The organism is Streptomyces sp. NBC_01016 (assembly GCF_026341035.1).
GTDB lineage: Bacteria > Actinomycetota > Actinomycetes > Streptomycetales > Streptomycetaceae > Streptomyces.
Genome location: NZ_JAPEOQ010000001.1, coordinates 4,455,864 through 4,511,955, shown reverse-complemented (window position 1 = coordinate 4,511,955; position 56,092 = coordinate 4,455,864). Strand labels below are relative to the sequence as shown.

Sequence of the window (56,092 nt, the reverse complement as noted above, 5' to 3'; positions counted from 1 at the left end):
TGGGAGCCTGCGCGGCGCGCCGAGGTGATGGAGCGGTTCGCCGCGGAGCTGGACGCGCGGGCGCAGGACATCGCGACGCTGGTCAGCGCGCAGAACGGGATGCCCGTGAGCATCGCCCGGCAGCTGGAGGTCGGCTATCCCGGCGCGGTGCTGCGCTACTACGCGGGTCTGGCACGCGAGACCGCGTTCAGCGAGGTGCGCACCGGACTGCTCGGCGGCTCGGTGGAGGTGCGGCGGCTGCCGATGGGCGTCGTGGCCGCGATCGTGCCGTGGAACTATCCGCAGGTCCTGTCCATGTTCAAGATCGCGCCCGCGATGGCGGCGGGCTGCACGGTGGTGCTCAAGCCGTCCCCGGAGACGGTGCTCGATTCGTACCTGGTCGCCGAGGCCGCGCAAGCGGCCGGGGTGCCGGCGGGGGTGCTGAACTTCGTACCGGGCGGGCGCGCGGCGGGCGCCCATCTGGTGGCGCATCCGGGCGTGGACAAGGTCGCGTTCACCGGGTCGACGGCCGCGGGCCGCGCCATCGGCGAGACCTGTGGGCGTCTACTGCGGCCCGTGACACTGGAGTTGGGCGGCAAGTCGGCCGGTATCGTCCTCGACGACGCCGTGCTCGACCCGGCGGTCATCGGCCAGGACCTCGTCGCGGCCACGCTCACCAACAACGGCCAGACCTGCTTCCTCAGCACCCGCATCCTCGCCCCGCGCGGCCGCTACGCGGAGGTCGTCGACCTCGTCACCGACCTGGCCGGCTCCCTGCCCGTCGGCAACGCCCTGGACGCGAAGACCCTCGTCGGCCCGCTGGTCAGCGAGGCGCAGCGCGACCGGGTCGAGGGGTACGTGGCCAAGGGCGTCGCCGAGGGCGCCCGGCTCACCACGGGCGGCCGCCGCCCGGCCGGAATCGACCGCGGCTGGTTCCTGGAGCCGACCGTCCTCGCCGACGTCGACAACTCCTGGACCGTCGCCCGCGAGGAGATCTTCGGCCCGGTCCTGTGCGTCATCCCCTACGAGGACGAGGAGGACGCCGTCCGCATCGCCAACGACTCCGACTTCGGGCTCGGCGGCACCGTATGGACCGCCGACCCGGAGCGCGGCGCGGCCGTCGCCCGCCGCGTGCACACGGGCACGATCGGCGTGAACGGCTATCTGCCGGACCCCGTCGCCCCGTTCGGCGGCGCGAAGGCGAGCGGCCTGGGCAGCGAACTGGGGCCCGAGGGGCTCGCGGCGTATCTGCGGTACCAGAGCGTGTACGGGGTCGGCGCACGCTGACGCCGGGAACCCACGCGGCCGCGGTCGCTCACGGGTGCGGCGCCTCGGTCGCCGTCGCCACCCGCACGGCCGTGCCGCGCGCCCACGTGCTGGAGGCGATCACGGCGAAGACGGCGACACCCGCACCGAGCGCCAGGACGAGCCACCACACTCCGTGTGCGGCGCCGGTGAACTCCGCGCCGCCGCCCGCGAGATGCGGGCCCATCACCGCGCCCGAGACGGCGACACCCAGGGTGGTTCCTGCCTGCCGTCCGGTGGAGGCCAGCGCCCCGGCCAGGCCGGCCATCGAGCGCGGCATGCCGGAGATCGCCGAGTTGCTGATGGGCGGGTTGACCGCGCCGACGAAGACACCGAACAACAGGTAGACCGCGAGGACCGCGGCGAGCGGGGTGTCCGGGCCGAGCCCCAGCGACAGGCCGCCGCCGAGGGCCAGGGCACCTCCGGCGATCACCAACGGGAGCCGGGGGCCGCGCGCACCGACCATGCGCCCGATGCGCCGTGACACCAGGAGCACCGGCACTCCGACCGGGAGCAGGCAGAGACCGGCCGTGACCGGCGGCAGACCGCGTACGTCCTGCAGGTACTGGGTGGTGACGAACAGGAACGCGCCGAACCCGCACAGCGCCAGGAGCGCCGTCACGATCGCCGAGCTGAACGGCACGCTGCGGAACAGGCGCAGCTCCAACAACGGGTCGCTGCGCCGCAGTTCGTATCCGATGAGGCCCGCCGTGCCGAACGCGGCGAGCGCGAGAAGCCCGAGGATGGGCCAAGAGGTCCAGCCGAGCGCCCCGGACTCGATGATCGCGTAGACGACGCTGCCCAGGACCACCACGATCAGCACCTGTCCGACGGGGTCGAACCGGCGGGCGCGGCCGGCGCGGGACTCGGGCACGTACAGCGCGGAGCACACGATCGCCACCGCCACGATCGGGACGTTGACCCAGAAGACGGACCGCCAGCCGAACGTGTCGACCAGGCCGCCGCCGACGATCGGGCCGAGCGCGAGAGCGAGGCCCGACATCGAGGTGAACACGCCGATGGCGCGGGCCCGTTCGGCGGCGCCGGTGTAGGTGTTCGCGACGATCGCCATGGCCACCGGGTTGAGCATCGTGCCACCGACGGCCTGCACGGCACGCGCGGCGATGAGCCAGCCGATGCCCGGCGCGAGGCCGCACAGCAGCGAGCCGAGGCCGAAGGCGGCCAGGCCGCACTGGAAGATCCTTCGGCGGCCGAACCGGTCGGCGGTGGATCCGGCCAGGACGAGGAACGCGGCCAGCACCAGGGTGTAGGCGTCGACCGTCCACTGCAGGCCGGACTCGGAGGCGCCCAGGTCGCGGCGCATCGCGGGAAGCGCGACGTTGACGATGGAGATGTCCATCACGACGACCACGATGCTGAGGCAACAGATCGCCAGGACAAGGGACTTGCGGCGCGGGCCCGGGTCGCCGACCGCCGCCGTGGGAGAGCGCAAGGAGGAACTCATGACCGCGACGCTAGAATTGAGAGCGTGCTCGAAATCAAGCCCGAATCCACGTCCCGAGCCATCCCCGCAGCAGGCGTGAGCATCGCCGAGGCGGCCCGCCGCACCGGGGTCAGCGTGCACACCTTGCGCTATTACGAGCGCGCGGGCCTGGTCGTCAGCCCCGTCGACCGCACCAGTACCAATCGCCGCCGGTACCGGGAGCTCGACCTCAAGTGGATCGTCGTCTGCACCAAACTGCGCGCCACCGGCATGCCCATCCGCGGCATCCGCGTCTACGCCGAACTGGTCGCCGCCGGTCCTGGCAACGAGGCGGAGCGGCTGGCGCTGCTCGAGGCCCATCGCGCCGAGGTGCTGGCCAAGTTGGCGGAGACCCGGGAGAACCTGAAGATGATCGACCACAAGATCGACGTCTACCGGGACAGCATGGCCGCGGGCGAGGCCGACCGGTTGTGGGCCCCGGTCGACCCCCGGCTGCCGTGATCACCGCATGAACAGACCCCCGTTGGCGTCCCAGCACGCGCCCGTCACCGTGTCGGCGTGCTCGGCGGAGAGCAGGACGACCATGTCGGCGATGAACTGCGGGCGGCCGAGGCGGCCCACCGGGATCACCGTCTCCATCTGCGCGAGCTTGTCCGGGTCCACGGTGCGGCGCACCACCGGCAGGTCCTGCGGGCCCGGCGAGACGGCGTTGACGGTGACGCCGCGCGGACCGAGGTCGCGGGCGAAGACCTTGGTGAGCGTGGCGACGCCGCCCTTGGCCGCCGCGTAGTGGGCGCCGGTCGCCGTGCCGCCGTTCTGGCCCGCGAGCGAACCGAGGTTGACGATGCGTCCGTAGCCGCGCTCGGCGAAGTACGAACCGAAGACCTGGCAGCCGAAGAAGGTGCCGTGCATGTTGGTCTCCACGACTGCGGCGAAGCTCTCCGGGGTGATGTCCATGAGCGACTCGACCTTGGAGTGCCCGGCGTTGTTCACGAGGACGTGCACCGCGCCCCACCGTTCGACGAGCCGGTCGCGGGCGCGGGCGAAGGCCTCCTTGTCGCGGACGTCGAGGGCGAGGCCGACGGTGTTCTCGCCGGTCGGGTCGAGCTCGGCCGCGGCCTTGGCGGCGGCCTCCTCGTCGAGGTCGGCCAGGGCGACCCGGTACCCGTGGTCGTAGAAGCGCGCGGCGATGCAGCCGCCGAGGCCGCCGGCCGCCCCGGTGACCAGGACCACGCGGTGCGTGTCGTCCTCCCAGCGCTCCCCCACACCCTCCGGGCTCACTTCGTCACGTCCGGCAGCGGACGGCCGACGCGGGCCTCGATCTTCATGTACCGCCACAGGCCGTACTCGCCGACCTGCACGGTGCGGAAGAGGTTGCAGGCCGCGGCGACCGTCGGCTGGTCCACGACGTCGGCGAGGACATAGCTGGTCCAGGGCCAGGATCCGGAGGGGCCGACCATGTGCTGGTCGTCGTCGATGGTGCCGATGACGTTGACGCCCGGCAGCTCGTGCAGCTGGCGCAGCATGCTGGTGAAGCCGTCCCAGACCGCCTTGCCCTGCCCGGTCGGCAGGTCGAAGAAGTTCTGGTTGACGCCGATGCAGAACAGCACACGCAGGGGTGCCTGGGGGGAAGTGGACATGGTGGGGTCGCCTTTCGTGAGCAGGGTTTCGTGAACAGGGTTCGGAACTGGGCGGGTCGGATTCGCAGATCGCCGGGTCGGGTTCAGAGGTAACCGGTTCGGGTTCAGAGGTAGCCGGGGAACGGGTCGACGCCCATGAGCACCGCCCCCGCCCCGTCGTACAGGCCCTCCTGAAGGAACGCGTGCTGCGGCACCACGGAGGCGTCCCGCAGATAGCGCTGCATCGGGCTGCCGTCCGCAATGGCCCGGATGCCCGCGAGCTGGTAGGCGGTGCGGGCGACGTCGAAGGAGTCCTGCGCGAGGGCCGTGGAGGCGAGCCGCAGCAGGCTGGCCTGGTGCGCGGTGGCCGGATCGCCGCTCAGCACGGTCTCCCACACCTCCTCGGTGATCTCGTAGAAGAAGGCGCGGGCCGAGCGCAGCCGGGCCTCCGCCCGGCCCACCGCGATCCGGTACGCGGCCCGGTCGGCGGCGACAGGACCTCCGGTGTAACTGGCGCGCCCGCCCTCGGTGATGACCTGGTCGAGCGCGGCACGCGCCACGCCGAGGCCGACGACGGCGAGGACCTGCGCCGCGTACGGCACGGCCGGGTAGCGGTAGAGCGGTTCGTCGACGGTCGGTTCGCCGCCGCGGACGAAGGTCCACTCCTCGGGGACGACGACGCCGTCGACGGCGAGGTCGTGGCTGCCGGTGCCGCGCATCCCGATGACGTCCCAGTTCTCGACGATCTCGACGTCCTCGGGGCGCAGCACCGCGGTGCGCGGCCGGCCCGCCCGGTCCTCGCCGACCTTGATGCCGACGCCGAGGACGTCGGCGCCCTTGCAGCCGCTCGCGAACTTCCAGCGGCCCGAGATCCGGTAGCCGCCGTCGACCGGTTCGGCGGGCTGGACGGGGAAGAGGCCGCCGGCGAAGGCGACGTCGGGCCCGTCCGCGTACAGCTTCTTCTGGGTCTCCAGCGGCAGCGCCGCGAGATAGATCAGGGAGGAGCCGAAACTCGCGACCCAGCCGGCCGATCCGTCGACCCGCGATATCCGCTCGATCAGGCGCAGGAATTCGGCCGGTGGCAGCGGTTCGCCGCCGAAACGGCGGGGCGCGCTGGCGCGGTAGAGGCCCGCCTTCTTGAATTCGGCGATCATGTCGCGCGGTACGTGGCGCCCCGCCTCGAATTCCGCCCTGCGCTCGGCCACCAGGTCCAGCACGTTGTCCAATGTCTGCGTCATGCGTCATTCCCCTGCCTGACCGGCGAGTTGATCGCTCGAACTCGTTTCACGGACAAAACTAGGTGCGGCCTTCTGCGCCAACAATTGGGAATCAGTAGGGACGTGTAGGGGATTTCCCTGATCGTTTACGAGCCGGAGCCCCCGGCATCCCCGGAGCCCGCGGCGCCCGCGGCTCCCCTCAGCGGCAGCCGGAACCGGAAGACGGTGCCGCGCGGGGAGTTGGGGAACGCCTCGATCTCGCCGCCGTGGCGGGTGATGATGCGATGGCTCAGCGCGAGGCCGATGCCGTGGCCGTTGCCCTTCGAAGTGAACACGCCGTCGAAGATCCGTCCGTCCGACGATGCCGGCAGTCCGCCGCCGGTGTCGCGCACCTCGACCTCCGCGCAGTCGGCGTCCCTGCGAGTGGCGATGGTGACCTGCCCCGGTTCGTCGGGCCAACGGGCCATCTCCTCAAGGGCGTTGAACGCGAGGTTCATGACGACCTGCCCGATGAGCACCTTCTCGCAGCTGACGGGCAGGTCCGCCGCCGTGCGTTCCCAGCGCACGGCGATCTGGTGCGCCCTGGCCCGTACGTCGACGAAGTACGCGCAGTCGGCGACGATGTCGTTCACGTCGGCGGATTGTTTCGCGTCCTCAAGGCGCACCACGTAGGCGCGCAGGCTCGACAGGATCGTGGTGGCCCGCTCCAGTTGGCGGGTGGCGTGGTCGAGGCCCCAGCGCAGCGAGCCGGGCTCCGGGGTGTCGTCGATGCGGCCGAGGGCGCCGGCGACGAAGTTGTGGGCGGCCGCGATGGGCTGGCTGACCTCGTGGGCGATGGCCATCGCCATGTCGCCCATGGCGTTGTAGCGGGCCAGGTGGTTGAGGTACTGGGCGTCGCGCCGGTGTTCCTCCTCGGTGTGCACCGTGTCGGTGATGTCGTGGAAGAGGAGCAGCAGGCCCCGCAGGTCGTTCTCGATGTCGATGTACTGGCAGCGCGCCGCGAACCAGCGGTCGGGGCCGCCGCCCGCGCCGTCGGGGACCGAGAGCCGGTAGCGGGTGTCGGTGGGGCGGCCGCCGCGTGAGGTGTCCTTCAGTACGTCGCGCAGGACGGCGCTCGAATCGGCCGCGAGGAATTCGGTGAAGTCGGTGCCGAGCATGGCGTCGGGGTCCCGGTCGAGCAGGATGCCCGCGGATTCGCCCGCGAAGACGATCCGGCCGTCGTCGTCGAGCACGACGATGCCCTCGTCGAGGTTGCGCAGGAACGCCTGCAACCTGGCCTCGGTGCGGGTGAGGTCGCGGCGGGTGGCCTTCTCCTCCGCGATGTCGCGGAACTGCACCATGACGACGGGTCCGACCGACAGTTCCACGCGCTTGGCGAGCGCCTCGCTGAGGATGTCGGTGCCTGTCTTAGACCGGTAGCACCACTCGATGCGGCTGCGGCCCTCGTCGGCGGCCCGCTGGAGCCAGGCGACGCCGATGTGCCGCGCGTACTGCGCCGCGTTGGAGCTCATGTCGGGGGCCTTGAGCGGCTTGAGCTCGTCGAGGGTGAAGCCGAGCGCGGTGCGCGCGGCGGGGTTGGCCCACAGGATGTCCTTGGTGCGGGCGTCGTGCACCAGGACGCAGTGGTCGACGGCCTCGAAGAGTCGGGCCAGGTCGGGGCAGACGAGGTCGGCGGTGGCGGGCATCGGGCGTCACACCTCCTCGGGGCGCAGGCCGCAGCGCATCATGTCGCCGATGAGCGCGCCGAGGGTGTCGGCGTCCGTCTTCTCGCGGATGCGCGCCCGGTGGGCGTCGACCGTCTTCAGGCTGATGCCGAGCTGCCGCGCGATCACCTTGCTGGGGATGCCCTCGACGACCTGGCGCAGGATCTCGCGTTCGCGCGGGCTGAGGTGGGTGATCCGCTCGCGCAGGGAGCGCTGCTCGGTTCGGCGCGCGTAGCGTTCGCCCGCCTCCCGCAGGGCGTTCTGCAGGATGTCGAGCAGTCGCTGGGGATCGTAGGGCTTCTCCAGGAAGTCGACGGCCCCGGCCTGCAGGGCGCGCACCGACATGGGGATGTCGCCGTGCGCGGACACGAAGACGATGGGCAGCGCCGCGCCCTGGGCGTTGAGGAGTTCCTGTACGTGGAATCCGCCGATGCCCGGCATGCGTACGTCGAGGACGAGGCAGGCCGGGCGGTCCGGGTCGAAGGCGTCGAGGAAGGCGTCGGCGTCGGTGAACCACTCCGTCCTGATGTGCACGGACTCCAGCAACCAGGCCAGGGAGAGGCACAGTTGCTCGTCGTCGTCGAGCACGTAGACGAGGTCGGCCGCCGGTTCACCTGTCATGATTCCTCGCTTCCTTCGTGCGTACGTGCCTCCACCCCATCACCCGGTCGCAGGCGGCCGAGGACCACTCCCCCGGCGAACACCGCGACCACGGTCAGTTCCAGGATCAGCGCCGTGGTGCCGGACGCGGACACCAGGGTGGTGAAGTTGCGCAGCGCCAGTACGGTCGCGCCGCACAGCAGGGCGATCGCGAGCAGTGGGGCGAGCATGGTGTGCCAGATCCTCCCATCGAGCCGCGTCCTGCGGAAGAACACGATCACGGACACCGAGGTGAGCAGGTACAGCAGCATCAGGGCGAGCACGCTGACGCCGCCGCCCCAGGTCAGCAGCGTGAGCACCGGATCGGCCCCGGCGAGGGCGAACGGCACGACGAGGACGGCGGCGAGCACCGTCTGGGCCAGGCTCGCCGCGTAGGGCGCCCCGTGCCGGTTGGTGCGGGCGAGCCCGCGGGGCAGCACCCCGGCCTGGCCGAGCGAGTGGAAGTAGCGGTTGATCCCGTTGTGGAAGGCGACGACGCCCGCGAGCAGCGAACTGGCCAGCAGGATCTGCGTGACATCACCGGCCCAGCCGCCGAGGGTGTGCGTGAGGGGTGTGAGGACGACGGACGTGGCATCGCCCTCGCGCAGTGCGTCGAGCGCCGCCCCCTGCACCCGGTCGGCGCCGTAGTAGCTCACGATCATCCAGGAGACGAGGGCGAAGAACAGCGAGATCACCGCGACCGACACATAGGTGGCCCGGGGCACCGTGCGCGCGGGGTCCCGTGCCTCCTTCGCGTACAGGGCGGTCGACTCGAACCCGAGGAGACAGCCGATCGCGAAGGTCAGCGCCACGCCGGGCGCGCCGGTGAAGAAGGCGGACGGGGCGAACGACCCGGCGATGTCGAGGCCGTGCGGGCCGCCGCCGCTGAGGAGTTGATGGCCCGCGAACAGCAGCAGCACCGAGGTCTCGGCGACGACGAGCACGGCGAGCAGACGCGCCCCGAGCTCGATGTTCAGGGAGCCGAGCGCCTGCACGAGGAGCATCGTGGCGAGCGTCCACGCCCACCACGGCAGATCGAGCGAGAGGTAGCGCTGCCCGAGTCCCTGTGCCACCACGCCGTACAGGCCGTAGAGCGCGGCCTGTGTCGCGCTGTAGCAGAGGATCGCCGCCTGCGAGGCGCCGACGCCGAGCGGCCGGCCGAGGCCGCGCGTCACGTACGCGTAGAAGGCGCCGGCGTCGGTCACGTGCCGGCTCATCGCGATGAACCCGACGGCGAACAGGCCGACCATGACGCCGACCACGAGATAGACGGCGGGCGCGGCGCCGCCGTTGCCGAGGCCGAGCGGGATGGGCAGGGTGCCCGCGACGCCGGTGAGGGGCGCCTGCGCGGACAGCACGAAGAACACCATGCCGGTCACGCCCACGGCGCCCTTACGCAGCCGGGTGCGCGGCTGCTGTCCTGCATCCGGTCCTGCGGACTGCACGGTCACGAGGTCTCCTTGCGGCCGGAGTTCGGTGGGGTCGGGTCGTACTGTGCGCGCGGCGGGCGACCCCGGAGTGCGGGTACGTGCATCCGTTACCGCCTTTGCATGCACGCAAGTGCGGACTACGTTGATCCAAAGTCCTCCGGCAGGTGGAGCGCAGCATGCCTTCGTACGTGACGACCGAGTACATGACCACGGGGTACGTGACCACGGGGTACGTGACCACCGACGGCGTCGCCCGGGACGACCGCTTCGACCACTGGGCGCAGGAGATGTCGCACGTGTTCGGCGGGCTCGACACGCGGCCGGTCGCGGCGGGCGCCTTTCACGGCTCGGCCACCTGCGACGCACTGGGTCAGCTTCTGCTCGGCTCCATCAGCGCGGGGCCGCTGCGGGTGCGGCGCACCGAGCGGCTGACGGCGCGGAGCGAGGACGACCACTACAAGGTGGCCCTCCAGGTCGCGGGCACATGTGTCGTCGAACAGGACGGCGCGCAGGGGTCGTTGGGCCCCGGAGACCTCGCGATCTGCGACACCACGCGCCCGTACGCGTTCCGCTACGACACCGCCTTCCGCACCGTGCTGATGCTGGTGCCGCGGGCGATGCTGCCGGTGCGGCCCGAGGCGGTGCGCGGCCTCACGGCGCGCCGGCTGACCGGGGAGAGCGGGGTGGCGGCCGTGGTGGGTCCCTTCCTGCGCTCGCTCGGCGAGCAGGCCAGGACCTGCGCGGGGCCCGCGGCGGCGGGTCTCGCGGACGGGGCGGCGTCCCTGATGACGGCGCTGGTGTCGGAGCGCCTCGACCGTGCGGCGCCCGCGGAGCCGGGGCACGCGATGATGCTGCGGATCCGCGCGCACATCGACAGCCGACTCCCGGACCCCGGCCTCACGCCGGACTCGATCGCCGAGGCGCACGGGATCTCCCGCCGCTATCTGTTCAAGCTGTTCGCCGCCGAGGACCAGACGGTCGCGGGCTGGATCCGGACGCGCCGCCTGGAGCGGTGTGCGCGGGACCTGGCGAGTCCGGCGGCGGTCCGGCAGCCCATCGGCATGATCGCCGCACGTTGGGGGCTGCTGGACGGCCGCCACTTCAGCCGGGTGTTCAAGACGGCGTACGGCCGGACGCCGCGCGACTTCCGCCGCCAGGCGCTCGCGGGACAGGACCCTCACGGCCGCATCGGCGCGGAGGCCGACGGGTGACATCCGTGAGGTCGCTCCCGGCGGCGCTGCCGCGCGCCCGTCACGCGGTCAGCGACGTGGGGATCGAGTGGAACTGGCGGCGGAAGTAGACCAGCGCGCCCGACCCGTCCTCCCCGACGAGCACCCGCTCCGCCTCGATGAACATCACGGTGTGCGAACCGTGTTCGGCGGTGCCGGCGACGCGCCCGACGACCGAGGCGGCGGAGCCCTTGAGCACCGGCACATCGGCGAGCGTGTGGTCCCATACGTCGCCGCAGGCCGCGAAGCGTTCCTCGGCGGGCACGCCGCCCGCGAAGGCCTTGGCGACGTCGGCGTGGTCGGGGCCGAGGACGTTGACGCAGACCCGCCCGTTCTCCGTGAACAGGTCGTGGCTGCGGCTCGACCGGTTGATACAGACGAGCATGGTGGGTGGGTCGTCGGTGACGGAGCAGGCCGCGCTCACCGTGATGCCGGCGCGTCCGCGTGGTCCGTCCGTGGTGACGATGTTGACGCCTGCGGTGAGGTTCGCCATCGCGTCACGGAACGATCGTTGGTTCGAGGTGAGTTGGTCCGACGCTGCCCTGCGAGTCACGGGTGTCATGGCTGTCACCGTAGGGCGCGGCAGGTGGCCTGCGATATTGAGAGTTCCTTCGGTCTCCTTAAGGATTTCCCCTATGCCTTCACTCCCCGCAGGGCTCACGCTCTGCCATGACCTGACCCCGGCCGCATGGGTCCGCGCCGCGCTGCCGGACTTCGCGGCGGGCATGGTCGGCTCGCTGCTGCCGGCCGGGTACGAGCGGTACGTACGCGTGCTGCATCCGGCCGGATGCGACGAGGACGACGACACGGACGGGGACGACGGGCCGGGCGAAGGTACGCTGCCGGGCCCGCTGGCCGCCCCGTTGGCGTCGGTCCTGGAGGGGTGCACAGACACACCGGACGACTGCTACTTCGGGGTGTGGGAGGGGTGCGGCTACTTCGACGACGGCACGGTGATTGCCCTGCTCAGGAGCGGGACGAGCACCGTGTCGTGGCAGGCGCGACCGGCCGTCGACATCACGGGCGCGCCCCGCCTCGAACTCCCGCACCGCGAGTACGCCGTGTTCCGCGGCCCGGTCGCCTCGGTGACCGCCCTGGCCATGACGGTCGCGGGTGAGGTCGGTGAGGGCGCCGACGTGGCCAACGCCCTCGTACCCGACCTGTGGTGGCCCGCCGACCGCTCCTGGTTCGTGCACGGAGACACCGATCTCACGGCGACGTGGATCGCCTGCTCCGCCGCCACGGCGGAGCGGGTGCTCGGGCACCCGGACCTGGAGGCCGTCGTCATGTCCCCGGACTCACCGGTGCTCCCCTGACGACCGGGTCAGTCGGCGAGCGCACCCATCGGGTCCCAGGCCGGCAGCACGATCGGCGGCTCGTCGAGGGCGGCGGAGAGCTCCGGCGGAAGTGCGGAGCGGCGGACCGCGACCTCGAAGACGTGCTCGCCGAACCACGAGTCGTTCATGGTCCAGAAGCCCTTGTCGGCCTTCTCCTCGCCCCAGCTGTTCTCGACCCGCCAGCGGCGCGGCACGCCGTCCACCACGTCGACGCCGGTGAAGAGCATCGCGTGGGTCATCTGGGTCTCGTGGTGGAGGAGCCGGTCCGCCTTGTCGAGCTCGAACGACGCGTCGTAGACGGACTCGTAGTCGAAGAGCTCGGCGTCCCAGATGCCGAGGTCGGGGCGCATCTGCTGGGCGACGTCGCAGCCGAACCAGACGGGCTCGCCGCTCACGACGGCCTCCATGGTGAGGCGCTTCAGCAGGTCGATGTCCGCGTTGAGGTAGACCACGGGCGGGGCCTCGACGATATTGCCCAGGTGCTCGACGGTGAAGGTGCGTCCTGCCGGGCTCGACTCGCGCGGGTCGTGGACGAGGCACACGTACTCGTCGAGGGGTATCTGTACGTACGCCTCGGCGAACTCGGTCGGTGTCATCCAGCCTTCGCGGTGGAACTCCTGGTCCTTGTCCCGCCACTGCCACAGGAACGTCTGCGGCGGTGTGCCGAGGTGGATGCTGAGCACGCGGTGGACGGCGCCCAGCACCTCCGCCTTGCGTGCGCGCTGCGCGTCCACACCCTCCGCCGCCGCACCGCGCAGATCACGGGCGCCCTGGCGGAGCAGGCTCATCAGGGCCCGGTTCATCGGCCCGGTCGCCGACGAGCTCTCGGTCTCCGGCATCGCCGACTTGGGCACCAGGCCGTGCTTGGCGACCAGCGCCACGAACATGTTCCACTGCCCGCCGTCGCTGATCGGGTCGCCGAGCAGATGTGCCACCGTACGGTCGTCGACATCGCGGTCGGAGGTGTCGATGACGCTCTCGAGGAAGTGGTTCGCGCGCTCGAACTTGTCCCACCACAGCACGTAGTTCTGGGAGAACTCGAAGTCCTTCACGCCGAGCTTCTCCGCGGCGCCGACGCGCAGCAGATTGAGCCCGGCGAACATCCAACAGCGGCCGCTGCGCTTCTGGTTGGTGACCTTCCAGTCGTCCAGGTGGTGCGAGACCGAGTGGTCGATGGCGGTGACGATCCGCCGGTCCAGGGCTATGTCGTCCACCGTCGTCTGCGTCACGGCGTTCTGCATCAGCCGGTTCGCGGGACGGGCGGCGAACTCCTTCTCGTAGGACTCGAGTTGTGCCGGGGTCAGACTGCGGTCGCTGTCGGCCGGAGCGTCGGTGGAGTGAGAGGTGTGGTCATGTCCGAGCGTCACAGTGTCCGCTTCCCATTCTTGAAGCGGCCCCGTGCTCGCACGGGGCCTGGGCAGGTAAAAGGGGCAACGCGCTCTCACCGTCGCACGACCGTTCTAGCCAGTCAACGGACCGGTGTTCATGATCGTCGGTCCACCACTCACCCCTCGACGTCCTGCGGATACCACCGCAGTTCGACCGTGTTCCCGTCCGGGTCCTTGACGTACACCGACTGCGCCTGACCCCGCGCACCCCAGCGCGGCACGGGCCCCTCCAGGACGTCGAACGCCCCCGAGTCGATGACCTCCTGCCAGTCCAGGGGGTCGACGACGAGGCAGAAGTGGTCGACGTTGGACTCGACCCGCGGGGTGGCGAACAGATCGATGACCGTGCTGTCGTCGATCCGCACGGACGGGAACGGCACCTTCCCGGCCCGCCACTCCTCCACCCGCTCGGGCGCGAGCCCCAGTCGGCCGGTGTAGAACTCCAGCGACTTGTCGACGTCGGCCACGTTCAGCACCAGGTGATCGAGAGCTTTGACTCGCATGGGTAGGGTCCCCGTTCCTGTCGGTTGCGCGGTCATGAACTGCCTAGTCCAGCAGCCACGCGGCGGCAAGGGCTATTCCCCGGCGCGCCCCTTCTCCGCGATCTCCTGCGTCACCCTCAGGAATCGCTCGGCCTCCTCCAGGGTGTGGCAGTGCAGCGGGGAGACGCGGACGACGCCCCCCAGGCCCACCGCGCGCAGGATGCGCTCGGAGTAGGGGCTGCTCGCCACCCGCTCGTAGACGATGACACCGCGTTCCTCGTAGGCGCGTACGGCGTCGGCGCAGGACAGGTCGTCGAAGGTGAGGGGCACGATCAGGTCGCGCGGCAGGGTGGCGGCGCGGTCGGCGAAGTGGACGTGGACACCGGGGATCCGGCGCAGGCCGCGCTGGTGCTCCGTACCGTCCAGGAGGGTGTGGAGGAGGGCCTGTTCGTGGGCGTGGACGGCCCGCATTCCGGCGACGAGGGCGGTGCGGCGGTCGGTGCCGGGCGCGGTGTCACCGACCGTGGCGAGGTAGTCGACGATCGCCGAGAAACCGGCGTAGACGGCGGGCGCGGAGCTGCCGACGGCCCAGGTTTCGGCGCTCGCGGCGGCGAGCTTGTCGTGCGGGAGACGCGCGAGCCGCGGCGAGAGGTAGGTGAACGCGTTGCCGCGGTCGCCGAACATCTTGTACGGGGCGATGTTCACGGCGTCGACGCCCCACGCCTGTGCGTCGACGACGCCGTGCGGGGCGTACTGGACGCCGTCGGTGATCACGTACGCGTCGGGGTTCTTGGCCCGCACCGCCGCCACGACCGCCGGGATGTCGGTGACGGCCCCGGTGATGTTGGACGTGGCGATGACGGAGACCAGCGAGGTGCCTTCGTCGACGAGCGCGGCGACGGCCGCCGGGTCGATGCCTCCGGTCTCCTGGTCGGCGGGCGCGACGCGGAGTTCCTGACCGGTGCGTTCGGCGTCGCGGGTGCAGGAGTCGTAGGACGAGGGGTGCTCGATGGCCGTCGTGACGATGTTCGTGCCGGGCACGTGGTCGGTGATGACGCGGACGATCGCGAACATGCCCTGGGAGGCCGTCGCGGTGGGCAGCAGCGCCCCGTCGGGATCGCCGTTGAAGAAGGCGAACAGGTCCTGCTCGCCCTGCTGTTGGACGCGGGCGAGGTCGCGGGCGACGCGCGTGGGGCGGGAGTTGCTCTCCGGCGAGAGGGACACGTCGAGCGCGCGCTCGGCGGCGGCGCGCAGCCGCAGCGAGCCACCGGAGTTCTCGAAGAAGAGCCGGTCCGCGCCGTGCATGTCCCTTTCCAGATAGGCGAATTGGGACCGTACGTAGTCCATGGTCTTGGCGGAGAAGGGGCGCGCTTCGGGGGTGGTGCGGGGCACGGATGACTCCAAGTCGTAGCGAAGAATGGTGAATTGAGGAGTAGACGGGTCAGTTCATGCGCGCGAGGAAGGCTCGGGTGCGTTCGGCGCGCGGGTTGTCGATCACCTCGCCGGGCGGGCCCTGCTCGACCACCTTGCCGCCGTCCATGAAGATGACCCGGTCGGCGACCTCGCGGGCGAAGCCCATCTCGTGCGTGACCACGATCATGGTCATGCCGTCGCGGGCGAGGTCCTTCATGACGGCGAGGACCTCGCCGACCAGTTCCGGGTCGAGGGCGGAGGTGGGCTCGTCGAACAGCATCAGCTTCGGGCGCATCGCCAACGCGCGGGCGATCGCGACGCGTTGCTGCTGCCCGCCGGAGAGGTGATTGGGGTACGCGTCGACCTTGTCGGCGAGACCTACACGCGCGAGCAGCTGCCGGGCGTGTGCGAGAGCGGCTTCGCGCGGCTCCTTGCGGACGAGCAGGGGCCCCTCGACGACGTTCTCGAGGTTCGTGCGGTGCGGGAAGAGGTTGAAGCGCTGGAAGACCATGCCGATGTCGGCGCGCTGGCGGGCGAGTTGTCTGCCACTCAGCTCCTGCAGCCGGTCGGCCTCACGTCGGTATCCCATGATCTCGCCGTCGACGCCGACCACGCCCGCGTCCGGCCGCTCCAGCCGGTTGAGGCAGCGCAGCAGGGTGCTCTTGCCGGACCCGGACGGGCCGAGCAGACAGACCACTTCACCGCGGTCGACGTCGAAGTCGAGGCCGTCGAGGACGGTCAGCGAGCCGTACGACTTGGTGATCCCACGGGCCTGCACCATGGCGGTGCCGGAGACGGTGGCGGTGCCGGTGCTGATGCCGGTCATGCGGCGGCCTCCTTCGGGTTCTTGCGTTCCTGCACGCGCGCGTGCCCGTAGCCCTGGTTGAGCCGCTTCTCCAGCACGTGCTGGCCGAGCGTGGCCAGGGAGACGAGCGCCAGGTACCAGAGGCTCGCGACGATCAGGAGCGGGACGACCTCGTAGTTGGTGGCGTAGATGTGCTGGACGGCGGAGAGCAGGTCGAGCCCGGAGACGAAGGCGACCAGGGACGTGGCCTTGAAGAGGTTGACGAACTGGTTCACCGACGGCGGCACGATCACCCGCAGGGCCTGCGGCAGCAGCACGCGCCGCAGCAGCTGACCGCTCGTCATGCCGATGGATTCGGCGGCCTCGATCTGTCCGCGGTCGACGGCGAGGAAGCCGCCGCGCACGATCTCCGCCATGTACGCGCCCTCGTGCAGTCCGAAGGCGAGGAGGGCCGCGGTGAACCAGTCGATGGCGTCGTTGGTGTCGATGCCGCCGGCGCCCTGCCCGAAGAACATCGCGGGCCCCAACTCGGGGAAGACCAGGGCCAGGTTGAACCAGAAGATGAGCTGGACGAGCAGCGGCGTACCGCGGAAGAACCACACGAAAAGTGAGGCTGCCGCGGCCAGGGCGCGGTTGCCCGAGGTCCGCAGCACGGCGACCACGACGCCGATGACGACGGCGAGCGCCATGCACACCACGGTGAGGAGCACGGTCCAGCCGATGCCGTGCAGGATGTCGGCGTCGAAGAGATAGTCGCCGACCACCGGCCAGCCCATGTTGGAGTTGCCCGCGACCGATACGAGGAGCAGGGCGAGCAGCACGATGACGACCGCGCTCGCGGCCCACTGCCAGGGCCTGCGGACCGGGGTGACGGGCAGCGCGGCGGCGGCTTCGATGTCGAGGGCGCGCGACGGGACGGTCGGGGCGCTCATGACGTGGCCGCGTTCACGCGTGGAGCGTCCATCGCCAGCTGCCCCATGTCCCAGTGCTTCAGGATCCGTTCATAGCTTCCGTTGCGCATGATCTCCTCGAATGCGGCGCCGAGCGCCTTGCGAAGGGGTGCGTCGTCCTTGCGTACGGCCGCGCCGTGGAACTGTTCGTAGAAGCGGGCTCCGGCCACGTCGCCCGCGTCGCTGTGCTCGGCGACGTACCGGCCGATGACGTAGTCGATGACCACCGAGTCGGCCCGGCCGGTGCGCACCTGCATCATCGTGGCGGCCGCGTTGTCCATCTCGATGAGCTTCACACCGGCCCGGCCCGCCTTCCGGCAGGTGGTGTCCTGCTGGGCGGCGAGCTCACCGGAGAGGCTGCCGACAGTGGCGGCGGCCGTGGTGCCGCACAGGTCGTCGGCGGTCTTCAGCCGCTTCGGATTCCCCTTCTGCACGAACAAGGTCTGATACGAGGTCGTGTAGTCGACGAAGGTCACGGCCTGCTGCCGCTCCTTGGTGTCGGTGAAGTCCCCCATCGCCACGTCGAGCTTCCCCGACTGGAGGCCCGGCACGAGCGCGGTGAACCCGGCGTCGTAGAACTCGATCTCCACGCCGAGCTCTTCGCCCAGCGCGTCCATCAACTCCTTCTCGAATCCGGTGATTTCGGAGCCGTCCCGGTACAGGTACGGAGCGACGTTCGTACTGCCGCCGATCTTCAGCTTCCCCGACTGCCGTACGTGCTCGGGCAGCAGGCGGTGGAGCGGATGGGAGTCGGCGACGTTGCGCGCCACCGGGTCCGCGCCGCAGGCCGCGAGGGTGAGGGCGAGCGCGACGGCCGTGAGGGCCGGACGCAGGAGCTTGGCTCTCTTCACACCGGTCTCCTCTGCGATGGACACAGAACTGCGAGAGCAGTCTCATTTAGTAAATGAGTTGAAGGCATACGGGCCCGCCCGTCAAGACCTTGAACGCAGAGGAGTTCGGATGACGGGATGAGATAGCCTGCCGGGAAGTAAGACTCGAATCTCATGACTCATGGCGTACGGACGGACCTCGGAGGCCACCCTGAACAGCACCGGCCAACCGGCAGGGCGGAGCCGCGGCCCGCGTCAGGACGCCGTCCGCAACCGCAACAAGCTGCTCGACGCGGTGGGCGCCATCCTCGAGTCCGAACCCGCGTCGGTGTCCATGCCGCTCGTCGCCCGGCAGGCCGGCCTCTCCACGGCCACGGCCTACCGGTACTTCTCCACGCTCGAAGAGCTGATCTCCGCCTACGTCTACAGCACCATCGTCGAGCTGCGGAACTTCAGCCACGACTGCCCGAAGACCGGCACCGCCCTCTTCGAGGCGGTCGCGGCCGAGCGGGTCCGGCTCGTGCGCAGGCACGGCGCGGCCACCGTCCAGGTCCGCTCACGGCAGGGCTTCCTGGCCCGGCTACAGGCACAGGACCACGTGATCACCGCGGTCCGTGACATCTGGGAGCGGCCGATCCGTGCCGCGATGCGCCAACTCGGCGTGGCCGACGAGCACTTCGACCACGCGCTGTTCCTCTACAACATCATGTTCGACCCCCGCGACATCCTGGACCTCGTCGCCACGGGCCTGGACGAGGCGACGGTGGTACGCCGCCTGACCCGGGCGTACTACGGGGCGGTGCGGGGGTGGGTGGACGCGGATTCGGGCTGAGCGGCTTCCTCGACTCCATTGACCCCCTCGGATCCAATGGCCTCCATGACCCCATTCGCCCTCTTGGCTCCCCTCCGCCGCACCAGCACCGGCCCGATCAGGGCCAGCGCCGCCAGGGCGAGTACCGCGGCCGACACCGGGCGCGTGACGAAGACGGTCCAGTCGCCCTCGGCGAGGGTGAGGGCGCGGCGGAACTGGGTCTCGGTCATCGGCCCGAGCACCACGCCGAGGACCAGCGGGGCCAGCGGGTAGCCGGTGCGGCGCAGCAGGAAGCCGAGGAGGCCGAACACGACGGCGACCGCGAGGTCGAAGGGGTTCTGGGCGAGCGCGTAGACGCCGAGGCCGGCGAAGACGAGGATGCCGGCGGTGAGCAGCGGCCGGTCGATCTTCAGCAGCTTCACCCAGAGCGGGATCATGGGGAGGTTGAGGAGGAGGAGCACCACGTTGCCGATGTAGAGGCTCGCGATGAGGGTCCACACCAGCGTCGGCTGGGTCTCGAACAGCTGCGGTCCCGGCTGCACGTTGTACATCTGGAAGGCGACGAGCAGCATGGACGCGGTCGCCGACGTGGGGATGCCGAGGGTGAGCAGCGGCACCAACACACCTGAGAACGCGGCGTTGTTGGCGGCCTCCGGTCCGGCGACCCCCTCGATGGCGCCCTTGCCGAACTGTTCGGGGTGCTTGGTGAGCCGCCGTTCCAGGTTGTAGCTGAGGAAGGTCGGGATCTCCGCGCCGCCGGCCGGCAGTGCGCCGATGGGCATGCCGAGGGCGGTGCCGCGCAGCCAGGGCTTCCAGGAGCGGCGCCAGTCCTGCCGTGTCATGCCGATCCGGCCGCGCAGCGGCAGCGGTTCGGGGTCCGGGGCCCTCCTCAGCCGGGCCACGGTGTACAGCGCCTCGGCGAACGCGAAGAGGCCGACCGCGATGGCGACGAGCGCGACACCGTCGAAAAGCTCGGGCACACCGAACGTATAGCGGGCCTGCCCGGTGAGGCTGTCGATGCCGACGAGGCCGATGGCGAGGCCCAGGAAGAGGCTGCACAGTCCGCGCACCGGTGCGTCGGCGACGACCGCGGTGACGGTCGCGAAGGCGAGGACGAGGATCGCGAAGTACTCGGCGGGCTGGATGTGTTCGGCGATCGAGGAGAAGGCGGGGCCCGCGAACGTGATGCCGAGGGTGGAGAGCGTTCCGGCCACGAAGGAGCCGATCGCGGCGGTGGCGAGCGCCGCCCCGCCGCGGCCCGCGCGGGCCATCGGATGCCCTTCCAGGGTGGTGGGCACGGAGGCCGTCTCCCCGGGAACGTTGAGCAGGATCGCGGTGGTCGAACCGCCGTACATGCCCCCGTAGTAGATGCCCGCGAAGAGCACGAGCGCGCCGACCGGGTCGACGACGGAGGTGAGCGGGAGGAGCAGCGCGACGGTGGTGGCGGGACCGAGTCCGGGCAGCACGCCGACCAGCGAGCCGAGGACGCAGCCGCCGAGCGCGAGCAGCAGGTGCAGCGGGCTGAAGGCGTGGGCGAAGCCGTCACCCAGGTGGGAGAGCACGTCCATGGGTCACAGGTCCCATCGCAGGTAGCCGGGCGGGAGGTGGATGCCGAGCAGCTGGTCGAAGAGCAGATACGTCGCCAGCGCGAGGACGAGTCCGATCAGCAGGTCGCGGCGGATGCGGCGACTGCCGAGGATCCGGGCGACCGCGACGAAGAGCACTGCGGTGGTCTGCCAGTAGCCGAAGAACTCCAGCGTGAGGACGTACGCGGCGAGCGTCGCGAGAAGCAGCACGACCGGGCGCCATTCGGTGACGCGGGCCTCCTCGCGGGCCTGTTCGTCCTGGGCGGGGTCGCTGCCGCGGAAGCACTGGACGGCGTTGACCGCGGCGGTGACGGTGAGTCCGGCGCCGATCAGCAGCGGAAAGGCACGCGGCCCGACATCGGTGCCCTCGGCGAGCGCCGGGGTGGGGATCGCGAAGGCGAGGGCCAGGACGGCGATTCCGGTGGCGAGAAAGGCGAGCGCGGCGATGCGGGGACCGAGCGGACGGGTGCCGGGCGGACGTGTGTCGAGCGGACGGCTGTCGGTCTCAGCCGTCGACGAGTTCGGGGTGGGGGTCATCCGAGACCGACCTCCTTCAGTACGGCGCCGACCTGCTTCTGCTGACGAGCGATCAGGTCGCCGAACTTCCGTCCGGGGAGCCAGACTTCGTCCCAGTCGTTCTCGCGCAGGGTCTTCTTCCAGCAACTCGTGTGCCGCATCTTGTCGACGAGCCGGACGACGGCGCGCTGCTCGGAAGCGTTGAGCCCGGGTGGCGCCATGACACCTCCGATGGCGTCCACGGCATCGTCGCCGTACCCGAGCCGGTCGAGCGTCGGCGGGGAGCCGAGGTCCTTCGGTGAACTCCCGCCGGAGACCGCGAGGATGCGCAGTTTGCCCGCCTCCACCTGGGGGCGGATCTCGGACAGCGTGGAGAGCCCGGCCGTGGCGACGCCGCTCAGCAGCATGTTGAGGACCTCTCCCCCACCGCCGGTGGGCACGTACGTGAGACGGTCCGGCGCCAGGTGCACGCGCTGGGCGAGCGAGGCCACGGTGATGTGGTCGGGGCCACCGAGTGATCCGCCGACCCACTTGGTGGCTCGGGGCTTCTTCGCGGTGGCGCGGATCAGGGAAGGGAGGTCGCGGTAGGGCGACTTGGCCGGGACGACGATCGCGGTGGTGGACACGGTGAGGCCCGCGATCGGTGTGAGCCGGGTGAGGGAGACCGGCGAGTGGTTCTGGATCTCGCCGCCGAGCAGGGTGACGGTGTCCATGGTCATCAGCTGGTACGGGTCGTCGGCGCGGCCCGCGATCCGGGCGAGGCCGATGGTGCCCGCGGCGCCGGGCGCGTTGCTGACGGTGACGTCCTCGTCGGTGACACCGCAGCCCGTGAGGGCGCCTCCGATGCCGCGGGCCCGGGAGTCGAAGCCTCCTCCTACGCTGCCGGGGGCGAGGATCGACAGGCCACGGGAGGGGTAGCCGACGACGGCCGCACCGGAGTCGACCGGTCCGACCGCGCACCCGCCGAGGCCTGTGGTGAGGGCGGTGGCGAGCAGCACGCCGAGGGCGGCCCGCCCGCGCCGGAACGGTCCCGGTGGTCGGGGGCTGCGGGAGAGCAGAGGCATGGCGGGGACTCCAGCACGGCGACGAGTGACATGGACGGGGACTGTGACTGGGACTGTGGCGGTGACGTGTGTCGTGAGCAGAAGAGCGCAGAGGGGGGAAGGGTGGCGTGAACATGCAGGGCGCGAGTGGCCTGGATCTTCCGTGCCCGGCCGTCGCGACGGCAAGAGGATTGACATCAACCCATCAATCCTCAAGGGTCGGCGGATGCCCGTCGTGATCGAACTCGGCCCGGCGGCGAGCCGGTTCGTGGCCCCCAGGGTCTCCCCGCTCGCCGAGCTCTGCGCCTGCCTCCACGCCCTGCAGACACCCGGCCACCATCCGGCGAGCCGACGCTGGGCGGACGCCGTACGGCAGGACGCCGAACCCACCCTGCTCGACCGGGCGGCGGCCCTGTCACCGCTGTGGGGCGCGTTCCGGGCGCGCTATCTGCTGCCCCTGTCGGCGAACGGGGAGCGCGAACTCTCGGAGGAGATCGGGGAGATCACCGCGCTGCCCCGCGAGGAGTTCACCGGGATGACGGCGCAGGCTCTGCTGGGCAAGAACACACCACCCCCCGAAGAGGCACTGCGGGACCCGGGCCGGTTCCTGGCGCGGCTGCGGCAGCACGCCGAGGACCGGTTCACGTTGGGCGCGCGGCTGGTCTCGGACCCGGAGGGGCTGCGGGAGACCTTCACGGAGTTCCTCCACCTGGCCGGTGAGCAGTGGTTCGGGGCGGAGTGGGAGCGGCTCGCGGGCCCGCTGGGCTCCGAGGTCAGGGGCCGTTTCCAGGAGCACCGGCAGGACGGCGCCGCGGTCCTGGCCGGCTTCCCGACGGCGCGGGTGCTCGCCGATCCGCCGCGGGTGGAGTTCGAGAAGCTGTACCAGGCGCGGGTGCCACTGTCCGGCACACCGTGTCTGCTCGTGCCGTCCCTGCACGTCAATCCGCATGTGGCGATCAAGCACTATCCGGGGTTCCCGATCGTCGTGCAGTACCCGGTGCGCGGCGGGGACGGGGCCGGGCCGCCCTCCCTCGACGTGGTGCGGGAGCGCCTGAAGGTGTTGCACGAGCCGCTCCGGGTCGACCTCTGCCGGACCCTGTTGCGCGAGGCGATGACCACCACCGAACTGGCCACGCAGTACCGGATGACACCGCCTCAGATGTCCCGGCACCTCAGGCGCCTGCGGGAGTCGGGGCTTGTGGTCACGCACCGGCGCGGCGCGCGCGTCCACTACCAGCTCGACCAGGAGGCGGTCCGCAATCTCGGCGCCGACCTGCTCGCGGCGCTGCACCGCTGAACAGGCGTAGCCCACACGGTCATTGACACCTCTGCGGCAATCTCCTTGAGGCGGCCCGGCGGCACCGGCGACGCTGACGGCCGAACGCCGCGACCCGCTCAAGGCCGGCGTCCACCCACCCGTACGCCGATCACCGCCGCACCACGATCGAGGTCCCGCCGCATGAGCTCGCCGAGCACCACCACGCCCAAGGGGTCACGCACCAAGTCGACCGCCGACTTCTACGTCACCGGAGCCACCACCCAGTTCGCGTCCCGCTACGACCAGCGCCTGTCGTACTGCCTGTACGTACCGGCCGCACACCACACCGCCGAGCACCCCCTGCCGCTCCTGGTCATCCAGCACGGCACCGGCCGCACCGGCCCCCAATACCGCGACGCGCTGGCCGACTTCGCCGAGGAGCACGGCATCGTGGTGCTGGCCCCGCTCTTCCCCGCGGGACTCGGCAGCGACCCGGACGACCTGCACAACTTCAAATTCATGGAGCACGAAGGCGTCCGCTTCGACCTGGCGCTGCTCGCCATCGTCGAGGAGGCGGCGGAGCGCGTCCGCATCGATGCTTCACGCTTCGTGCTGCACGGGTTCTCCGGCGGCGGCCAGTACGCCCACCGCTTCCTGCTGCTGCACCCCGACCGCCTCGCCGGGGTGTCGATCGGCGCCCCGGGCAGGGTCACGCTGATCGACCCGGAGCGCGAGTGGTGGCTCGGCACCCGCGGCTTCGCGGAACGCTTCGGGGCGCCCGTGGACCTGGACCGGATCCGCGAGGTGCCGGTGCATCTGGTGGTCGGCTCGGAGGACACCGAGACGTGGGAGATCAACAACCCCGGCGACACCAACTGGATGGACGGCGCGGACGCGGTGGGCCGCACCCGGGTCGAGCGCATCACGGCGCTGTACGAGAACTACCGCTCCCTGGGAATCGACGCGCGCCTCGACATCGTCCCGGGCGTGGCGCACAACGGGATGGGGGTCCTGGACGAGGTCCGGGCCTTCACCGCGGGCGTGTTCGAGGGTCGCTGAACCGAGGAACGGTCGGGAAGACGGCAGTTCTTCTTCAGGCGATCGTCTTCAGGCGATCTTCTTCAGGCGAGGCGCGCGGAGTCGATCAGGTGGTCGTCGAGGACGCCCTGGTCGGGTACGAAACCGAGGCCGGGGTCGTCGGAGAGGCGGGTCACGGGCTCCCACGCCTGAGCCTCGTGCAGCCGCACCGGCCAGGCCACGAGCGGGACTTCGAGGCGCGTGGCGGGCTGGTACGCGGCCAGGTACTGGGCGGTGGCGAGGGTGGCCGGTCCGAAGGCGAAGTTGTGCGGCACGACGCGTACGCCGTGTGTCCTCGCCAGCAGGCCGACTTCGAGGAGTCCGCTGATGCCGCCGATCTTCGAGACGCTGGGCTGCGCCACGTCGCAGGCCCGGCGCGCGAAGAGCGCGGCGAAACCGGCGGGCCCCGAGGCGTTCTCGCCGGTCGCGACCGGGACGCCGGTGGCCCGCAGCCGGGCGAGGGCGGCCGCGTCGTCCGGTGGGAAGACCGGTTCCTCCAGCCAGGTCAGGTCGAGGTCCCGCAGCCGGTCCATCCGGCGCTCGGCCTCGTCCGGCGTCCAGGGGCAGTTGACGTCCACCATGAGCTCGACGCCGTCCGGCAGCACGGCGCGCGCGGCCGCGACCGCCTCGTACTCGGTCTCGTGCAGCTTGACCCCCCAAAACCCTTGCTCCGCCGCGTACTTGGCGTGTCGGGCGACCTCCTCCGACTCGTTGTCGTACACCATGAGGCTGGCGTACGACTCGACCTGGTCGGCGGCGTGCGAGTTGAGCAGTCGGCGCAGCGGAAGTCCGGCGCGCTGCGCGGCGAGGTCCCACAGGGCGATGTCGATCCCCGACTGCGCGAACAGCACGGGCCCTGAGCGGCCGAAGGCGTGCAGCGCGTGGTCCGCCTGCGGGGCCGCGCCGGGGCGGGCCGGTGTGCCGAGGTACAGCGGACCGACCAGGTCGCGCAGCGCGGCGAACGTCACCGGGTTCACGGCGTGCCCGAACGCCTCGCCCCAACCGGTCCGCCCGTCGGAGTCGACGACCTTCACCAGCAGGCACTCCATGCGCTCCAGCGACGCGGCGGCCGCGTTCAGTGTCGTGTCCCCCACGGTGGTGGGGCGCCGGCGCCCGCTGTCGTAGGGGATGACCACGCGCAGAATGTCGATCGACTCGATGACCGGCGCCGCGTCGTCCAGCGTCATGCTGCTGATCTCCTTCCGTCAACTTCCGCCGGGCAGCGGCGCCTTCGTCACCCGGCTCGCACCGACAGGCACGTACGTACGGCGTTGTACGCACGGCGTTGTACGCACGGAAGGAGCGGCCCTTGAACGCCCCCGCGCGCCCTCTTGAACGGAGTCACTGGGATTGAGAGGACGCTACGGCTGCGGGTGATTCGCGTCCAACACTCTTTCTGGATCTCGCGATACCCACGGCACATCAATCATGCGACTGCGGTCACGCGCCCCTCAGCCCATTGCGGGATGCGCCGCCAAGTCCTCCAACACGGCCCGGATCTGACGCGTGGTCACCGCAGCGATCCCCGGCGACTCGTGGGCGTACGCGGCGTACGCGATGAGGCCGCCCGTCAGACCCCAGCCGCGGCCGCGCGCCCAAGTGGCGTCGTCCACTCCGAGGGCGGTGCGGAAGACCGCCCGACTGGGCGCCGTCATCAACGAGTAGGCCATCATCAGGTCGGTGGCGGGGTCCCCGAAGGCCAGGCCGCTGAAGTCGATCACCGCGTCGAGTCGGCCGTCCGCGGTGAGCAGGTTGCCGGTGTGGAAGTCACCGTGGACCCATACGGGCGGCCGGTTCCACGGTTCGGCGGCCAGCGCCGCGTCCCACACCTCGGTCATCGCCTCCGCGTCGAAGGCGTCCGCGGCCTGCGCGATCGCCGCGCGCGTGGCACGGTCACGGTCCGCAAGTGGCTCCGGGGGCGGGACCGCGGCGGGCCCCGGTGCGGGCCGGTGGATCCGACCGAAGTCCCACAACGCACGGAGGAACTCGGCCAGTTCACCCGCGACGGCGGCGTCGTCGCCCAACTTCCCGGCGCCAGCCGTCTCGCCGTCCAGCCAGCGGGAGACCGACCAGGGCCAGGGGTAGCCGAAGCCGGGACGGCCCTGCGCCACCGGGACGGGCACGGCGAGGGGCAGGTGCGGGGCGAGCCGGGGCAGCCAGGCGAACTCCCTGTCCAGGCCGCCGAGCGGCCCGGGGTGCCGGGGCATCCGCACCGCGAGTTCGGTGCCGAGCCGGTGGATGACATGGTCCGAGCCACCCGGTTCGACACGCTCCAGCGGCAGACCGGCCCACTGCGGGAACTGTGCGTCGACGAGTCTGCGGGTCAGGGCGGTGTCGATGGGTGGACGCATCCACACACCTTCACGCCTCGCACCACCCCGCCGCACCCCGTTTTCCCCGGCCACCCCAACACCGAGCGATCTTAAATGTACGTACAACTTGAGCCAGATCACCTTCAGCCGCTTGTACGTCAGCGGACACACGCTCTAGCGTAGATGTACGTACATTCACGGGAGGGATTCCCTTGGTGACCACACAGCACCACCGGACGGTGATCGTGGGCGGCGGCTCCGCCGGCATCTCGGTCGCGGCGCGGCTCCGTCGGGCCGGCGAGCGTGACGTCGCGGTCCTCGACCCGAGCGAGCGGCACTACTACCAGCCGCTGTGGACGCTGGTCGGGGGCGGACGGGCGCCGCTGAAGGAGAGCGTCCGGCCGCAGAAGTCCGTGATGCCGAAGGGCGTCCGGTGGATCCGGCGCGCCGCGGTCGCCGTCGACCCGGACGCCCAGGAGGTGACCCTGGACGACGGCGGTGTCGTGCACTACGACCACCTCGTGGTCTGCGCCGGCATCCAGCTGGACTGGGACGGTGTGCCGGGCCTTGCGGACGGGCTCGGCCAGAACGGGCTCTCCAGCAACTATCTTCCACACACCGCACCCGTGACCTGGCGTTTCATCCGCGAGACCCGTTCGGGCAGCGCCGTGTTCGGCATGCCGACCGGAGCCATCAAGTGCGGCGGCGCCCCGCAGAAGATCGCCTACCTCGCCGCCGACCACTGGCGCCGGGAGGGCGTTCTCGGCCGGATGGACATCCACCTGGTGCTCCCGACCGACACCATCTTCGGCGTTCCGGAGTTCGCGCGGGTGCTGGAGGGCGTGGCCCGCCGGTACGGCATCCACGTCCACTACGGCAGCGAGGTCACCGAGGTCCGGCCCGAGGCCCGTGAGGTCGTCGTCAGCGACATCGGCACGGGCACCAAGACGACCCTCCCCTACGACATGGCTCATCTCGTACCGCCGCAGAGCGCCCCGGACTGGATCAAGCGCAGCCCGCTCGCGGACGCCGCCAACCCGGCCGGCTATGTCGAGATCGACAAGCACCGCATGCGGCACGTCCGGTACCCCAATATCTGGGCCCTCGGCGACGCCGGCTCCTCGCCCAACTCCAAGACCGGCGCGGCCGTGCGCCAGCAGGCACCCGTGGTCGTCGAGAACCTGCTCGCGACAATGCACGGTCAAGAGCCGCTCGCCGTCTACAACGGCTACTCCTCGTGCCCGCTGACCACGGCCCGCAACAAGATGCTGCTCGCCGAGTTCGACTACAGCGGGCGGCCCGCCCCCTCGATCCCGCTGATCGACACGGTCCGCGAGCGCACCGACATGTGGTACCTCAAGCGGCACGGTCTGCCGTTCCTGTACTGGAACCTCATGCTCCGCGGGCTCGCGTGACCCGCACGCCTCCCCCAAGCAGCTTCATGACCCAGGAGTCCGTCATGCCCAAGGAATCCGTCGCGCCCGAGGAGTCCGTCGTGCCCCAGGAGCCCGTCGCGCCCAAGGAATCCGTCATGCCGCAGGTTCCCGTCACCCATGACGGCACCGGACCGCTGATGCACGACGGCACGGGGCCGCTGATACACGACGGCACCGGGCCGCTGATTTTCGTGCAGTTCTACCTCGACTGCCTCTCGCACGCCTCGTACCTCATCGGCGACCGCACCACGGGCCGCGCCGTCGTGGTCGACCCCCAGCGCGATGTCAACGAGTACCTCGCCACCGCCGCACACCACGGCCTCATCATCGAGCGCGTCGTCGAGACCCACGTCCACGCCGACTTCCTCTCCGGCCACCTGGAGCTGGCCGAGCGCACCGGCGCCCCCATTTCCTACGGCTCCGCCGCCGACGTCGACTTCGACACCGACCCCCTCGCGGACGGCCAACACCTCGGCCTCGGTGAGGTCGACCTCCAGATCCTGCACACCCCCGGACACACCCCGGAGTCGGTCTGCGTCGTCGTACGCGAGCACGCGGCCGACCCCGTCCCCTACGGCGTCCTCACCGGCGACACCCTGTTCATCGGCGACGTGGGCCGCCCCGATCTGCTCAGCGCGCGCGGCCGGTCGGCGGAGGACATGGCCCGCGCCCTCTACCGCTCCACCCGCGAGCGCCTGCTCACCCTCCCCGACGAGACCCGCGTCTTCCCGGCGCACGGGGCCGGCTCGGCCTGCGGCAAGAACCTGTCGGCCGAGCTGAGTTGCACGCTCGGCACACAGCGCGTCAGCAACTACACCCTGGCCGACATGTCGGAGGACGCGTTCGTCGACGTCGTGACATCCGGCCAGTCCGCGGCGCCCGCGTACTTCTCGTTCACGTCCGAGCGCAACCGTGAGGCCCGTCCGGTGCTCGACGAGGACGCCCCCGTGCCCGCCCTCACCCCGGACGCCGCACGGCGGGCCGTCGACGACGGAGCGACCGTCCTCGACACCCGGCCTCCCGACTCCTTCGCCGCGGCCCACCTGCCCGGCGCGGTCAACGTCCCGCTCGGCGGCCGGTTCGCCGAACTCTGCGGCGAGGTGCTCCCGGCCGGGGCCGACCTCATTCTGTGCGGGGACCCCGGCACGGCGCGGGAGGCCCGCAACCGCCTCGCCCGCATCGGCTACGACCGGGTCCTCGGCGCCCTGCCCGCCGACACCCTGAGCGCCGAGCACGTGACGTCGATGCCGCGCGTGGAGCCGGCGTCCCTCGCCGCCCGCCTCACCGGGAACCCCCGCCCCTTCACCTTGCTGGACGTACGCGCCCCCGGCGAGATCCACGACACCGGCACCCTCCCCGGCGCCCGTACCGTTCCACTGCCCGAACTCATCGCACGCATCGACGAGTTGACGCCGCATCAGCATCAGCCACTCGTCGTGCTGTGCGCCAGCGGCAACCGCTCGTCCGTGGCCGCCTCCGTGCTCCGGGCCCACGGCTTCGACGCCGACGACCTGCGCGGTGGGTTCACCGCATGGCGCGGCCCGGTCGAGCATCCGGCCGGCGGGGGCGGCGTCCCCGCGTGAACACCCTGATCCTCGCCGTGCTCTGCGGCGCCGTGGTCGGCCTGGCCCTCGGCGGGCTCGGCGGCGGCGGTGGCGTCCTCGCGGTTCCGGCCCTCGTCTACCTCCTGGGTGTCGACCCCGCCGACGCGGGCACGACCAGCCTGGTCATCGTCACCGTCACCTCCGCCACCGCCCTCGCCCGGCACGCGGGCACCGGAACCGTCCGCTGGCGGACCGGCGTGCTGTTCGCCGCGGTCGGCGCGGTGCCGACCGTCGGGGCGTCGATGCTCGCGCACCGTCTCCCGCAGAACCTGCTGACCGGCGCGTTCGCCGTGCTGGCCGGGGTGGCCGCCGCGGTGATGCTGCGCGGTGCACGTGCCCGTGGTGAGGTGCCGCCCGCGAGCACCGGTCCGCCGGTGCGGGCGGCGGCGGGGCCCGCGAGCGCCGGGCCGCCGACGAGGCCGACGGCGGGGCCCGCCCCCGGCCTCGTACAAGTACGAGAGTCAGAAGCGACGGTCACCACTGCCACCGCACCCGGCCGGGCCGGCCCGCTGCGGACCGCCGGGGCCGGGGCCGGGCTCGGCGCGGTGACCGGGCTGCTGGGGGTGGGCGGCGGATTCCTCGCCGTACCCACCCTGGTGTCCGTGCTACGGCTGCCGATGCGGGTGGCCGTCGGCACCAGCCTCGTCGTCACCCTGCTCAACTCGCTGGTGTCCCTCACCACGCGCCTGACGACCGAGGGCATCTCCATCGATCCCGCGGTGCTCGGCCCCTTCGTCGGCGCCGCGATCCTCGGGGCGTGGGACGCCAGGCGGCTCGCGGCCAAGCTGTCGGGACCGGCATTGCAGCGCGCGTTCGCGGTCCTGCTGCTCGCGACGGCCGCGTTCATGCTGGTGGACGCCTTCGTGTGAGCGCGCCCAGGGGTTTGCACCGGCTCCGCAAATCGACGACCATGCATCCCGTGCCCACCAGCAGCTCGCAGTCCGGCCCCCGTCCGCTCACCCGGTCCAAGGGCAAGCCGCTGTGGTCCCAGCTCCGCGCCGACCTTCTGCGACGCCTTGAGGACGGCGAGTTCCGGGACGTCTTCCCCGGTGAGCACGATCTCGTCGCCGAATACCAGGTCAGCCGGCACACCGTCCGCGAGGCGCTGCGCACGCTGCGCGCGGAGGGCCTGGTCACGGCACAGCGGGGCAGGGTGTCCCGGTTCGCGGCGAGCCGGCCGCTGGAGCAGAAGGTCGGCGAGGCGTACAGCCTCTTCCACTCGGTCGAGGAGGTCGGCGCCGTCCAGCGCAGCGTGGTCCGCCGCCTCGACGAGCGTGCCGACGGTGTCATCGCCGCCCGTCTCGGCATCGAGGAGTCCACGCCCCTCGTCCACCTGGAACGCTTGCGGCTCGCCGACGGGGAGCCGCTCGCCGTCGACCGCGTCTGGCTCCCGGCGGACGTGGCCCGCCCGCTCCTGTCCGTCGACTTCACGCACACCTCGCTCTACGCCGAGCTGGAACGTCACTGCCGTACGCACATCAGCGGCGGCTGGGAGCGGATCCGGGCCGTGGTGCCCACGCGCGCGGAGCGCAAGCTGCTCGACTGCCCCGAGTCCACCGCCCTGTTCGCGATCGACCGGCTCGGCCACGACGACGCCCATCGCCAGGTCGAGTGGCGCCAGACCCTGGTCCGCGCGGACCGGTTCACGGTGGCCGCCGCGTTCTCGGCCGACGACGGCTACCGGCTGGGCGCGCCCGTTCCGACTCCCTGACGGGCCGCTTTCGTGGGCCGTGTCTTCGAGAGCTGATGCCTTCAAGGGCTGCTGTCTTCAACGGCTGCTGTCACAGCCTCCGAACCCGCAGCACACCCGTCCGCATCGGCAGGGTGAACTCACCACGGGCGGTCTCCGGTGTGCCGGCGAGGAAGGCACGGATCCGCCCCAGCAGGGCTTCCCGTTCCTCTTCCGGCATGACCAGCACGCCGGCGCGCGTCGCGAGAGTCTGAACGAGGGAGTCGGCGGTGCGACGCTGCCCGTGCGGGAACTCGGCCTGCTCCGGTGAGCCGAAACGGGGCGCCGCCTCGGTCTTCGGAAGGTGCATGCCGGCCGTCGCCGCACGCCAGGCGGCAGGGGTGTCACGGGGGCCGACGGCCGCGCCACCACCGACCCGTGCGAGCCCGGCGACCCACTCCACCTCGTCGTCCATGAGGTTCCACAGCCCGGCCAGTACGCCGCCGGGCGCGAGGACGCGGGCGATCTCGGGCCCCGCGACCGCCATGTCGAACCAGTGCATGGCGTTGCCGACCAGCACGACATCGACCGAGGCATCCGACAGCGGAATCGCCTCGGCGCTACCCGGCAAGGCGCGAACCCCCGGCAGGGAGCGACGCAACTCGCCCAGCATCGCCAAGTCCGGCTCTACGGCGGCAACTTCGGCCCCCAGCACAGCAAGTACGGCAGTCAACTTGCCGGTTCCGGCCCCCAGATCAAGCACACGCACTCCGGGCGCGCCTTCGAGCACCCAACGCACGGCGGCCTGCGCATAGTCGGGCCGATGCTCGGCGTACGAGACCGCTGCCGCACCGAAGGAAGAGGCATGACGCCACCGTTCACTCTGCTCCACGCGGCCACCGTACCCACACACAAGACGAACGATCGAGGGACCGCACGCTAGCCAACTCCCTTGCTGTACTTCACCTTCACGCTCAAGCGTCGAGGTCTCCCGGAGGACCTATTCGACCTCGATGCCGAAGTCCTGGACCAGTTCCTCCAGGCCTCCGGTGTACCCCTTGCCGCCCAGAACGAAGTCCCAGTCCCCGCCCGGCCGGTGGCGGAAGGAGCCGAGGACGAGGGCCGTCTCGCCGGGGCGGCCCTCGGAGACCTCCAGGTGTGCCAGCTCCGAAAGTTCGGGATCGAGCAGGCGGATGCGGGCCCGGGTGAAGCCGGCGAGGTCGGCGTCGGGGTTGACCTCCGGGTCAATGGCGGCCACGAGCACCAGCCGGTCGGCCTCGTTCGGAAGCTGGTCGAAGGCTACGCAGATCGCAGCCTTGTCCGGGGCATTGGCCGGCAGCGCCCGTACCGAACCATCCGGCGTCCGAGGGTTGTTGTAGAAGACGAAGTGCGCGTCGCTGAGAACCCGGGATCCTCGGCAGACCAGTGCGCACACGTCCACCGCGACCTCGCCTTCCCACGACATGCCCAGGACGTTGTACTCGTCGGGCAGGGCAGGGCCCTGCTCGGGCGTCGTCCGGGACGCCGCGCCGCGGCTCCCGGTACCGTCACCCAACTGCCCGCTCAGACCGTGCCGGTGGAGCAGGTCGACCAGTTCCGTGCCCGAGATCAGCTCCAGCGACTTCCCGTTGGCGAATGTGTGGGAGCCCGGACCGAAGCCCGAAGTCGTCACGAGCACACCCTTGTTGGCGCCCGCGTCCTGCACCGTTCCGTACAAGTCGCGTACGGCGGTGGGTGGAACCGTGTTGCGGTACCGCTTCACCTGGACGACGATGTCGCCGCCCCGGATCGGCGTCGGGTCCAGGGCTCGGACGTCCACGCCCCCGTCGTTCGAGCGCTGCGTCGTCACCGCCTGCATGCCCATGGCCTCAAAGAGCCCCGCAACGAGCGACTCGAACGCGATGGGATCCATCTCGTACAGGTCCGGTTCCGCGTCGTCCCCGTGGGCCACGACACGGCTGCCGACGTCCTGGGGCCGCCGGCTCGGCCGGACCACGACGGCCTGGTCGGGGCGCGCGGAGAGCTGCCCGCGCAGCGCGTCCACCAGGCAGCCGCATGGGTCGACCTGTGCCAGGTGCAGATCACGGAACGCGCTGCGGGTGGCCATCACCGTGGCGAGGACCAGGTGCTCGGGCCGACCCGTCGTCGGGTCGTGGCCGTCGACGAACCCGTTCAGCGCCATCGACTCCAGGGCGCCCGTTTCATCGGCGGCGAAGAGTTCGTTCACCACCAACAGCACGCACTGCGCGAGCACCTCCCGGTACAGCGCGCGGCGCTGTCCGACCGGGCGCGCGGTCTCCTTGTACTGGTCGGCACCGGCCATGTACCGCACGGACTTGGCCTCGGGCACGATGTCGTACGCGGGCAGTTCCCAGTCGAGGACCAGCTGCCGTGCGGCCGGGTCGTAGGCCGCCGTCACCTGGCGCGGAAACCCCTCCGGCCACGCCGACGACGCATAGAGCGCGGCCGAAAAGTAGTCGACCACGGAATCCGGGTCGCCGCGCCGCACACCGTCGGCCATCGCTTGGACCGCGGCGTTGTGCCGGCGGACCTCCCCCAGGTGCGCGTCGCTGCGCCGCTGGTGCTCGTGCTGGTAGGTGGCCAACTGCTGCTGCCGGTGCGCCTCGGCGGCCTGGGCGGCGTGCCAGTCCCGTTCGAACCGTGCCCGCGCCTCGGCCTGCGCATGGGCCCGCCGCCCTGCGGTCCAGCCGCCCTGCGCCTGGTACTGCTGCGGGTTCGGCATGGGCACCGGGTGCGCCAGCGGCCCAGGTGAGAACGGTTGAACCTCTTCGGCGCGCCGTAAGGAGGACGTGCGGAACGCCGGCGCCCGGCAGCCTTCCGCGAGCAGCCCCTGCAACACGGCGACCTGTGCCTCCAGCGCCTCCGTGCGACGCCTCACCTCTGCTTGCTGAAACTCACGCTGGCTCTGCGCGGAACGCCTCTGATAGGCGCGCATTTCCTGCGCTTCGTGCCGACTCCGCCTGGCTTCGAGCTCCTGCTGGCGTTGCTGCTGCCGCTGCATCTCGGCCCAGACGCCGACCGTTCCCCTCGTACGACGACTCATCTATGAGCGCCCCTCCCCCAAGTGCCCTGGGTGTCCCCACAACCAGGTATAGCCGCACCACTTTAGCGGTGCACAGCCGGCGTGTAGGCCGGAGTCACTAGCGGGTCATGCGCCGAACCGACCGCGGCCGGTACTCCACCACCGTCAGCGCCAACGACACGTACCGCTCGACGAGTTCGTCGGGGGTCACCTCGCCGTCGGTGCGGTACCACTGGGCGATGGCGTTGCACATGGCGATCACGGCGCGGCGGGCGTCGTCCGGGTGGGGGGTCAGGAACACGCCGTCGGCGACGCCGCGTTCGATGACCTCGCGGAACTGTTGCGTGCCGCGTTCCTCGTTCTTGCGGTAGCGGGCGAGGTGTTCGGGTTCCAGGCTGCGGCCCTCGGTCAGCACGATGCTGCTCTTGACCGGGTGCTCGATACGGAACTGCACCGTCGCGGTGACCAGGGCCTCCAGCTGCTCCGCGGGGTCGTCGCCGGCCTCTTCGAGGGCGGTTCCGCAGGCGCCGAAGTAGGCGTCGAGGCCCTCTTCGAGGATGGCGACGAGCAGATCCTGCTTGCCCTTGTAGTAGTAGTACAGCGCGGACAGGCTCACTCCGGCGCGCTTGGCGATGTCGCGGATCGAGGTGGCCCCGTAGCCCTGCTCGGAGAACTCTTCGCGGGCGGCCTCGATGATGGCCTTGTGACCTGCGGGTCGAGTGGACACGATGCTCCGATCTGCTGGGCCGCCCGGTCCGTCCCGCAACTGAACATTCGTACAACCGGCGACGGAGCCGTCATCGTAGCGCCGCGTGTCCTCGGCGCCGAGCCCGCAGTGGAAGTCGGGCGACGGGGGCCTGCTGTGTGCTTCCTGCTCCCGTCGCCCGTGAACGTCGCGCATCGCGCCTAACGAACGTTAAGTCGCGGGTGCACAGCTCGGACCGCTCGGACCGCTCGGACCGCTCGGACCGCCCGAACCGCCCGAACCGCCCGAACCGCTCAGTCCGTGATCTCGATGTGGCCGTTCACCGATTCGGCGCCGGCCGGTTCGGCGGACTTCGGGGCGGGCACCGTCGCCCCCTTCGCCCCGGTGATGTTCTTCAGCAGCGCGGCGAGGTCAACACCCGTGGTGGAGTTGAGGAGTTCGACGCCCTGGGCGACGTTGTCGGCGACCGTACGGGACAACTGGCTCGCCCCGTCCGTGGAGATCACCGTCATCTTGTCGACGGCGCTCAGCGGTTCGGACGCCTTCGCGACGACCTGCGGCAGCACCTCGACCAGCATCTGCAGCACGGCCGCGTCGCCGTACTGCGCGAACGCGTCGGCCTTCTTCTGCATGGCCTCCGCCTCTGCGGCACCCTTCGCGCCGATCGCCGCCGCCTCGGACTCACCCTCGAGCCGGACCGCGTCCGCAAGCGCAGCACGGTGCGCCTTCTCGCCCTCACCGGTGAGGCGGGCCCGCTGGGCGTCCGCCTCCGCCTGCTTGACCAGGCCGATCCGGCGGGCCTCTGCCTCCTGCTCGGCCTGGTAACGGGCGGCGTCGGCGGGCTTGCGGACCTTCGTGTCCAACTCCCGGTCGGTCAGCGCCGCCTGACGCTCCGCCACCTTCTCCTGCTCGGTGAGAACTTCCTGCTGGCGGGCCGCGTCCGCGAGCGGTCCCGCCGCGTTCGCCTGCGCGGCGGCCCGGTCGGTCTCCGCCTTGATCTCGGCCTGCTTCAGCGCGAACGTGCGCTGCGCGATCGCGATCTCCTCCTCGGCCTTCAGCCGCGCCTGCTCGGAGGCGCGACGCGCGACGGCCTCGGCGATGTCGGCCTCCTGCTTGGCGCGGGCGGCCTCGGGCCGGCCCAGGTCCTCCAGGTAGGAGCCCTCGGTGGTGATGTCCTGGATCTGGAACGCGTCCAGGACCAGGCCCTGTCCGGACAGCGACGCCTCCGCCTCCTCGGCGACCTGCCCGGCGAACGCGGCCCGGTCGCGGATGACGTCCTCCACCGACATCCGTCCGACGATGGAGCGCAGCGCGCCGGACAGCACTTCCTGCGTGAAGCCGACGATGCCGTCCTGCTGCATCAGGAAGCGCTGGGCGGCGGCCCGGATCGAGTCCTCGGTGCCGCCGACCTTGACGATCGCGACGCCTTCGAGGTTCGCCTTCACGCCGCGCAGGGTGACCGCGCCGCGCACCGCGACGGGGATGTGCCGCGAGGACAGTTCGAGCGTGAACTTCTGCTGCACGAACGGGACGACGAAGACGCCGCCGCCGACCACGACCTTCTGGCCGCTATTGTCGGTGATGACGTGACCCGTCTCCGGGTCGGTGGACTTCTTGCCGCGCCGCCCGGTGACGATGAACGCCTCACTGGGACCGGCGACCTTGTAGCGGGTGATGACGACGAGCGCCAGCAGGACCAGGAGTACGACGACTCCGGCCACGGCGATGGTCACAGGGCTCATGATGAATTCCCCCTCTGCCCCCTCGCCTCCCGGGAGGCGGCAGTCGGTTGGTGATGGTTCGTACGGTCAGCGGGCGGTGATCAGCAGTCACCGATCAGCGGTCAGCGGCCGGCCGTCAGCGGTCGACCGCGCGGACCTCGACCGAGGTCGGCGACAGGATGTCCGCCACCCACACCTCGGCGCCGCGGGCGACCGCGATCGCGCTCTTCGCCGAGAACTTTGTCGGCTGGCCCGCGAGTTGGAGCAGCACCTCGCCGTATCCGTCGACCGGGATGGCGGTGACCACGGTGCCCGCGCTGCCGACGAGGTCGTCTCCGCGGGGCGCCACCGCGGTCTGGTCCCGCATCAGCGCGCGGGTCAGCTTCCACGTCAGCCAGGCGGCGCCGCCCCCCGCGACGGCACCGACTGCAGTGGCGGGACCGGCACCGAGGTCGGTGGTGCCGAGTACGATCGCGCCGCCGAACCCGAGCATCGACACGAAGCCGGCGATCACGGGCAGCGACAGCAGTCCGTCGAAGAGCCCGTCCAGGGCCCCGACCCCGTCGAACAACCCCTCCAGGACCCCGTCCAGCACCAGGGACAGGACGAGCAGCACCACTCCCGCGATGCCGAGTCCGAGAAACCACGTCATGTCACTGGCCTCCCTCGTCGCCCCTGTTCCGTGTGCTTGACCCGGATGTTGCCATGGGCAACCACCTCACGTAACTGCCGGTTTCCGGCAATCTTTACGCGATTTTGATGCCTGCTTGCTCATCCGTTAAGAATGCGGAGGAACGGAGAGCATTCGGCATCACGATGGGGGTGGGCATGGCGTCGCAGCAGGACGTTCCCGACGAGTATCTGGACGGGTATGTCCGGGCGGTGGCCGACGCCTCCACCACCGGACGCCGGCTGACCCGGGACGAACTCGACGCGCGCCGCGCGCTGGGCGAGCGCGCCGCGGAGGCCGGTCTCGGGCTGCGGGCCCTGGTCGCCGCCCACCTCGCGCAGACGCACACCGGCAACATCGGCACCAGGGTGACGGTCGACGCCGTCGTCGCGGCAGGCGCCCAGGCCATCGACGCGTTCGCCGAGGGCTACGAGCGCGCGCAGCGGCAGACCATGCGCCGGGAGGAGGCGGCCCGCCGCGAGTTCATCGACGACCTGCTGTACGGCCGCAGCGACCTGGGCAAACTGGCCGAGCGCGCCGAGCGTTTCGGACTGCGGCTGTCCGGCGAGCACGCGATAGCGGTGGCCCGCGGCGACGGCGCGTATGAGGAGGGCGACACCGTCGCGCGCGAGATCGAAGGCGCGGTGATCGCCCGTTTCGGCAACCGGAACATCCTGCTGACCACCAAGGAAGGGCGGCTCGTCTGCATCGCCCCCGGCGACCAGACCGAGGTCCTCACCTACTTCGCCAAGCAGGCGTACGCCGCCGTCGACGGAAGCCAGGTCGCCATCGGCCGCCCGCAGTCGGGCCCGGGCGGCGTCGTCCAGTCCTACGAGGAGGCGCTGAGCGCACTGGACCTGGCTACCCGCCTCGGCCTCGACACCCCGGTGCTGCGCTCGGCCGACCTCCTCGTCTACCCCGTCCTCACCCGCGACCGGCAGGCCATGACCGACCTGGTCCACAACACGCTGGGGCCGCTGCACGAGGCACGGGGCGGCGCCCAGCCGCTCATCGACACGCTGATGGCGTACTTCGACGCCGGCTGCGTGTCGGCCGAGGCCGCCCGCCAACTGTCGCTCAGCGTGCGGGCGTTCACGTATCGCCTCGCCCGTATCCACCAGCTCACCGGCATCGACCCGGCGGTCCCGGCCGACCGCTACACATTGCAGACCGCGGTCATCGGCGCCCGCCTCCTGGACTGGCCGACGGACGCCGCCTGACACGACTCTTCAACGTCACTCGAAGAACTTGAGGCTCCACCCGGTGTTCGTCTCGGCGCCGGGGACATTGGCCCGCCGGTAGGTGGTGTCGCCCCACCAGACGAACGAACCCGATTGTTCTCGGCCAGCGGACTCGTGTTGATGTCACCGTCCCGCAGGGCGAAGGTGTGATGGCCCGGACCGTCGACGTTCAGTGTCGGATCCCAGCCGGCCATCATCGTCTCGCGGTGCGAGCCGAACAGGCAGCCGTTCGCCTTGTACCGGTCCCATACGTATGTGGGGTCCCCGCCGGCCCGCAGCCGCAGGTCGACCAGGCAGCACTGGCTGCTCCAGCTGCCGTTGGCGGAGCAGACGACGTGCAGCTGCCCGCTCGGATCCTTTATGGCCTCGGGGCCTCGTTGATGTACGGGTCGCCGATCACCCGCTCCCAGCTCTCGCCGGTGTCCGACCACACCTTCTTCGCGGGCGCGGACGCGAGGCCGTCCAGCGACGAAGCCTGCCGTACGACGATGCCGCCATCGGCCGACTCGACGGCGACGCAGCTGTCGCCGACGCGCAGCACACTGGGATCCGCCCGTTGAGCCCCGTCGCACCCCGTCCGCGTCCGCCCGCACGGGAGCGGGATCAGCAGGCGCTTCCTGCGCTCGGGTTCAGGTGTGGGTGCTGGTCGCGGCGGACTGAACCATCTTGTGCGCCTCCGCCGGTGAGGTGCGCCAAGGGGCGCCATGGCCGGGGAGCACCCAGGATGCCGACAGCTCGCCGATTCGCTCGAGGGACATGAGTGCTTGCGCAGGGGCGTCGGTGAAGGGCGCGGGCTGAGGGCCTGTGCGCCCGGTGAGAACGTGCCGCGTGGTCAGGGCGTCCCCGACGAAGACCGCGTCGGCGAGTGGGACGTGCACCGCCACGCTTCCCGGGGAGTGCCCCGGCATGCTGACGATGACCGGACTTCCGGGCAGGCTCAGGATGTCGCCGTCGCCGATCTTGGTGGTTTCGCCGACGTAGCGGGGACGCAGGCCGTTCTTGCGGATGGAGTAGCCGAGGAAGCCGAGGGCCGGGCCCAGACGCATGGGGCCGATTGAGACCTTGGGCTTTTCTCCTGTGCGGGTGCGCATGGCGTCGGCGGCGTGCACGTACACCGGCACGCCGTGAGTGGTTCGCAGGCGTTCGGCGAAGCCGATGTGGTCGGAGTCGCCGTGGGTCAGCACGAGTCCGCGGATGTCGTCGACGGTCTTGCCCAGGGAGCGCAGTTCGCGCTGAAGATCCCGCCAGTGGCCGGGCAGTCCGGCGTCGATGAGGGTGATGCCCTCGGAGGTGTCGATGAGGTAGCACGCCACGAGATCGTTGCCGAGGCGGTGCAGATGGGGTGCGAGTTTCATGGGCTTTCCTTCGGAGGCACGGACGGGAAGGTGGCGCTCTGGCCGAGGTCTGCGGCGGTGATCGCTAGCCCGCCAGGTCGTGCAGGGCGGTGATGACGTCGCGGCCGGTGGGGGTGGTGAAGTCGCGGACCATGTCTGTGACGAGGCCGGCTACCGAGGTCACGGTGCCGCCTGCCTTTTCGATCTGACGGAGTGCCGCGCTCTCCGTGCGCTCCGACATGCCGCCGCTCGCGTCGACCGGGACGATCACGTCGTAGCCGGCGGCCAGGGCGTCGAGTGCGGTGTGAAGGACCACGATCTCTGAGGTCACGCCGCAGATGACCAGTGTTCCGCGAGTGTGAGCGGCGATTGCTTCGCGCCATTGCTGGTCGCCCCAGCAGCATGGTCCGCCGCGCACGAAGGCAGGTGCTTCGGGAAGTTCGGCGATGACGCCGGGTCCGCCGGGGCGGGGTGCGACCGACACGGTGAACGGGATGTTCAGAGCCTGCGCGACCTGGCCGAGCACTCCGGTCGAGCGCTTGATGGTCTCGGGGCTGTTCGTGCTGCTCAGCGCCACGATGCTGTCCTGCAGGTCGGCGAAGACGATCTGCACAGTGCGATGATCAATTATGATTCTCGCCTCAAATCATTCATGACGTGAATGGTTTGAGGAAGGTAGCATGCTGTTCGTGAACGATGTCAAGTGGACCGAGACCCTAAGCTTCCGGCTCGGCACCCTGGGTGCACTGGTCGCCGATCAATACGCTGAGGCCCTGGCCGCCGACGACCTGAAGCCCAAGCACGTCGGCCTCCTGGGAGTCCTCGACTCGGGGCTGGCCGCCTCCCAGCTCGAGATCGCCAAGCTGATGCGAGTGGCACCCAGCCTCGTGGTGTCCCTTGCCGACCGCCTCGAATCCATGGGCGCCATCGAGCGACTCCGCGACCCGACCGACCGCCGCCGTCAGATCCTGAGCCTCACCGACAAGGGACGCGAACTCCTCGCGGATTGCACCGGTAAAGCGGTCGCGCTCGATGCGAAACTCGCCGCCGAACTCAGCCCGTCCCAGCAGGCCGCGCTCGGTGAGGCGCTCGGCCGCTTGGCGGCGTCCTACGGGCTGCCCATACGCGAATAGTCCGGGTCCGACTCGGCCCGGCGGCACGGATTGAAGGTTTCCACTCCTCAAACCGTCCACCGTCAGCTGTCCAGTCTCGATCGGTGGGCGCGCTCACGGCCGTCGCCGGCCCCTCGGCGCCGAGGTCTACGCGCCGGTCGTCCGCCAGGCCGGCTGCCCCGACGCTCCTGCAGCCGCGTCATCGACAGCCGCTCCGCACTCCAGCCGGTCCTCGCCCCGCACCTGCTGCATCCTCTTCTCCCGAACGATCGGTCCGACGCCCCCCATCGGACCGTCGCCTGGCAACTCACTGCATGCCAGGCCCCACCACGCCCGACCGAACCTACGTTCACAAGCACCCGGCGCAGAACACGCCTGCTCCTACTCCCCTTCCGTCACTACCCCGGAGGAGGAAACACCGCACGGTGCACGGGCGGCCGGCAGCTGGAGCAGGGGCAGACAACCGAACAACCGCCCCCGCAGCCACACGCGCTACCGCAACGTCACATCGTCCAGGTCTCAACAGGTGCCCAACACTGCCTCTCCGTCGATACTGGCGATGGAGTAGCACCCTCGGCAAGGAACACCTGACGACCCGTCAACAAAGTCAGTATTGAGTCAGCATCAGCCCCGCCCACCCCCGCCGTCGACCGCCACGGACCGCCAAGATCCAGAACTGCATACAACCAACACGACCAGGGAAAACGCAGGCCAGCAACCTACCTGCTAACGCCACCCGGAGGTACGAGTGAAAATGCTGATCAACGTAGCCGAGACGGTCGTCACCGACGCCCTGAAGGGGATGGCCTCCGCCCACCCCGAACTGAACGTGGACGTCGAGAACCGGGTGATCGTGCGCCGGGACGCGCCGGTGGCCGGGAAGGTGGCGTTGGTGTCCGGCGGCGGGTCCGGGCACGAGCCACTGCACGGCGGGTTCGTCGGTCCCGGGATGCTCTCAGCGGCCTGTCCCGGTGAGGTGTTCACCTCGCCCGTGCCGGATCAGATGGTGCGGGCCGCCGCCGCAGTGGACAGTGGCGCCGGTGTGTTGTTCATCGTGAAGAACTACACCGGTGACGTGCTGAACTTCGACATGGCCGCCGAGCTCGCCGAGGACGAGGGTGTCCAGGTCGCCAAGGTGCTGGTCAACGACGACGTCGCCGTCACCGACTCCCTCTACACCGCAGGGCGGCGCGGCACCGGGGCGACCCTGTTCGTGGAGAAGATCGCCGGCGCCGCCGCCGAGGAGGGGCAGCCGCTGGAGCGCGTCGAGGCGATCGCCCGGCAGGTCAATGAGAACGCGCGGAGTTTCGGCGTCGCGTTGAGCGCCTGCAGCACGCCGTCCAAGGGCGCGCCCACCTTCGATCTGCCGTCCGGCGAGCTGGAGTTGGGGATCGGGATCCACGGCGAGCCGGGCCGTGAGCGGCGTTCCATGATGACGTCCGGGGAGATCGCGGACTTCTCCGTGAACGCCGTGCTGGAGGACCTCAACCCCAGCAGCCCCGTCCTTGTGCTCGTCAACGGGATGGGTGCCACCCCGCTTCTCGAGCTCTACGGGTTCAACGCCGAAGTGCAGCGGGTGCTCGGGGAGCGCGGCGTGCCTGTCGCCCGCACGCTCGTCGGGAACTACGTCACCTCGCTCGACATGGCCGGGGCCTCCGTCACGATCTGCCAGGCAGACGAGGAGCTGCTGCGCCTGTGGGACGCGCCGGTCAGCACGGCCGGGCTCCGCTGGGGCATGTAGATAGGGGCATGTAGCCGGGGGCGTGTACATGTAGCTGGGGGCATGCACAGACCCCGCCCTGATACCTCGCCACATCAACGAATCTGAACAGCAAGGAGATCACGTGCTCGACGCCGACTTCTTCCGGCGCTGGCTGACACTGGCCGCCGCGGCCGTGGACCGCGAGGCCGACCGGCTCACCGACCTCGACTCGCCGATCGGCGACGCGGACCACGGCAGCAATCTGCAGCGCGGGTTCAACGCCGTGCGCGCCACCCTCGACAAGGACGCGCCGGACACTCCGGGGGCCGTACTCACCCTGGCCGGACGGAAGTTGATCTCCACGGTGGGCGGCGCGTCGGGTCCGCTGTACGGGACGCTGCTGCGCCGCACCGGCAAGGCGCTGGGCGATGCGGCCGAGGTCGGCGAGGCGGACTTCGCGCAGGCACTGAAGGCCGGGGTCGACGCCGTCGCCGCGCTCGGCGGGGCCGCTCCCGGCGACAAGACGATGCTCGACGCCCTCGTGCCGGCGGTGGAGGCGCTCGGCGACGGGGACTTCGCCGCGGCACGGTCGGCGGCCGAGCACGGGGCCGAGGCCACCATCCCGCTGCAGGCCCGCAAGGGGCGGGCGAGTTACCTCGGTGAGCGCAGCATCGGGCACCAGGATCCGGGTGCCACGTCGTCGGCGCTGCTGATCGCCGCGCTGGCCGAGACGGCGGAGGCCGCGTCGTGAGCGCCCTCGACAAGCCCGTCGGCATCGTGCTGGTCTCGCACAGCAAGGACGTCGCCGAGTCCGTGGCGCGGCTCGCGGCCGGGCTCTCCGGAGGCGGCGACACCGCGCCCGTCGCGGCGGCGGGCGGCACGGAGGACGGCGGCCTCGGCACCAGCTCCGAGCTGATCTCCGCGGCCGCCGCGGAGGTCGACCGGGGTGCGGGTGTCGCGGTCCTCGTCGACCTCGGCAGCGCCATGCTGACCGTGAAGGCGCTGCTGGCCGAGGGCGATGAACTCCCGGACGCCACGCGCCTCGTGGACGCCCCCTTCGTGGAGGGCGCGATCGCCGCGGTCGTCACCGCCTCCACCGGAGCGGACCTGGACGCGGTCGCCGCGGCGGCCTCGGAGGCGTACACGTACCGCAAGGACTGAAGGACTGAAGGAGCGAGGCACCGCCTCTCACCACCTCCCAGCCTCCTTCGACACCTCCCAACCTCCTTCAACGGGTCTTTGGTACAGACCTGTTGGCGCGAACCCCTTGAGGAGAGCCCACCTCTCGTGCCATACAGGTCTGTACCAATCCGCTCGAACGGAAGGCCCTCCGTGCGACGCCTCCCCCCACGCGCCCTGCTCGCCCGCACGGCCTGCGCCGCCGCGCTCGTGCCCGTGCTCGCCTCCTGCGGTCTCCTCTCCGACAGCGCGAAGGCCGAGGGGCCCGCCCTGTCGGCGCCGGCCGGGGTCACCGCGCAGGCCGGGAGCGCCACCTCCGTGCACGTCATGTGGAACCGCCCCGCGAGTACGGCGGAGGTCAAGGAGTACGAGGTGTACCGCGGCGCCAAGCGCGTGAAGCGGCTGCCCGCGGAGCGGCACATGGTCGATGTCACCGGGCTCGCCCCCACGTCCCGTTACGTGTTCACGGTGCGGGCCCGCGGCACGGACGGTTCCCTGGGTCCCGCCAGTACCCGCGTCACCGTCACCACCCCGGCCGCCGTCAAGGAGGACCGCGCGGCCCCGAGCCGACCGACCGGGCTGCGTGGGCAGGCGGATGGGAGCCGCACCGTGTCGCTGGCGTGGCGGAAGGCAACGGATGACCGGGGCGTCGCCTCGTACGACATCTACCAGGGCGCCACGAAGATCCACAGCGTCGACGGCAAGGAGACGCGGGCGCTGGTCACCGGGCTGCGGCCGGGTACCGCCTACGCGTTCAGCGTGCGCGCCCGGGACGCCGCCGACAACACCTCGGCCGCGAGCGGGACCCTGCGCCTGACGACCGCGCGCGGCAAGGGCGAGGAGGGGCCCGGTACCGCCCCTTCGGAGTTCGAGGCGTCGACGCGGCGCGCGAAGGGCGCGTACTACATCGACCTGGCGTGGACGCCGCCGCGGACCGGCGGCGAGGTCCCGGCGTACCAGCTGTTCCTGGACGGCCGGGAGGCGACGACGGTGATGTGGGGCGAGAGCGCGCCGGCCGACTCGGCGACGTACAGCTTCTACATCGGCAAGAAGGCGCACGTGGAGCACCGGGTGAAGCTGCGTGCGCAGTTGCCGGACGGGACGTGGGGCGCCTTCTCGGTGGAGCGGAAGGTGACCACGGGGACGCCTTCGAAGCGGGGCTGAGGCTCAGTCCAGCTCCGTCAGGGTCCGCTCCAGCCAGTCCACCCAGAACCGTTCGAGGTCGATGCCCGCGCGCAGCACCGCGTGCTGAAGGCGGTCGGCCTCGCTGTTCTTCTCCGGCGGGAAGTCGCGCTTCTCGATGTCCTGGTACGTCGCCAACTGCTCGCGGTGCAGGGCGAGATGGCGACTCAGGTCCTCGGCGATGCCCTCCGTGCCGACCACCGCGGCGGAGCGCAGGCGCAGCGGCAGCGGGTCGCGCAGCGGCCTGGGGTCCTGGGGGGTGGCGGTCCAACGGGCCAGTTCCGCCCGGCCCCCCGACAGGACCTCGTACTCCTTCTTCTGGCCGCGCGCGGGTGTCTCGGTCGGCAGCGCGCGGATCAGCCCCTCGCGTTCGAGTTTGCCGAGCTCCCGGTAGATCTGCTGGTGCGTGGCCGACCAGAAGTAGCCGATGGACCTGTCGAACCTGCGGGTCAGCTCGAGGCCCGACGACGGCTTCTCCAGGAGCGCCGTGAGGATCGCGTGCGGGAGTGACATGTCGTAAGGGTAGGCGAGTTCCCGTGAGTGGACATGAGTGGTGGACATGGGCGAAGGGGAGTCACGTGTCCGGCGGGCCCGGTCACGTGACTCCCCGGTCTCTGGGACGGGCCCTACAGCGCGGCCGCGACCTCGGTGCCCTGCTTGATGGCGCGCTTGGCGTCCAGCTCGGCCGCGAGGTCGGCGCCGCCGATCAGGTGCGGGGTACGTCCGGCGGCCACCAGGTCGTCGTACAGCGAGCGGTGGGGTTCCTGGCCCGCGCACAGGACCACGGTGTCGACGGGGATGAGGGACTGCTCGCCCTCGATGGTGACATGCAGGCCCGCGTCGTCGATGAGGTCGTACGTGGCGCCCGCGACCATGGTGACACCGCGGTGGCGCAGCTCGGTGCGGTGGATCCAGCCGGTCGTCTTGCCGAGGCCCGCGCCGACCTTGGTGGCCTTGCGCTGGACGAGGTGCACCTGGCGGGGCGGGGCGGGCCGCTCGGGCTTGGTGAGGCCGCCGCGGTCGGCGTAGTCCATGTCGACGCCCCACTGCCGGAAGTACGTGGCCGGGTCCAGGCTCGCCTTCTCGCCGTCGTCGGTGAGGTACTCGGCGACGTCGAAGCCGATGCCGCCGGCGCCGACGATCGCGACGCGGTCGCCGACGGGCACATCTCCGCGAAGGACGTCGAGGTAGCCGACGACCTTCGGGTGGTCGACGCCGTCGATGGCGGGGGTGCGCGGGGCGACGCCGGTGGCGACGACGACCTCGTCGTAGGAGCCGAGGTCGTCGGCGGCGACGCGGGTCTCCAACTTGACGTTCACGCCGTGCAGTTCGAGCTGCGTGCGGAAGTAGCGCAGCGTCTCGTTGAACTCCTCCTTGCCGGGGACCTGACGGGCGACGTTGAGCTGCCCGCCGATCTCGGCGGCGGCGTCGAACAGGGTCACCTCGTGGCCGCGCTCGGCGGCGCTGACGGCGCAGGCGAGGCCGGCGGGGCCGGCGCCGACGACGGCGACGCGCTTGCGGATCCGGGTCGGCGAGAGCACCAGCTCGGTCTCGTGGCAGGCGCGCGGGTTCACCAGGCAGGAGGTGATCTGGAGGCTGAAGATGTGGTCGAGGCAGGCCTGGTTGCAGCCGATGCAGGTGTTGATGGCGTCGGAGCGGTCGGCTGCCGCCTTGTTCACGAAGTCCGGGTCGGCGAGCATCGGGCGCGCCATGGAGACCATGTCGGCGGCGCCGTCGGCGAGCAACTCCTCAGCGAGTTCTGGGGTGTTGATGCGGTTGGTGGTGACGAGCGGGACGTTCACCTCGCCCATGACCTTCTTGGTGACGAAGGCGTACGCGCCGCGCGGCACGGACGTGGCGATGGTGGGGATGCGCGCCTCGTGCCAGCCGATGCCGGTGTTGATGATGGTCGCGCCGGCCGCCTCGATCTCCTTGGCGAGCTGCACGACCTCGTCGAGGGTCGAGCCGCCGGGGACCAGGTCCAGCATGGACAGCCGGTAGATGAGGATGAAGTCCGGCCCGACCCGCTCGCGCACGCGCCGCACGATCTCGACGGCGAACCGGATCCGGTTCTCGTACGAACCGCCCCAGCGGTCCTCGCGGTGGTTGGTGGCGGAGACGATGAACTCGTTGATGAGGTAGCCCTCGGAGCCCATGACCTCGACGCCGTCGTACCCGGCGGACTTGGCGAGCTCGGCGGCGCGCACGTAGTCCTCGATGGTCCGCTCGACGTCCGCGTCGCTCAGCTCGTTCGGCACGCAGGGGCTGATGGGGGCCTGCAGCGCACTCGGCGCGACCAGGTTCGGGTGGTAGGCGTACCGGCCGAAGTGCAGGATCTGCATGGCGATCTTGCCGCCCACCGCGTGCACGGCGTCCGTGATCTCGCGGTGCTGCTCGGCCTCTGCCTCGGTGGTCATCTTGGCGCCGCCCTCGAAGGAGCAGCCCTCGGCGTTGGGCGCGATGCCACCGGTGACGATGAGGCCGACGCCGCCGCGGGCGCGGGTCGCGTAGAACTCGGCCATGCGCGCGAACCCGTTCGGAGCCTCCTCCAGGCCCACGTGCATCGAGCCCATCAGGACGCGGTTGGGGAGCGTCGTGAAACCGAGGTCGAGCGGGGCGAGCAGGTGCGGGTAGCGGCTCATGGGGCCCTCCGTGAGCGGTGAACGGTCGAATCAGTTGTAGAGGACACCGCACCGGTTTTGCAACAAGTTGCAAAAGAGATCCGCGCCACGTCGGGCCGCTGCCGGGCGGGCTGGGTTGTAGAGTGCAACGAGCACCACGAAAGGAACCGCCGTGGCACAGCCAGATCACGCGGCCGACCGCGAGGCGGCCGTGGAGACCATTCAGCGCGAGCTGACCTCGTTCGCCCGGCGGGCGCGGGCCACCGCCGCGCGGATGCACCCGGAGCTCTCGCTCGTCTCGTACTCGCTGCTCGCCCACCTCGACGAGCGCGGCGGCTGCCGCGCCACGGACCTGGCGGCGCACTACGCCCTCGACAAGTCGACGGTCAGCCGCCAGGTGGCCGCCCTGCAGCGGGCCGGCCTCGTGATCCGGCGCGTCGACCCCGACGACCACCGGGTCCAGGTCCTGCACCCGACCGAGGCCGGCGCCGATGTCCTGCGCCAGGTGACCGTCAACCGCCGCCAGATCTTCGGCGACCGCCTGGCGGACTGGCCGGAGGAGGACCTGGAGCGGTTCGCCGACTACCTGGTGCGCTACAACCACGCGGCCCAGGAAGAGGAAAGCGGCTCGTAGGCCGCTCCGGGCCACCGCTGAGTCCGCGGCCCGCTCCGCGCTACCGCGGCGCGCGCACCGTCCGGAAGTGGGTCGTGTTGCGCAGGTGGAAGCCCAGGGACTCGTACAGCCGGATCGCGCTGGTGTTGTCCGCGCCGGTGTGCAGGAACGGGGTCTCGCCGCGCTCCTTGACCACGGCCGCGACGGCCTTCACCAGGCGGCCCGCGAGGCCCTTGCCCCGGTGGTCCGGGTCGGTGCACACGGCGCTGACCTCGGTGTATCCGGGCAGGTGCAGGCGCTCCCCCGCCATCGCGACGATCGCGCCGCCCTGGCGGATGCCCAGGTACGTGCCGAGTTCGATGGTGCGGGGCGTGAACGGGCCCGGCTGGGTGCGGGCCACCAGGTCGAGCATCTCCGGCACGTCGTCGACGGTGAGCAGGACGGCCTCCGGGTCGGGGGTCGCGTCCACCGCGTCGCCGACCATGCGCACGCCCGCGTAGTCCACCGTCGTCTCCCAGCCGTCCGGCAGCTCGATGTCGGTGCCGAGCAGCGGCAGGGTTCCGTCGGGGGCGGCGAAGGCGGCGAGGTCCGCCCAGTCCGAGGGCCCGGGGTCAGGGGGCAGCGCGGTCCACGGCGTGACGGCGGTGGGATAGCGCAGGGCGCGGCCGCTCCGCTCGGCGAAGTGCGCGTGCGGGCCGGTGAGCGCGGCGTACGCGGGGTGGTCGAGGGGGTGGAACCCGCCCTCGGTCCCCGGTACGGGGCCGGGCGTGCCCTCGTGCGCTGCGTACGTCTGCGTCTGCGTCATCCGTCGGAACCTTCGAACCTTCTCCTGTGCCACTGCCGCCCCATCCGTTCGGGGCGGCCACAGGATCAGAACCCCCGGAGGCGCCGACACATTCCCGGGCCTCTGCCCTGCCCCTCTCTCCGGACCCCGCACCACGCCCCCGCGATCACCCTTGACATCCTGGCGCCATGCCGTTCACGTCACTGAGTGATCACGTCGAGTCCCTGCTCGCCGCCGAGGAACCGCTGCCGATCGTCTCGGCGGGCGATCCGGTCCTGCGCCGCCCCGCCGAGCCCGTCGACGGGCAACTCCCGGACGAGCTGCTTGCCCGGCTGATCGCCGCGATGCGGGTCACCATGCACGCCGCGCCCGGCGTCGGCCTGGCCGCGCCGCAGATCGGGGTGCCGCTGCGGCTCGCCGTCATCGAGGACGCGGCGGCCGTGAGCGACGAGGTGCGCGCGGCGCGGGGACGGGTGCCGCAGCCGTTCCGCGTGCTGATCAACCCGTCGTACGACGCTGTGGGGTCGCGGCACGTCGCCTTCTACGAAGGGTGCTTGAGCGTGCCGGGTTATCAGGCCGTGGTCGCCCGGCACGAGCGTGTGCGGCTGCGCGCCCTCGACGAGCAAGGGCGCGCGGTGGACGAGGAGTTCACGGACTGGCCCGCACGGATCGTGCAGCACGAGACGGACCATCTGAACGGCACGCTCTATCTGGACCGCGCCGAGCTGCGCTCGCTTTCGTCCACGCAGAGCAGCGCGGCAGTGGAGCGGTGGGCGCAGCCGACTCCCCAACTCGCCGCTCAGGAGCTGGGGTTCGAGCTTCCCCGGTCCGACTGACCGTCAGCCCATGTCCGGCATCTCGCCCTTGGTGGAGCTCACGTCGATGATGGAGAACGCCGCGCCCTGCGGGTCCCCGACCGCCGCGAACCGGCCGAAGGGGCTGTCCACGGGGCCGAAGTGCAGCTTGCCGCCCAGGCGTTGGACGGTGGCGACGGCCGCGTCGCAGTCCTCGACGACGAAGTACACATTGACGTACGAGGGGACGTGCGCGGGGAATTCGTCGGTCATCTGCAAGCGGCCCATGGCCGGTTCGCCGTCCAGCATCCAGACGTTGAAGTCCATGTGCTCGTCGGCCATCTTCTGCACGTCGTAGCCGAAGACCTTCGGGAAGAAGGAGTCGGTCCGCGCGGCGTTGCGGGTGTTGACCTCGGCCCAGCAGAACGCGCCGGGCTCGTTGACCTTCTCGAAGCCCTCGTGGGTGTCGGGCTGCCAGACGCTGAAGACGACGCCCGCGGGGTCCTGGGCGGTGACCATCGTGCCGAAGGACGCGACCTGCATCGGGTCCATCATGACGCTGCCGCCCGCGTCCTTGATCCGCTCGGTGACCGACTCGATGTCGGCGGTGGCGAGGTACAGGTTCCAGGCGGGGTGCACGCCCTCCGCGCCGGGCATCTGCGGCACGAGCGCCGCGACCCGCTTGCCGTCGGGCGTCCTGGCCTGCGTGTAGTTGCCGAACTCGGCACTGCCCTCGTCGTAGGTCCAGCCGAACAGCTCCGTGTAGAAGCCCTTCGCGGCCTCCAGGTCGGGGAACATGGCGTCGGCCCAGACCGGCGCGCCTTCAGGACGAGCGGACATGTCGCGACACCCTTCCATCGGTCGCCGGGCACGACGCGGCCCGGCAGGTATGGCTACACGCTAGGCGCGGCGGGCGTGCGGCGCGATCCGGCGGACGCCACTGCGTCCTGCTGGACCCCGCCCATCGCCACTGCGTCCTACTGGACCCCACCTATCGGCGCGTGGCCACGACCAGCCCGCACCGCGGGCTGCCGTCCGGCCGCTCGCCGAGTTCGGACAGCGCGTGGAGCGCCACATCGAACCCGGCGCGGTCCAGCTCCCGCCGTACGTCGCCGAGTCGGAACGGCCGGTAGTACATGACGAACGGGGGCCGCCACACCGCGTTGCGCACCCGCATCGCGCCGTCGAAGCCGAGCATCGCCCAGTAGCCCAGCGAACCGGGACCCATCGGCGCGGGCAGCGGAAACGCGAACTGCCCGCCGGGGCGCAGCACTTGGCACACCTCGGAGAACAGCCGCGGCCACTCGCGCGGCAGGAAGTGCCCGAACGCCCCGAAGCTCACCACCAGGTCGAAGACCTCGCCGAAGGGCAGCGCGAGCGCGTCCGCGCGGACGCAGTCGGCCGTCGGCTCACCGCGCCGCGCGACGTCCAGCATGCCGCCGCTGAAGTCCACGCCCACGGCCCGCCCGACACCCGCCTCGCGCAGCACGCGCAGGCCCGCGCCGGTCCCGCAGCACAGGTCGAGCCCGGTGCCGTACGGGCCGAGCCCGGCGAGCGTGCGGCCCACCGCGTCCAGCACGACATCCGGGGTGCGGAACGGAGTCTCGTCGAATTTCGGCGCCAGCAGGTCGTACCCCCGCTCGACCGAGGACAGCGCCTGAACGGCCAGCTCGCGGAGGGTGGGGCCCTGATCGGTGAACATGGCCGATCAGCATAGGGCGCACCGGCCCCGAAGTCGGGGCTTGCCGCGCGGCGGGGATCGGGTGGTACTGTCAAGGCGGTACATGTGCTCGCCCGTTTCGAGGCGCCGGTACCGAATCTCTTTCTCCAGCGCTCCCGGTGCGACGGCTTTCCCGTCGCCACACAGCGCATGTCATCCCTGGTCAGCGGCTTCTGGCGGGCTCTTCACCCGTTGCCGCGGCACCAGGTTCTCCCCGGCCGCGGGGCGCGCTCAGCCGCCCCTGCCACTCGCCGGATCCCACCCCTTCCCTGCACTTGTACGCCTGCCGCGTCCGCGGCTCGGCCCGCGAAAGGACCTGTGATCACCATGACCACGGCCACCACCACGAGTACCGCCCCCGCCCCACCCCAAGAACCCGTCCGCGCCGCCGGCGTCCTCGACATCGGCGGGAACGGGACCGGTTTCCTGCGGGCGCCCGACCTGGAGCCCACGTCGCACGACGTCCAGGTCCCCGCCCAACTCATCCGCCAACTCGGCCTGCGCAAGGGCGACTTCGTCGAGGGAACGTGCGGGAAGCCGCGCAGCCTCGCGCACGTCGAGACCGTCGGCGGCGCCCCCGCGACCGCGACCCGCGGCCGCCCGCGCTTCGCCGACCTCACCCCGCTCCACCCCAGCGAACGCTTCCGCCTCGAGCACCCCGCCGCGGGGCTCGCCGGACGGGTCGTCGACCTGTTCACGCCCATCGGCAAGGGGCAGCGCGGCCTGCTCGTCGCCCCGCCCAAGACCGGCAAGACGGTCCTGCTGCAGCAGCTCGCCGCCGCGTTCGCCGCCAACCACCCCGAGGTCCACCTCATGGTGGTGCTCGTCGACGAGCGCCCCGAGGAGGTCACCGACATGCGCCGCTCCGTGCGCGGCGAGGTGTACGCCTCGACGTTCGACCGCCCGGCGAAGGAGCACATCGCTCTCGCCGAACTCGCTGTGGAGCGCGCCAAGCGCCTCACCGAGCAGGGCCGCGACGTGGTGATCCTCCTCGACTCCCTCACCCGGCTGTGCCGGGCGCACAACAACGCGGCCACCACCAGCGGCCGCACCCTGTCGGGCGGCGTCGACGCGGCCGCCCTGCACGGCCCGAAGCGCTTCTTCGGCGCGGCCCGCAACACCGAGGAGGCCGGATCGCTGACCATCCTCGCCACCGCCCTCGTCGACACCGGCTCCCGCGCCGACGACTACTACTTCGAGGAGCTCAAGAGCACCGGCAACATGGAGCTGCGCCTGGACCGCGTCCTCGCGCAGCGCCGCGTCCACCCGGCCGTCGAGCTCACCCCCTCCGGCACCCGCCGCGAGGAACTCCTGCTCCCCGCGGCCGAGTTGGCCGTCGTCCGCGGACTGCGGCGCGCCCTGCAGAGCCGGGACCCCGCCGCTTCCTACGAGGCCCTGCTCGACAAGCTGCGCCAGACCCCGGACAACGCCACGTTCCTGCGCCAGGCGCAGTCCACGGTGCCCGCCGCCTGACCCCGGCCCGGATGCGTAATACTCGGCACATGAACGCGAGCATGACGCGCCGTGGAAGGGGTCTCTCGATCACCGTCCGGCGGGCCACCGCCAAGGACTCCCGGCGCCTCACCCGCCTCGTGCGAGCCTCCAGCGCCTACCGGGACCCCTACGCCTCCATGGTCGCGGGCTATCGGGTGGGCCCCGACTACGTAGAGGCGCATCACGTCTACGTAGCAGTGGATCCGGCCGACGAGCGGGTGCTCGGCTTCTATTCGCTGCTCACCGAGCCGCCCGAGCTGGACCTGATGTTCGTCGCGGACGAGGCGCAGGGCCGGGGCATCGGCCGGCTGCTGGTCGACCATATGCGGGAGCAGGCGCTGGCCGCGGGCCTCGACCACGTCCGCGTCGTCGCGCACCCGCCCGCCGAGGGCTTCTACCGCTCCATGGGCGCGCACCGCACCGGCACCGTGCTCGCACGCCCGCCGGCCGTCGCCTGGGACCGGCCCGAACTCGAATTCCCCATTCCCCCGGCCGCCTGAGGGGTTCCGCCCTTGCCCGGTACGGCGCACACTCGTGGGCGTCGGAATGCGGCAAGGAGGCCACATTGGGCAGCAGTCAGGCACGCGCCGAGGCGTTCGACGTGACCGTGGAGATCCCGCAGGGCTCACGGAACAAATACGAGATGGACCACGACATCGGGCGGATCCGGCTCGACCGGATGCTGTTCACGTCGACGCAGTACCCCGCGGACTACGGCTACATCGAGGGCACCCTCGGCGGCGACGGCGATCCGCTGGACGCGCTCGTCCTGACCGGCGACGCGACGTTCCCCGGCTGCGTCGTCGAGTGCCGGGCGATCGGCATGTTCGTCATGAGCGACGAGAAGGGCCCGGACGAGAAGGTGCTGTGCGTTCCCGCGCACGATCCACGGCACGACGCGGTCCGGGACATCGAGGACATCCCCGAGTTCGACCGCCTGGAGATCACCCATTTCTTCGAGGTCTACAAGGATCTGGAGCCGGGCAAATCGGTCGACGGCTCCCACTGGGAGGGCCGGGAGAAGGCGTACAAGGAGATCGGGCGGGCCCGCGAACGCGCTTCCGGTCAGCCAAAAGGGAGGTAGTAGGGTGGTCGGGCCGTGGTGCTCGGGAAGACCGGTGACGGCCCTTCAGGGGCCCATTCCGGAGCGGCCCTCGCCACTGTGATCGGGTTCCGGACAGCGACGTCCGGAGCGCGCCGTTCCACCCTGTGCGCCACTGGCGGCCGTCGGCCGCCGGGAAGGCCGGAGCGTCGGGCACGCCCGTAAGCCAGGAGACCGGCCGCGGCATCTCACGAAGTGATCCACGAGGTGCTGGAGCGTGATCGACGCATGACCCTGCCCGGGGACTCCCCGACCCCTGCCCTGAATTCCCCCTCCCCCGCCTTCCGTTGGCGCCGCGAGGACACGCTGCGCACCGCGGGCCTGATCGCGGTGATCGCCGCGCTGCACGTCGTCGCGTTCGGCGTGCTGTTCCTGCTCGTCGTGCCGGAGCATTACGAGGTCGGCAACAAGGCCTTCGGTATCGGCCTCGGCATCACGGCGTACACGCTCGGCATGCGGCACGCCTTCGACGCCGACCACATCGCGGCCATCGACAACACCACCCGCAAGCTGATGGCGGACGGCAAACGGCCCGTCTCGGTCGGCTTCTGGTTCGCTCTCGGCCACTCCAGCGTGGTGGTCGCCATGGCGGCGCTCGTCGCGGGCGGCGCCGCGCTCGCGGGCACCCTGCTGAACGACGAATCGCGGACCCACCAGGTGCTCGGCGTCGTCGGCACCACCGTCTCCGGTTCGTTCCTGTATCTCATCGCGGCGCTCAACCTCGTTGCCCTGATGGGCATTCTGAAGGTCTTCAAGGCGATGCGCGCGGGCTCCTACGACGAGCGGAAGCTCGAGGAGCACCTGGATTCCCGCGGGTTCATGAACCGGATCCTCGGCCGTTTCACCAAGTCCATCACCCGCCCCGGCCAGATGTTCCCGCTGGGCTTCCTCTTCGGCCTCGGCTTCGACACCGCGACCGAGGTGACGCTGATGGTGATGGCGGGCAGCGGCGCCGCCGCGGGCCTGCCGTGGTATGCGATCCTGTGCCTGCCGCTGCTGTTCGCCGCGGGCATGAGCCTGTTCGACACACTCGACGGCACGTTCATGAACTTCGCCTACCAGTGGGCGTTCTCCAACCCGGTGCGCAAGGTGTTCTACAACCTCACCATCACCGGTCTGTCGATCGCGGTCGCGTTCTTCATCGGGACGATCGAACTCGTCGGCGTCCTGCACGACAAGCTCGACCTGAGCGACGCGGTGACCGACTGGATCGCCGGTCTCGATCTCGACAACGTCGGGTACGTGATCGTGGGCCTGTTCGTGGTCGTGTGGGCGGCGGCGATCGCCTACTGGCGCCTGGCGCGGGTCGAGCAGCGGTGGTCGGCGCGGGTGGCCGACGGCGCGTAATTCGGTTGCCCGGGCGCGCGGCCCCTGCTGCACTGTTGGCAGCGGGCAATCCCGCGCGCCCCGACCGTGAGGACCGATCCATGCGCTCTGCAGACATGTTCCTTCAGAAGGCCCCTGCCCTCTCCCCCAAGGACATGACTGCCAGTGCACACACTGAATCTGGGCATTCTCGCGCACGTCGACGCCGGTAAGACCAGCCTGACCGAGCGGCTCCTGCACACGGCCGGGGTGATCGACGAACTCGGCCGGGTCGACGACGGGAGCACCCGTACCGACTCCCTCGACCTGGAGCGCCGGCGCGGCATCACCATCAAGTCCGCCGTAGCGTCGTTCCCGCTCGGCGACACGAACGTCAATCTCGTGGACACACCGGGCCACCCGGACTTCATCGCCGAGGTCGAGCGGGTGCTCGGGGTCCTCGACGGGGCGGTGCTCGTCGTCTCGGCCGTCGAGGGCGTGCAGGCGCAGACCCGCGTCCTGATGCGGACGCTGCGCCGACTGCACATCCCCACGGTGGTGTTCGTGAACAAGGTCGACCGCGGCGGCGCCCGCGAGGCCGCGCTCCTCGACGACCTGCGGCACAAACTCACCCCTGCCGTGGTCCCGATGAACACGGTGCCGCACGGCCTCGGCGGCCGGGACGCG

At 70.9% G+C, this 56,092-nt stretch carries 55 protein-coding genes, 1 pseudogene and 1 riboswitch (2 of these 57 only partly in view); of the genes and pseudogenes, 24 read left to right on the top strand and 32 right to left on the bottom strand.

The window, feature by feature from the left end:
- Positions 1-1,266, top strand: the 3' portion of a protein-coding gene (locus tag OG746_RS20205; protein WP_266716424.1) for an aldehyde dehydrogenase. 192 nt of this gene lie to the left of the window's left edge; only the last 1,266 of its 1,458 coding nucleotides appear in the window; its start codon lies off the left edge, out of view; the stop codon is at positions 1,264-1,266.
- A gap of 28 nt (positions 1,267-1,294) precedes the next feature.
- On the opposite strand, the gene OG746_RS20200 is transcribed toward OG746_RS20205, so the two are convergent.
- A complete protein-coding gene (locus OG746_RS20200; protein ID WP_266716422.1) occupies positions 1,295-2,749 on the bottom strand; it encodes a DHA2 family efflux MFS transporter permease subunit in 1,455 nt (484 codons plus the stop codon).
- A gap of 24 nt (positions 2,750-2,773) precedes the next feature.
- Here OG746_RS20200 and OG746_RS20195 point away from each other — a divergent pair, with 24 nt between their 5' ends.
- The gene (locus OG746_RS20195) at positions 2,774-3,229 is read left to right on the top strand and encodes a MerR family transcriptional regulator (protein ID WP_266716420.1); all 456 of its coding nucleotides are present in this window, start codon (positions 2,774-2,776) and stop codon (positions 3,227-3,229) included.
- Here the strand turns inward: OG746_RS20195 and OG746_RS20190 are convergent, their stop codons facing one another.
- The 6 genes from OG746_RS20190 to OG746_RS20165 all read right to left on the bottom strand — a co-directional run bounded on the left by OG746_RS20190 (position 3,230) and on the right by OG746_RS20165 (position 9,357).
- A complete protein-coding gene (locus OG746_RS20190; protein WP_266716418.1) occupies positions 3,230-4,009 on the bottom strand; it encodes an SDR family NAD(P)-dependent oxidoreductase in 780 nt (259 codons plus the stop codon).
- Positions 4,006-4,368, bottom strand: coding sequence for a hypothetical protein (locus OG746_RS20185; RefSeq protein ID WP_266716416.1), 363 nt, complete (start codon positions 4,366-4,368; stop codon positions 4,006-4,008). The genes OG746_RS20190 and OG746_RS20185 overlap by 4 nt, the downstream gene beginning before the upstream one ends.
- A 104-nt stretch (positions 4,369-4,472) precedes the next feature.
- Positions 4,473-5,585, bottom strand: coding sequence for an acyl-CoA dehydrogenase family protein (locus OG746_RS20180; RefSeq protein WP_266716414.1), 1,113 nt, complete (start codon positions 5,583-5,585; stop codon positions 4,473-4,475).
- A gap of 125 nt (positions 5,586-5,710) precedes the next feature.
- Positions 5,711-7,249: an ATP-binding protein gene (locus OG746_RS20175; RefSeq protein WP_266716412.1), complete on the bottom strand. Its 1,539-nt coding sequence runs from the start codon at positions 7,247-7,249 to the stop codon at positions 5,711-5,713.
- A 6-nt stretch (positions 7,250-7,255) separates the two neighbouring features.
- Positions 7,256-7,888 (bottom strand): response regulator transcription factor, encoded by a 633-nt coding sequence (locus tag OG746_RS20170; protein ID WP_266716410.1) that lies wholly within the window; start codon positions 7,886-7,888, stop codon positions 7,256-7,258.
- Positions 7,885-9,357 carry an APC family permease gene (locus OG746_RS20165; RefSeq protein ID WP_266716408.1) on the bottom strand — a complete coding sequence of 491 codons (1,473 nt, stop codon included), beginning with the start codon at positions 9,355-9,357 and terminating at the stop codon, positions 7,885-7,887. The genes OG746_RS20170 and OG746_RS20165 overlap by 4 nt, the downstream gene beginning before the upstream one ends.
- Positions 9,358-9,512: 155 nt before the next feature.
- Between OG746_RS20165 and OG746_RS20160 the strand changes: the two genes are divergently transcribed.
- Positions 9,513-10,547: an AraC-like ligand-binding domain-containing protein gene (locus OG746_RS20160; RefSeq protein WP_266716406.1), complete on the top strand. Its 1,035-nt coding sequence runs from the start codon at positions 9,513-9,515 to the stop codon at positions 10,545-10,547.
- A gap of 40 nt (positions 10,548-10,587) precedes the next feature.
- Here OG746_RS20160 and OG746_RS20155 read toward each other — a convergent pair whose 3' ends face one another.
- Entirely contained in the window at positions 10,588-11,127 is a 540-nt protein-coding gene (locus OG746_RS20155; RefSeq protein ID WP_266716404.1) for a flavin reductase, read from the bottom strand.
- 73 nt (positions 11,128-11,200) lie between these two features.
- On the opposite strand from OG746_RS20155, the gene OG746_RS20150 reads away from it, so the two are divergent.
- Positions 11,201-11,881 carry a hypothetical protein gene (locus OG746_RS20150; RefSeq protein WP_266716403.1) on the top strand — a complete coding sequence of 227 codons (681 nt, stop codon included), beginning with the start codon at positions 11,201-11,203 and terminating at the stop codon, positions 11,879-11,881.
- 8 nt (positions 11,882-11,889) lie between these two features.
- On the opposite strand, the gene OG746_RS20145 is transcribed toward OG746_RS20150, so the two are convergent.
- The 6 genes from OG746_RS20145 to OG746_RS20120 all read right to left on the bottom strand — a co-directional run bounded on the left by OG746_RS20145 (position 11,890) and on the right by OG746_RS20120 (position 17,791).
- Positions 11,890-13,269, bottom strand: a complete 1,380-nt coding sequence (locus OG746_RS20145; protein ID WP_266716402.1) for a C1 family peptidase — start codon at positions 13,267-13,269, stop codon at positions 11,890-11,892.
- Between the two features lie 137 nt (positions 13,270-13,406).
- Positions 13,407-13,793 carry a VOC family protein gene (locus OG746_RS20140; protein ID WP_266716400.1) on the bottom strand — a complete coding sequence of 129 codons (387 nt, stop codon included), beginning with the start codon at positions 13,791-13,793 and terminating at the stop codon, positions 13,407-13,409.
- A gap of 72 nt (positions 13,794-13,865) precedes the next feature.
- The gene (locus tag OG746_RS20135) at positions 13,866-15,164 is read right to left on the bottom strand and encodes an aminotransferase class V-fold PLP-dependent enzyme (protein ID WP_266716398.1); all 1,299 of its coding nucleotides are present in this window, start codon (positions 15,162-15,164) and stop codon (positions 13,866-13,868) included.
- A 49-nt stretch (positions 15,165-15,213) separates the two neighbouring features.
- Positions 15,214-16,011 (bottom strand): amino acid ABC transporter ATP-binding protein, encoded by a 798-nt coding sequence (locus OG746_RS20130; protein ID WP_323179639.1) that lies wholly within the window; start codon positions 16,009-16,011, stop codon positions 15,214-15,216.
- Positions 16,008-16,922 (bottom strand): amino acid ABC transporter permease, encoded by a 915-nt coding sequence (locus OG746_RS20125; RefSeq protein WP_266716397.1) that lies wholly within the window; start codon positions 16,920-16,922, stop codon positions 16,008-16,010. The genes OG746_RS20130 and OG746_RS20125 overlap by 4 nt, the downstream gene beginning before the upstream one ends.
- Positions 16,919-17,791: an ABC transporter substrate-binding protein gene (locus OG746_RS20120; RefSeq protein WP_266716396.1), complete on the bottom strand. Its 873-nt coding sequence runs from the start codon at positions 17,789-17,791 to the stop codon at positions 16,919-16,921. Before OG746_RS20120 ends, OG746_RS20125 begins: the two co-directional genes overlap by 4 nt.
- Positions 17,792-17,951: 160 nt before the next feature.
- Between OG746_RS20120 and OG746_RS20115 the strand changes: the two genes are divergently transcribed.
- Entirely contained in the window at positions 17,952-18,602 is a 651-nt protein-coding gene (locus tag OG746_RS20115) for a TetR/AcrR family transcriptional regulator (protein ID WP_266716394.1), read from the top strand.
- On the opposite strand, the gene OG746_RS20110 is transcribed toward OG746_RS20115, so the two are convergent.
- From OG746_RS20110 to OG746_RS20100, 3 genes are read right to left on the bottom strand one after another with little or no spacing between them, the layout of a single operon-like run.
- On the bottom strand, positions 18,560-20,149 hold the full coding sequence (locus tag OG746_RS20110) for a tripartite tricarboxylate transporter permease (RefSeq protein ID WP_266716392.1): 1,590 nt from the start codon (positions 20,147-20,149) through the stop codon (positions 18,560-18,562). The genes OG746_RS20115 and OG746_RS20110 overlap by 43 nt on opposite strands.
- Before the next feature lie 3 nt (positions 20,150-20,152).
- Complete coding sequence (locus OG746_RS20105; RefSeq protein ID WP_266716391.1) at positions 20,153-20,704, bottom strand: tripartite tricarboxylate transporter TctB family protein; 552 nt, start codon at positions 20,702-20,704, stop codon at positions 20,153-20,155.
- Positions 20,701-21,747, bottom strand: a complete 1,047-nt coding sequence (locus OG746_RS20100; protein WP_266716389.1) for a Bug family tripartite tricarboxylate transporter substrate binding protein — start codon at positions 21,745-21,747, stop codon at positions 20,701-20,703. The genes OG746_RS20105 and OG746_RS20100 overlap by 4 nt, the downstream gene beginning before the upstream one ends.
- A 205-nt stretch (positions 21,748-21,952) precedes the next feature.
- Between OG746_RS20100 and OG746_RS20095 the strand changes: the two genes are divergently transcribed.
- Entirely contained in the window at positions 21,953-23,023 is a 1,071-nt protein-coding gene (locus OG746_RS20095) for an ArsR/SmtB family transcription factor (RefSeq protein ID WP_266716387.1), read from the top strand.
- Between the two features lie 162 nt (positions 23,024-23,185).
- On the top strand, positions 23,186-24,043 hold the full coding sequence (locus OG746_RS20090) for an alpha/beta hydrolase (RefSeq protein ID WP_266716385.1): 858 nt from the start codon (positions 23,186-23,188) through the stop codon (positions 24,041-24,043).
- A 62-nt stretch (positions 24,044-24,105) separates the two neighbouring features.
- Here OG746_RS20090 and OG746_RS20085 read toward each other — a convergent pair whose 3' ends face one another.
- Together OG746_RS20085 and OG746_RS20080 are read right to left on the bottom strand one after the other, a co-directional pair.
- Complete coding sequence (locus OG746_RS20085) at positions 24,106-25,248, bottom strand: mandelate racemase/muconate lactonizing enzyme family protein (RefSeq protein WP_266716383.1); 1,143 nt, start codon at positions 25,246-25,248, stop codon at positions 24,106-24,108.
- Positions 25,249-25,512: 264 nt separating this feature from the next.
- On the bottom strand, positions 25,513-26,412 hold the full coding sequence (locus OG746_RS20080) for an aminoglycoside phosphotransferase family protein (RefSeq protein WP_266716381.1): 900 nt from the start codon (positions 26,410-26,412) through the stop codon (positions 25,513-25,515).
- A gap of 173 nt (positions 26,413-26,585) precedes the next feature.
- Here OG746_RS20080 and OG746_RS20075 point away from each other — a divergent pair, with 173 nt between their 5' ends.
- The 4 genes from OG746_RS20075 to OG746_RS20060 are packed head-to-tail and all read left to right on the top strand — an operon-like array spanning position 26,586 to position 31,124.
- On the top strand, positions 26,586-27,788 hold the full coding sequence (locus tag OG746_RS20075) for an NAD(P)/FAD-dependent oxidoreductase (RefSeq protein WP_266716379.1): 1,203 nt from the start codon (positions 26,586-26,588) through the stop codon (positions 27,786-27,788).
- A 44-nt stretch (positions 27,789-27,832) separates the two neighbouring features.
- The gene (locus tag OG746_RS20070; protein WP_323179637.1) at positions 27,833-29,392 is read left to right on the top strand and encodes an MBL fold metallo-hydrolase; all 1,560 of its coding nucleotides are present in this window, start codon (positions 27,833-27,835) and stop codon (positions 29,390-29,392) included.
- Positions 29,389-30,282, top strand: coding sequence for a sulfite exporter TauE/SafE family protein (locus tag OG746_RS20065; protein WP_266716378.1), 894 nt, complete (start codon positions 29,389-29,391; stop codon positions 30,280-30,282). The genes OG746_RS20070 and OG746_RS20065 overlap by 4 nt, the downstream gene beginning before the upstream one ends.
- A 41-nt stretch (positions 30,283-30,323) precedes the next feature.
- Complete coding sequence (locus OG746_RS20060) at positions 30,324-31,124, top strand: GntR family transcriptional regulator (RefSeq protein WP_524540435.1); 801 nt, start codon at positions 30,324-30,326, stop codon at positions 31,122-31,124.
- Between the two features lie 70 nt (positions 31,125-31,194).
- Here OG746_RS20060 and OG746_RS20055 read toward each other — a convergent pair whose 3' ends face one another.
- The 5 genes from OG746_RS20055 to OG746_RS20035 form a co-directional block, all read right to left on the bottom strand.
- Entirely contained in the window at positions 31,195-31,974 is a 780-nt protein-coding gene (locus OG746_RS20055) for a class I SAM-dependent methyltransferase (RefSeq protein ID WP_266716376.1), read from the bottom strand.
- 108 nt (positions 31,975-32,082) lie between these two features.
- Positions 32,083-34,146 carry a restriction endonuclease gene (locus OG746_RS20050; protein ID WP_266716375.1) on the bottom strand — a complete coding sequence of 688 codons (2,064 nt, stop codon included), beginning with the start codon at positions 34,144-34,146 and terminating at the stop codon, positions 32,083-32,085.
- A gap of 97 nt (positions 34,147-34,243) precedes the next feature.
- Positions 34,244-34,852 carry a TetR/AcrR family transcriptional regulator gene (locus OG746_RS20045; protein WP_266716373.1) on the bottom strand — a complete coding sequence of 203 codons (609 nt, stop codon included), beginning with the start codon at positions 34,850-34,852 and terminating at the stop codon, positions 34,244-34,246.
- A 272-nt stretch (positions 34,853-35,124) separates the two neighbouring features.
- Positions 35,125-36,573 (bottom strand): flotillin family protein, encoded by a 1,449-nt coding sequence (locus tag OG746_RS20040; protein WP_266716372.1) that lies wholly within the window; start codon positions 36,571-36,573, stop codon positions 35,125-35,127.
- A gap of 115 nt (positions 36,574-36,688) precedes the next feature.
- Complete coding sequence (locus OG746_RS20035; protein WP_266716371.1) at positions 36,689-37,204, bottom strand: NfeD C-terminal domain-containing protein; 516 nt, start codon at positions 37,202-37,204, stop codon at positions 36,689-36,691.
- A gap of 176 nt (positions 37,205-37,380) precedes the next feature.
- On the opposite strand from OG746_RS20035, the gene OG746_RS20030 reads away from it, so the two are divergent.
- Positions 37,381-38,442, top strand: a complete 1,062-nt coding sequence (locus OG746_RS20030) for a PucR family transcriptional regulator (protein ID WP_266716369.1) — start codon at positions 37,381-37,383, stop codon at positions 38,440-38,442.
- 15 nt (positions 38,443-38,457) lie between these two features.
- Here the strand turns inward: OG746_RS20030 and OG746_RS20025 are convergent.
- From OG746_RS20025 to OG746_RS20015, 3 genes and pseudogenes are all read right to left on the bottom strand, one after another.
- Positions 38,458-39,169: pseudogene (locus tag OG746_RS20025) on the bottom strand (hypothetical protein).
- Positions 39,093-39,818, bottom strand: coding sequence for an MBL fold metallo-hydrolase (locus OG746_RS20020; RefSeq protein ID WP_266716367.1), 726 nt, complete (start codon positions 39,816-39,818; stop codon positions 39,093-39,095). Before OG746_RS20020 ends, OG746_RS20025 begins: the two are co-directional and overlap by 77 nt.
- A gap of 64 nt (positions 39,819-39,882) precedes the next feature.
- Positions 39,883-40,410 (bottom strand): isochorismatase family protein, encoded by a 528-nt coding sequence (locus OG746_RS20015; RefSeq protein ID WP_266716365.1) that lies wholly within the window; start codon positions 40,408-40,410, stop codon positions 39,883-39,885.
- A gap of 67 nt (positions 40,411-40,477) precedes the next feature.
- Between OG746_RS20015 and OG746_RS20010 the strand changes: the two genes are divergently transcribed.
- The 5 genes from OG746_RS20010 (at position 40,478) to OG746_RS19990 (ending at position 44,954) form a co-directional block, all read left to right on the top strand.
- The gene (locus OG746_RS20010) at positions 40,478-40,930 is read left to right on the top strand and encodes a MarR family winged helix-turn-helix transcriptional regulator (protein ID WP_266716363.1); all 453 of its coding nucleotides are present in this window, start codon (positions 40,478-40,480) and stop codon (positions 40,928-40,930) included.
- Between the two features lie 727 nt (positions 40,931-41,657).
- On the top strand, positions 41,658-42,650 hold the full coding sequence (gene dhaK, locus OG746_RS20005) for a dihydroxyacetone kinase subunit DhaK (RefSeq protein ID WP_266716361.1): 993 nt from the start codon (positions 41,658-41,660) through the stop codon (positions 42,648-42,650).
- A gap of 103 nt (positions 42,651-42,753) precedes the next feature.
- A complete protein-coding gene (gene dhaL / locus OG746_RS20000; protein ID WP_266716359.1) occupies positions 42,754-43,362 on the top strand; it encodes a dihydroxyacetone kinase subunit DhaL in 609 nt (202 codons plus the stop codon).
- Positions 43,359-43,772 carry a dihydroxyacetone kinase phosphoryl donor subunit DhaM gene (gene dhaM / locus OG746_RS19995; RefSeq protein WP_266716357.1) on the top strand — a complete coding sequence of 138 codons (414 nt, stop codon included), beginning with the start codon at positions 43,359-43,361 and terminating at the stop codon, positions 43,770-43,772. Before dhaL ends, dhaM begins: the two co-directional genes overlap by 4 nt.
- Positions 43,773-43,943: 171 nt before the next feature.
- Positions 43,944-44,954 (top strand): fibronectin type III domain-containing protein, encoded by a 1,011-nt coding sequence (locus OG746_RS19990; protein ID WP_266716355.1) that lies wholly within the window; start codon positions 43,944-43,946, stop codon positions 44,952-44,954.
- A gap of 3 nt (positions 44,955-44,957) precedes the next feature.
- On the opposite strand, the gene OG746_RS19985 is transcribed toward OG746_RS19990, so the two are convergent.
- Together OG746_RS19985 and OG746_RS19980 are read right to left on the bottom strand one after the other, a co-directional pair.
- Entirely contained in the window at positions 44,958-45,485 is a 528-nt protein-coding gene (locus OG746_RS19985; RefSeq protein WP_266716353.1) for a PadR family transcriptional regulator, read from the bottom strand.
- A gap of 113 nt (positions 45,486-45,598) precedes the next feature.
- Positions 45,599-47,614, bottom strand: coding sequence for an NADPH-dependent 2,4-dienoyl-CoA reductase (locus OG746_RS19980; protein WP_266716351.1), 2,016 nt, complete (start codon positions 47,612-47,614; stop codon positions 45,599-45,601).
- A gap of 151 nt (positions 47,615-47,765) precedes the next feature.
- On the opposite strand from OG746_RS19980, the gene OG746_RS19975 reads away from it, so the two are divergent.
- Complete coding sequence (locus tag OG746_RS19975; protein ID WP_266716349.1) at positions 47,766-48,227, top strand: MarR family winged helix-turn-helix transcriptional regulator; 462 nt, start codon at positions 47,766-47,768, stop codon at positions 48,225-48,227.
- Positions 48,228-48,267: 40 nt separating this feature from the next.
- Here OG746_RS19975 and OG746_RS19970 read toward each other — a convergent pair whose 3' ends face one another.
- Positions 48,268-49,011 (bottom strand): GNAT family N-acetyltransferase, encoded by a 744-nt coding sequence (locus OG746_RS19970; protein ID WP_266716347.1) that lies wholly within the window; start codon positions 49,009-49,011, stop codon positions 48,268-48,270.
- Positions 49,012-49,178: 167 nt separating this feature from the next.
- Between OG746_RS19970 and def the strand changes: the two genes are divergently transcribed.
- Positions 49,179-49,826 carry a peptide deformylase gene (gene def / locus OG746_RS19965; protein WP_266716345.1) on the top strand — a complete coding sequence of 216 codons (648 nt, stop codon included), beginning with the start codon at positions 49,179-49,181 and terminating at the stop codon, positions 49,824-49,826.
- A gap of 3 nt (positions 49,827-49,829) precedes the next feature.
- Here the strand turns inward: def and OG746_RS19960 are convergent, their stop codons facing one another.
- A complete protein-coding gene (locus OG746_RS19960) occupies positions 49,830-50,624 on the bottom strand; it encodes a VOC family protein (protein ID WP_266716343.1) in 795 nt (264 codons plus the stop codon).
- A 151-nt stretch (positions 50,625-50,775) separates the two neighbouring features.
- Entirely contained in the window at positions 50,776-51,486 is a 711-nt protein-coding gene (locus tag OG746_RS19955; protein ID WP_266716341.1) for a class I SAM-dependent methyltransferase, read from the bottom strand.
- A 345-nt stretch (positions 51,487-51,831) separates the two neighbouring features.
- On the opposite strand from OG746_RS19955, the gene rho reads away from it, so the two are divergent.
- From rho to OG746_RS19930, 5 genes are all read left to right on the top strand, one after another.
- Positions 51,832-52,977, top strand: a complete 1,146-nt coding sequence (gene rho / locus OG746_RS19950) for a transcription termination factor Rho (RefSeq protein WP_266716339.1) — start codon at positions 51,832-51,834, stop codon at positions 52,975-52,977.
- 29 nt (positions 52,978-53,006) lie between these two features.
- Entirely contained in the window at positions 53,007-53,498 is a 492-nt protein-coding gene (locus OG746_RS19945) for a GNAT family N-acetyltransferase (RefSeq protein WP_266716337.1), read from the top strand.
- 65 nt (positions 53,499-53,563) lie between these two features.
- Positions 53,564-54,082 carry an inorganic diphosphatase gene (locus OG746_RS19940; RefSeq protein ID WP_266716335.1) on the top strand — a complete coding sequence of 173 codons (519 nt, stop codon included), beginning with the start codon at positions 53,564-53,566 and terminating at the stop codon, positions 54,080-54,082.
- Positions 54,082-54,297, top strand: a riboswitch (cobalamin riboswitch). (Overlaps the previous gene by 1 nt.)
- A 31-nt stretch (positions 54,298-54,328) precedes the next feature.
- The gene (nicT, locus tag OG746_RS19935) at positions 54,329-55,447 is read left to right on the top strand and encodes a Nickel transporter NicT (RefSeq protein ID WP_266716333.1); all 1,119 of its coding nucleotides are present in this window, start codon (positions 54,329-54,331) and stop codon (positions 55,445-55,447) included.
- Positions 55,448-55,591: 144 nt separating this feature from the next.
- On the top strand, positions 55,592-56,092 hold the 5' portion of the coding sequence (locus OG746_RS19930; RefSeq protein WP_266716331.1) for an elongation factor G. Its footprint extends 1,506 nt past the window's final position; the window shows 501 of its 2,007 coding nt (coding positions 1-501); the start codon lies at positions 55,592-55,594; the stop codon falls past the right edge of the window.

Coding starts and splice junctions, on each gene's coding strand:
- OG746_RS20200 (WP_266716422.1), bottom strand. CDS start 2,749: ATGAGTTCCTCCTTGCGCTCTCCCACGGCGGCGGTCGGCGACCCGGGC.
- OG746_RS20185 (WP_266716416.1), bottom strand. CDS start 4,368: ATGTCCACTTCCCCCCAGGCACCCCTGCGTGTGCTGTTCTGCATCGGC.
- OG746_RS20180 (WP_266716414.1), bottom strand. CDS start 5,585: ATGACGCAGACATTGGACAACGTGCTGGACCTGGTGGCCGAGCGCAGG.
- OG746_RS20175 (WP_266716412.1), bottom strand. CDS start 7,249: ATGCCCGCCACCGCCGACCTCGTCTGCCCCGACCTGGCCCGACTCTTC.
- OG746_RS20170 (WP_266716410.1), bottom strand. CDS start 7,888: ATGACAGGTGAACCGGCGGCCGACCTCGTCTACGTGCTCGACGACGAC.
- OG746_RS20160 (WP_266716406.1), top strand. CDS start 9,513: ATGCCTTCGTACGTGACGACCGAGTACATGACCACGGGGTACGTGACC.
- OG746_RS20155 (WP_266716404.1), bottom strand. CDS start 11,127: ATGACACCCGTGACTCGCAGGGCAGCGTCGGACCAACTCACCTCGAAC.
- OG746_RS20150 (WP_266716403.1), top strand. CDS start 11,201: ATGCCTTCACTCCCCGCAGGGCTCACGCTCTGCCATGACCTGACCCCG.
- OG746_RS20140 (WP_266716400.1), bottom strand. CDS start 13,793: ATGCGAGTCAAAGCTCTCGATCACCTGGTGCTGAACGTGGCCGACGTC.
- OG746_RS20130 (WP_323179639.1), bottom strand. CDS start 16,011: ATGACCGGCATCAGCACCGGCACCGCCACCGTCTCCGGCACCGCCATG.
- OG746_RS20125 (WP_266716397.1), bottom strand. CDS start 16,922: ATGAGCGCCCCGACCGTCCCGTCGCGCGCCCTCGACATCGAAGCCGCC.
- OG746_RS20115 (WP_266716394.1), top strand. CDS start 17,952: ATGGCGTACGGACGGACCTCGGAGGCCACCCTGAACAGCACCGGCCAA.
- OG746_RS20110 (WP_266716392.1), bottom strand. CDS start 20,149: ATGGACGTGCTCTCCCACCTGGGTGACGGCTTCGCCCACGCCTTCAGC.
- OG746_RS20105 (WP_266716391.1), bottom strand. CDS start 20,704: ATGACCCCCACCCCGAACTCGTCGACGGCTGAGACCGACAGCCGTCCG.
- OG746_RS20100 (WP_266716389.1), bottom strand. CDS start 21,747: ATGCCTCTGCTCTCCCGCAGCCCCCGACCACCGGGACCGTTCCGGCGC.
- OG746_RS20095 (WP_266716387.1), top strand. CDS start 21,953: ATGCCCGTCGTGATCGAACTCGGCCCGGCGGCGAGCCGGTTCGTGGCC.
- OG746_RS20090 (WP_266716385.1), top strand. CDS start 23,186: ATGAGCTCGCCGAGCACCACCACGCCCAAGGGGTCACGCACCAAGTCG.
- OG746_RS20085 (WP_266716383.1), bottom strand. CDS start 25,248: ATGACGCTGGACGACGCGGCGCCGGTCATCGAGTCGATCGACATTCTG.
- OG746_RS20080 (WP_266716381.1), bottom strand. CDS start 26,412: ATGCGTCCACCCATCGACACCGCCCTGACCCGCAGACTCGTCGACGCA.
- OG746_RS20070 (WP_323179637.1), top strand. CDS start 27,833: ATGCCCAAGGAATCCGTCGCGCCCGAGGAGTCCGTCGTGCCCCAGGAG.
- OG746_RS20060 (WP_524540435.1), top strand. CDS start 30,324: ATGCATCCCGTGCCCACCAGCAGCTCGCAGTCCGGCCCCCGTCCGCTC.
- OG746_RS20050 (WP_266716375.1), bottom strand. CDS start 34,146: ATGAGTCGTCGTACGAGGGGAACGGTCGGCGTCTGGGCCGAGATGCAG.
- OG746_RS20040 (WP_266716372.1), bottom strand. CDS start 36,573: ATGAGCCCTGTGACCATCGCCGTGGCCGGAGTCGTCGTACTCCTGGTC.
- OG746_RS20035 (WP_266716371.1), bottom strand. CDS start 37,204: ATGACGTGGTTTCTCGGACTCGGCATCGCGGGAGTGGTGCTGCTCGTC.
- OG746_RS20030 (WP_266716369.1), top strand. CDS start 37,381: ATGGCGTCGCAGCAGGACGTTCCCGACGAGTATCTGGACGGGTATGTC.
- OG746_RS20020 (WP_266716367.1), bottom strand. CDS start 39,818: ATGAAACTCGCACCCCATCTGCACCGCCTCGGCAACGATCTCGTGGCG.
- OG746_RS20010 (WP_266716363.1), top strand. CDS start 40,478: ATGCTGTTCGTGAACGATGTCAAGTGGACCGAGACCCTAAGCTTCCGG.
- OG746_RS19985 (WP_266716353.1), bottom strand. CDS start 45,485: ATGTCACTCCCGCACGCGATCCTCACGGCGCTCCTGGAGAAGCCGTCG.
- OG746_RS19980 (WP_266716351.1), bottom strand. CDS start 47,614: ATGAGCCGCTACCCGCACCTGCTCGCCCCGCTCGACCTCGGTTTCACG.
- OG746_RS19970 (WP_266716347.1), bottom strand. CDS start 49,011: ATGACGCAGACGCAGACGTACGCAGCGCACGAGGGCACGCCCGGCCCC.
- def (WP_266716345.1), top strand. CDS start 49,179: ATGCCGTTCACGTCACTGAGTGATCACGTCGAGTCCCTGCTCGCCGCC.
- OG746_RS19960 (WP_266716343.1), bottom strand. CDS start 50,624: ATGTCCGCTCGTCCTGAAGGCGCGCCGGTCTGGGCCGACGCCATGTTC.
- OG746_RS19955 (WP_266716341.1), bottom strand. CDS start 51,486: ATGTTCACCGATCAGGGCCCCACCCTCCGCGAGCTGGCCGTTCAGGCG.
- rho (WP_266716339.1), top strand. CDS start 51,832: ATGACCACGGCCACCACCACGAGTACCGCCCCCGCCCCACCCCAAGAA.
- OG746_RS19945 (WP_266716337.1), top strand. CDS start 53,007: ATGAACGCGAGCATGACGCGCCGTGGAAGGGGTCTCTCGATCACCGTC.
- nicT (WP_266716333.1), top strand. CDS start 54,329: ATGACCCTGCCCGGGGACTCCCCGACCCCTGCCCTGAATTCCCCCTCC.